Source organism: uncultured Parasphingopyxis sp., from assembly GCF_937129435.1.
GTDB lineage: Bacteria > Pseudomonadota > Alphaproteobacteria > Sphingomonadales > Sphingomonadaceae > Parasphingopyxis.
Window position 1 is genome coordinate 112,341 of the sequence record NZ_CAKZNF010000004.1, and the last position, 42,339, is coordinate 154,679.

Genomic DNA, 42,339 nt, shown 5'->3' on the forward strand with positions numbered 1-42,339 from the left:
CCGCCTTCGATCCCTATTACGCATCCGATATCCGGGATCGCGCCGATGACGCGCGCTTCGATCCGGTCGATCCCGATTATGACGGCTATACCGAATATGGCCGGGACCATGAGGATCGGGAGCCGGTCGACTGGGCCGGTGCGGTGCGCGAACAGACCGAGGCGCGCGAACGCGATGCTTCGGCGCCGCCGCCCGACGACCCTGACGACATCGCCGAAGATACCCGCCGACCGGGCCGCGGCTGGTGGTTCTGGCTCAAATGGGCGCTGTACGGCTTTCTCGCCTTCTTCTTCATCCTGATCGCCTGGCTGATCATCGCCGCGCCGGTTTCGCGCACGGCCCAGCCGACCGTGCCGCCCGAGATCGTTTTGACCGCGGCGGACGGCACGCCGATCGCGCGTTCCGGCCCGATCATGGACCGGCCGGTGACGATGGACGAGCTGCCGCCCTATGTGGCGCAGGCCTTCATGGCGATCGAGGACCGGCGGTTCGAGGAGCATTGGGGCATCGATCCGCGCGGCATCGGCCGGGCGCTCTGGTCGAACATGACGTCGGACAGCGTCCAGGGCGGCAGTACGATCACCCAGCAGCTCGTCAAGATCACCTATCTGGATTCGGAACGCACACTGTTCCGCAAGATCCAGGAAGTGCCGATATCGCTCTGGCTCGAACTCTGGCTTTCCAAGGACCAGATCATGGAGCGCTATTTGTCGAACGTCTATTTCGGCGACAATGTCTACGGGCTGCGCGCCGCCTCGCTCCACTATTTCTACCGGCACCCGGAAAATCTGACGCTGAGCCAGGCGACGATGCTCGCGGGGCTGGTCAAGGCGCCGTCGCGGCTCGCCCCGACGAACAATCTCGAGGGCGCGCAGGAGCGGCAACGCGTCGTGATCGCGGCGATGGTCGATGCCGGTTATCTGACCGAGGCAGAAGGCGCCGCCGTCCCGCTCGCCGAGGTCGACCACCGGCCGCGAGAGGACATGCCGCGCGGCGGCTATTTCGCCGACTGGGCGATGGACGAGGCGCGCGACGTGCTTCCGGCCGGCTATGAAACGGTCGAGGTACAGACCACGCTAGACTGGGAGTTGCAGCAGCTTGCCGAGCGCGCGGCGCGCAACGGCACGCCGGCGGGCGCGCAGGTGGCGCTGGTGGCGATGCGGACGAACGGCGACGTCGTCGCGATGGTCGGCGGGCGCGACTATGCGACCTCGGCCTTCAACCGCGCGACGCAGGCGGAGCGGCAACCCGGATCGACCTTCAAGATCATCGTCTATTTCGCCGCGCTGCAATCCGGCATGACGCCCGAGACCATCGTCAACGACACGCCGATCGAGACCGGCGATTATCGCCCGTCCAATTCCGGCGGCACCTATCGCGGCCGGATCACCTTGCGCGAAGCCTTCGCCCGGTCGAGCAATGTCGTCGCGGTCCGGCTCTACCAGCAGCTCGGGCCCGAAGCGATCGCCGAAGCCGCGCGCACGCTGGGGCTGGAGCGCGAACTGCCGACCAATCCCGCCGTTGCACTGGGCAGCGCGGAGATGACGCTGCTCGAACTGACCTCCGTCTATGCGTCGATTGCGGGAGGCTATTCGCCGGTTTCGCCGCACGCCATTCCGCAGGAGGAAGCCGGCTTTTTCGGATCGCTCTTCTCCGGACCGAGCCGCGTCCCCTCGCGCCAACGCGAGCAGATGCTCGACCTCTTGAACGCCGCCGTCGACGGCGGCACCGGCAATGCCGCTCGGCTTGCCATCCCGGCCTATGGCAAGACCGGAACGACGCAGAACAGCCGCGACGCGCTGTTCGTCGGTTTCGCGGGCGATCTCGTCGTCGGCGTCTGGATCGGAAACGACGACAACACGCCATTGGGCAGCGCCAGCGGCGGCGGCGCGCCCGCGCGGATCTGGCGCCAGTTCATGGCGGGCGCGATTCAAGGCGCGGCCCCGGCCCCAACGCCCCGCCGGCCCGAACGCCGCGAAGTCGAACCGGCCATCGAGCCGGAAGAACCGGCGATCGAGAAACCCGTCGTCACCTTCGACGAAGACGGCAATGTGATCGTGGAGACGCCCGTCGGGGGCGGCCGCATCGGCATCGACGGCAACGGCCTGACCGTCGAGCCCGACCGCGAAACGCGCCGGCGGCTCGACGAGCTGGAGCGCGTCGGCGAGGACATCGAACGCCGGACCGAGGACGCCCGCCGCGCCGTCGAGGACGCGACGCGCTAGGCTCCGGGGCTAGTCGCCCGTGCCGATCTTTTCGGGGAGCGAAAACAGCGTGAAGAAGCGCTCGGCCGCTTGCCGATCCCCCTCGACGGCAAGCTCGCCCGTCGCTTCGAACTGCTCCAACGGTTTCGTGCCATAGGCAAGCGACGCGACGATCCCCGGCCGGCATTCGAGCAGCGCGTCGACATCCTTGGCCTCGGCTCGGCTCGTGTCGACCCGCCCCTTGTGGGCATGGGCGACAAACTCCTCGCCGCGCAGCCGGAACCCGATGCGCAAATCGAGATTGTCGGGAATATCCGAAACGACCATCGCGCGCAGGCTCAGCATGATGGCGGTGGGCGAGATGTGTAGCGAGGTGTCGTGATCCGGATGGCGCGTCGACCATCTCCCCATCATCTGGATCACCGGTTCCGCCTCATAGCCCCATTCGGTCAAACCGTAGACCTGAACCGATGCGGGCGGCGGCAATTTCTCCCGCCGGACGATCCCGAAACCTTCGAGCCTTTCGAGCCGCTGGGTCAGGACATTGGCACTGAGCCCTGTCAGCTCGGCGCGGATTTCGCCAAACCGTCGGGGCCCGAGCAGCAGTTCGCGAATGATGAGGATCGACCAGCGTTCCCCAATCATTTCAAGCGCAAAGGCCGTGCCGCAGGCATCGTCATACCAGCGCCTTCTCTCGGCTTGCCCCGTTTCGGTTGTTTTTTGTAACTCCACAGTTGCTTTTAATAACTACCATGGCCAACACCGTCAAATACCGATTCGCACGTCGAAAGGAACGCGCCATGAGCAAGATGATTTTCGTGAACCTCCCCGTCTCCGACCTGGCGGCGTCCACCGTCTTCTACCAGTCGATCGGCGGCGAAAAGAACGACATGTTCAGCGACGAAACCGCCGCCTGCATCGTGCTCTCCGACACCATCCACGTCATGCTGCTGACGCACGACAAGTATAAGCAGTTCACGCCGAAGCCGATTGCGGACGCCCATGCGAGCAGCCAGGTGCTGCTCTGCCTGTCGGCCGAGGATCGCGGCGCGGTCGACACGATGGTCGAGGCGGCGGCAGGCGCTGGCGGCAAGGCCGATCCGGGCGAGAAGCAGGATCTGGGCTTCATGTACGGCCGCAGCTTCGAAGATCCCGACGGCCATCACTGGGAAGTCATGCATATGGATATGGAGGCCGCGAGCGAGGCAATGGCGGGTGAGCCGCAAGCGGCCTAACCCACAGCCGAGAGGACAAAGCGATGCAGGTCAACGCCGATCACGCCCCCATCACGATCACCGCGTTCAAATGGGTGCCGCCTTTCGCACGCGGCCAGGTCCGCGATTTCCGGCTGCGCTGGATGATGAAGGAGGTCGGCTGGAGCTATGACGTCGAGCTGATCGACGGCGATACCCTGGCAACCGACGCCTACCGCGCCGAACATCCCTTCGGCCAGGTCCCCTTGCTGCGCGAAGAGGGCCGGCCGACCCTGTTCGAAACGGGCGGCATCGTGCTCGACATCGCCGAACGGACGGGCAAGCTGCTGCCGGAAGACGCAGGCGAACGCGCGATCGTCAAATGCTGGACCTATGCCGCTCTCAACTCGGTCGAGCCGTTCCTGATGGAAGTCTCCTTCGCCGACATTTTTATCGAGGATAAGGAGATCGCCGCAGGCTACCGCCCCTTTGCCGAAAAGATGGCACGGGACCGGCTCGATAAGCTCGCCAATGCGCTCGGGGATCGGGAATGGCTGGCCGGCGGCGACTTTACGATCGCCGACCTGATGATGGCCTCGGTCGTGAAGGTCGCCGACAGCGCCCGGCTGGTCGAGGAACATGACAACCTCGCCGCCTGGCGAGACCGCTGCTTCGCGCGCCCCGCCTATCGGGAGGCGATCGCCGAGCAATGCGCGGATTTTGAGGGATACGGCCCGCAGGATATGGGGTGGTCGGACGACTTCGCCGCACAAATGGCTGAAAAAGAAGGAGAGAGAGCATGACGTTCATTCAGGGATTTCTCGTCCCTGTGCCCGAGGGTAACAGGGAAAAGTATCGCGAGATGGCGAAGAGCGCCGTCCCGATGTTCGAAAAGCACGGCATGGTGCGGATGGTCGAATGCTGGGCCGACGACGTGCCCCATGGCGAAACCACCGACATGTATCGCGCGACCAAGGCCGAGGATGGCGAGATCATCGTCTTCTCCTGGGTCGATTGGGGCACGAAGGAAGCGTGGCAGAAGGCGCATAAGGCCTTTTCCGAGGATGAGGAGATGGAAGCGCCCGCCGAAATGCCGTTCGACGGCATGCGGATGACCTTTGCCGAGTTCGACACGCTGGGCGAGGCCGGTCCGGGCGGCAACTCGGCCTATGTGCACGGCTATGTCGCGCCGGTTCCGAACGCGGGCAAGGACGCCTTTGCCGAGATGTGCGCGACAATGCGCGAGGTGGCGATCGACGCGGGCGCGCTGCGCGCCGTCGACAGCTTCGCGCCATCGATCGCCGACGGGAAAATCACCGATTTCAAGCAGGCGGTGAAGGCCGAACAAGGCGAAAGCGTGGCCTTCGGTTTCACCGAATGGGCGTCGAAAGCGGACTATGAAGCGGGCATGGCGAAGATGCGCGAGGACGACCGCATGCCGGCGCCCGGATCGGACATGCCGATCGACGGGAAGCGGCTGATCTTCGGCGGCTTCGAAGTGTTGCTCGATACGGCACAGGAGGGCTGACCAATGACGAACAAGCATGGCGATTTTGTCTGGTACGAACTGATGACCACCGATGCCGCTGCGGCGCAGGATTTCTATACCGGACTCATTGGCTGGAACTGGGCCGATAGCGGTCAGGACGGCGTCGACTATCGCGTCTTTTCCGCGGGCAGCGAGCAGATCGGCGGAATGCTGGCACTCAACGAGGAAATGACGGCCGGCGGCGCGCGCCCCGCATGGCTCGGCTATGTCCAGACCGACGACCTGTCCGGCGCGCTCTCAAAGTGGAAAGCGGCCGGCGGCAGCGTGATGATCGAGGGGCAGGAAGTGCCCGGCGTCGGCCCCTTCGCGATGGTAACCGATCCGCAGGGCGTGCCGCTCTACCTGATCGACGACCAATCGGGCGAGGAAAGCACCGCCTTCTCCGCCTACGAGCCCAAGGTCGGCCATTGCGCCTGGAACGAACTCGTCACCGCCGATCCCGGCGCCGCCAAGAGCTTCTACGGCGATATTTACGGCTGGGTCGTCGGCGAAAGCATGGATATGGGTCCGATGGGCCAATATGAGATGCTCAAAAATGGCGAAGCCCGCGATTTCATGTTCGGCGCGGTGATGAAAAAGCCCGACGAGATGCCGGTGTCGGCCTGGGCCTATTATTTCCGCGTCCCCGATATCGACGCGGCACAGGCTTATATCGAAGAAAAGGGCGGGCAGATCATGAACGGCCCGATGGAAATCCCCGGCGGCGATTTCGTCATCCAGGGCAGCGATCCGCAGGGCGCGTTTTTCTCGATCATCGGAGCACGCAAATGACGAAACTCACCACCGTTCTGTGGAGCAACCACACCGCGGAGGAACAGGCGGAATTCTATACCTCGCTCGTTCCCGGCAGCCGCATCCTCAGCGTCCAGCGGACGCCGGCCGACACGCCGTCGCAGAAGAAGGGCGACGTCATCGTCGTCGATTTCGAGCTCGGCGGCCAGAATTTCAGCCTGCTCAATGGCGGTCCGATGTTTACGCACAGCGAAGCGGTCAGCATCATGATCTCGACCAAGGATCAGGTGGAGACCGACCGGTTATGGAACGCGATCGTCGACAATGGCGGCGAGGAGAGCGCCTGCGGCTGGTGCAAGGACAAATGGGGTGTCAGCTGGCAGATCACCCCCGATCGGATGATGGCACTGATCTGGGACAATGACGATCCCGCCTCGGCTCAGCGCGCGATGGAGGCGATGATGACGATGCGGAAGATCGAGATCGCCGTGATCGAGGCGGCGGCGAAGGGAGAGACCGCGGACGCGTAACGCATTCTCCCCTCCCGCTTGCGGGAGGGGCCGGGGGTGGGTCCGTTCCCACCAACGATGCGGAACAGGCAACGGACTCGCCCACCCCTAGCCCCTCCCGCAAGCGGGAGGGGAACCGATTGGAGGAACCCATGCCACGCAAGATTACCGGTGCCGCCTTCGTTTCGATGGACGGCGTGATACAGGCCCCCGGCGGGCCCGACGAGGACCCGACCGGCGGCTTTGACGAAGGCGGCTGGGTCTTCAAGATCTGGGACGACGGCGTCGGCGAAACGCTCGGATCGCTGTTCAGCGGCGAATACGACCTGCTGCTCGGGCGGCGGACCTACGATATCTTCGCCGCCTATTGGCCCTATGCCGACGGGGAAAACGCGGAGATGGGCGAGGCGTTCGACCGCGCCAACAAATATGTGCTGACGCGCGGCGATCAGCCGCTGCCATGGCGGAACAGCCATCGGCTGCGCAGCATCGACGATGTCGCGGCGCTCAAGCAGGCGGATGGCGCCGACATGATCATCCAGGGATCGAGCACCATCTATCCGGGGCTGCTCGCCGCCGGGTTGATCGATACGCTGATCACGATGACCTATCCGGTCACGCTGGGGCGCGGGAAGCGGCTGTTCGGCGAAGGCACGCCGGTCGATCTGTTCGAGATGACCGGGCATAGCGTCACCGACAAAGGGACCATGATCGCCACCTACAAGCCGGGCGGTGCATTGCCGCCCTACCCCGATGAAGCGCCGATCCCGATCACCAGCGACCGCGAACTCGAACGGCGGCGGCGGATCGAAGCGGGCACATGGTGATGCAGCTCTACGGGCACCCCTTCTCCTCCTACACATGGAAGGGTCTGATCCCCTTCTACGCCTGCGACATTCCGGTTGAATTCGTCGAGCTGAACCCGATGGAGGGCGGCGAGAATTACGCGTTCGTCCGGAAGGCCCATCCGGCGAGCAAATTCCCCGTGCTGCGCGACGGCGACACGGTGATCATCGAATCGAGCGCGATCATCGAATATCTCGTCGCGACGCGTGATGAGGCACGCAGCCTCATCCCTGCCGATCCGCGCGAAGCGGTGACCGTACGAATGCTCGACCGGGTGTTCGACAATTACGTGATGGGAACGGCGCAGCTCTCGGTGAACGCGCATATCGCCGATGCGGAGAATCCCGACCCGGCGGCATTGGAGGCGGCGAAGACGGGGCTGCTGCGCTCCTATCGCTGGCTCGAAGCCTGGTTGGGCGAAAACGCCTTCCCCGCCCATGTATCGCTTGCCAGCTGCGCCGCGGCGCCGGCGCTGTTCTATGCCGACTGGGTCGAGCGAATCCCCGATGATTGCCCTCGTGTCGCGGAATTGCGCGCCGAACTGCTGGCGCTGCCGGCGGTCAGCCGCTGCGTCGACGATGCCCGCCCCTATCGCGATTATTTCCCGCTCGGCGCCCCCGACAGGGATTGAGGGTATCGCGGGATGGATTGACTCGCTCGATGATGTTCTTATTCTGTTCCATCAATTCGATTCGAGGGGGATGACCGATGGCGGACCTGACATTCTACACCAATCCGATGTCGCGCGGGCAGATCGCGCGCTGGGCGTTGCACGAAGCCGGCGCCGATTACGAGCAGGTGATCCTCGATTACGGCACGACCATGAAGGGCGAGGACTATCTGGCGATCAATCCGATGGGCAAGGTGCCGGCGATCGTGCGGGGCGACGATGTGGTGACCGAATGCGCGGCGATCTGCGCCTATCTCGCCGATGCCTTTCCCGATGCCGGGCTGGCGCCGCACGACGACGAGCGCGCCGACTATTATCGCTGGCTGTTCTTCGCCGCCGGGCCGGTCGAGGCAGCGATCACGAACAAGTCGCTCGGCTTCGCGATCGATCCCGACAAGGAAATGACCGCCGGCTACGGCAATTACGACCGGACGGTTCAGGTGCTGAGCGATCACTTCGCCGATCGCGATTTCGTCTGCGGCGACCGGTTTACGATGGCCGATGTCTATGTCGGCAGCCACGCGGCCTGGGGCATGGAATTCGGCTCGATCACCGAGACCGAAAACCTGAAGGCCTATGCCGCCCGAATCGCCGAGCGCGAGGCCTATCAGCGCGCCAAGGCCATCGACGGCAAGCTGATCGCCGAGGCCGAAGCGGCGAAGGCGAGATAGCCGTCTTCTACCCCCGCCAGTCCGGCGGAAAGGCGTCGTGTTTCGACAGATCGTTCATTGCCTCGACCCAGGGCAACCGGTCCGCCCAGAAGATGTGTTCGGTCCGCTCTGGCGTCAGCGCATCGAACAGGCCGCCCTTCAGCCGGTAATGGTCGGGACGGACATCGCGGCGGCTCCACAGCGGTGAACCGCAACGGCCGCAAAAGCCGCGATATTTCCCCGGGCTGCTTTCATATTCGGTGACATGGTTGCGCGCGATCCAGTCGATCCGGTCGCCATCGACCGGCACGGCGATATTGAAGGCGCTTCCATTGGCGCGGCGGCACTGGCTGCAATGGCAGATCCAGGCGGCCTTGATGGGGCCTGACACGGTAAAGCGCGTCGCCCCGCACTGGCATTGGCCTCGATAGATCATCGGCGCCCTTCCCCCATAAGGAAACGAAAAAGGCCCGGCGAGTCTCCCCGCCGGGCCTTTTTTTGGTCGTCCGGCTTCGGACTATTCCTGACTGCCCATGAAGTTGAGCAGGAACATGAACATGTTGATGAAGTCGAGATAGAGGTTCAGCGCGCCCATGATGACCGTCTTGCCCATCATGTCGGTGCCCGCGACATAGGCGTACATCGACTTGATCTTCTGCGTGTCATAGGCGGTGAGGCCGGCGAAGATCAGGACGCCGATGATGCTGATCACGAAGGCCATCGCTTCCGATTGCAGGAACAGGTTGATGACCATCGCGATGATCAGGCCGACAAGGCCCATCAGCAGGAAGGTGCCCATGCCCGAAAGATCGCGCTTGGTCGTGTAACCCCAGAGGCTGAGGCTGACGAAAGCGGCCGATGTCGCGAAGAAGGTCGTCGCGATCGACTCCCCGGTAAAGCGCAGGAAGATCGTCGACATGGACAGGCCCATGACGACGGCGAAGGCCCAGAAACAGGCCTGAAGCGCGCCCGTCGACATCCGGTTGAGGCCGAAGCTCATCACCAGCACGAACGCCAGCGGCGCGAGCATGATCACCCAGGACAGCAGGCCGCCCGACATGATGATCGTCGCAGCCGGCGATTCGATGCCGCCGCGCGAAAACAGCAGCGCGACGATGCCGGTGAGCAGCACGCCGGACGCCATGTAGTTGTAAACCTTGAGCATATAGGAACGCAGGCCGGCGTCGCGCTCCACGGTCCGGGCGCCCCGGTCGAGGGTCCCCGGCTGTTGGCCCTGTAGGCCGGCATTGGGGTCGGTCCAGTTGGCCATTTCAATCAATCTCCTTTGCGACGGGGCGAATTGCCCGCCTGTCCCGACAATATCGGTGATTGCCGGTTAATTTTCAAGCATATTGGGTTTCGTTCGAGGGGGCGGATTGGTTAAGTATTTTTAGCCATGCACCGCCTGTTCGCCGCCATTCGCCCGCCCGATTCCATCCGCGACCGGCTGCTCGACATCATGGACGGCGTCAAACGGGCGCGATGGCAGGACGACGACCAGCTCCATCTGACATTGCGTTTCATCGGCGAGGTGGAACGGGAGGTAGCCCGCGATATCGCCGCCGCGCTGGGGCGGGTGCGGCAGGAACCGTTCGAAATCGCGCTCGAAGGCGTCGGTACGTTCGACAGCGGCGGCCGGCGCGGCAGCCTGTGGATCGGGGTCCGGCCGCATGACAAGCTGAAGGCATTGCACAAGCGCGTCGACGGGGCGCTACGGACCGTTGGCGTAGCGCCTGATCGCCGCGCCTTCCTGCCGCATATTACCATCGCGCGGCTGAACCGGCGCAGCGGTGAGATCGGGGCGTTTCTCGCGACGCATGGCGGCATCGCCAGCGATCCTTTTCGCGTCGAGGACTTCTGCCTCTACGAGAGTTTTCTCGGCGGCGAAGGTGCGAGCTACGAGATCGTCGAACGCTATCGGCTGGAGCCCGAACGCGGCTAGACCCGCAATTGCGTCAGCAGCCGATCAACCATCCCGGCATAGCCGCTGCCGAACAGCCGCAGATGCACAAGCGCGGGAAAGAGCTTATAGGCCGCCCGGCGTTGCTCCCAGCCGGGTTCGAGAGCGCCATAGGTTTGGTAGAACTCCTCACCCGGCGTCCCGAAAAGATGGAGCATGGCGAGATCGACCTCGGCGTGGCCATAATAGCAGGCCGGGTCGATCAGCGCCGCGAGCCGGCCGTTGCGCCAAAGGATGTTCCCGGACCACAGATCGCCGTGAAGCAGCGAAACGGCGGGCGCGGCTGGCAGGATGTCGTCGAACACGGGGCCCAGCGCCTCGATGCGCCGCAGCCAGTCGCCACCCAGCGGCCGCGCGGTCTCGACGAGACGCTGCCGCCACCAGAATTGCCGCCAGTCGTCCGTCCGCGCATTGGCCAGCACGACATCGCCAAACCGATAGTCCCTGTCCCAACCATAAGCTTCACCGCGCAGACCGTGCATGCGCGCGAGCTTTGCGCCGAGATCGGGCCAGCCGGGGGCACCGTCATTTTCGACATGGCTCAACAGCAGAACCCCCTGCTCCGCCGCGATCACGCGCGGCACGGGCATTCCCGCCTCGCCCATCGCCCGTAACATCGCGGCCTCGGCTCTCACATCGGGGCCGGCCTTCGCGACGCATTGCCCGCCATCCACCGTTGCGAGGACAATCACCTCGTTCAGATCGCCGCCCGCCAGGCGCCGTGCCATCGCCGGGTCTGCCCCGGCCAGCGCCGCAGCGCGATCCGCGAAATCGCTCACCCGGCCTCGATCCGGTCGGCCAGGGCCCTCGCCCCCGTCGTCACATCGGTCCAGGCTACGGCAAACCCATCCTCCTGCCCGTAATAGGGATCGGCGACATCCTCGCCGGACCGCCCCTCGACATGGTCGAGAAAGAGCATCACCTCCGCCCTTGCACCGTCGGGCCGCATCGCCTGCAGATCGGCAAGGACCGCCCCGTCGAGCGCGACGATCCAGTCATGCTTCTCGAAGTCGCGCGGATGAACCTGTCGCGCGCGCTGTGCGCCGATATCGACGTCGTTCGCTTGCGCCACCGCCACCGCGCGGGGATCGGGCGGTTCGCCGACATGCCAGTTTCCCGTCCCCGCCGAATCGATTTCGACATCCAGCCCCCGCCGTTCGGCCTCTGTGCGAAAGGCGCCTTCGGCCAGCGGAGAACGGCAGATATTGCCCAGGCAGACGAACAGGATCGATTGCGGCATGAGGGACTTTCTCGTTGATCGGCGAGGGAAAAGTGCAGAAGTCTTTTGCCAAAGCGCGAAGCGCTGTTACACCCCTCCCCTGCAAAAGCAGAAAAAACGTGCCCGGGGAGTTGAGTGATGTCGCAGACTGTCGAGGGAGGCGAAGGCCTCGCGCCCGGCGTCCATGAAGAGGGCACGCCCGAAGTCGCCCATCGCGCCACCGGTTACAGCTGGTACGTGCTCGGCGTTCTCGTCATCGTCTATGTGCTGAACTTCGTCGACCGGAACATCATCTCGATCCTGGCCGAGGACATCAAGGCGGACCTCGGCATCCGTGACGACCAGATCGGCTTCCTCTACGGCACGGCGTTCGGTGTGTTCTATGCGCTGTTCGGTATCCCGCTCGGCAAGCTCGCCGATAGCTGGCACCGCGTCCGGCTGATGACCGCGGGCCTCGCCATCTGGTCGCTGATGACAGCGCTGTCCGGCTTTGCGAAGAATTTCGCGATGCTCAGCGTCGCACGGGTCGGCGTCGGCATCGGCGAAGCGACAGCAAGCCCGTCGGCCTATTCGCTGATTTCCGACTGGTTTCCCAAGAAGATGCGGGCGACGGCGCTCGCCATCTATTCGTCCGGCCTCTACATCGGCGGCGGCGTTTCGCTGCTGATCGGCGGCAAGATCGTCGAATGGTGGAACGAGGCCTATCCGGTCGATGCGCCGCTGGGGCTTGCCGGCTGGCAGGCCGCCTTCATCATTGTCGGCCTGCCGGGCCTTGTGCTCGCTTGCCTCGTCTTCACGCTCAGGGAACCGCTGCGCGGCCAGAGCGAGGGGATCGTCAGCCCGCCGGTGAAAGACCCGTTCCGCGGCTTTTTCCGCGAGCTGATCGCCGTTATCCCGCCCTTCACGCTGATCGGCGCGGCGCAGGCCGGTGGGCGCGGTATCGCGCTGAACGTGCTGGGCGGCGTCGTGATCGGCCTGATCTGCGTCGGCATGGCGCTGGTCACCGACAATTACGTCCAATGGGGCGCGATCGGCGTCGGTTATTACGCGATCTACAGCTGGGCGACGACGCTCAAGCGCCGCGATGCGCCGACCTTCGGCCTGATATGGGGAACCCCGGCCTTCCTGACGACAATCCTCGGCTATGGCATGGTCGCCTTCATGTCGTACGCCGCCAGCTTCTGGGCGGCGCCCTATGCGATCCGCATTCTGGAGGAAGCCCCGGCGACGGCAGGCTGGTGGATCGGTGGACCGGGCGCGGTTGCCGGCTTCCTCGGCATCATCATCGGCGGGCGGGTTGCCGATTGGCTCCGTCAGAGCAATCCGGCCGGACGGCTGATCACCGTCGCCTTCGGTCTCGTGGCCGCCGCCCCGCCGCTTTTCGTGATGTTCACCACCAACGACCCCACGACCTTCTATGTCGCGGCCTTCCTGCAATCGCTGTTCGGCAGTTCCGCGCTCGGCGGTGCTGCTGCGACCACGCAGGACCTGGTGCTGCCGCGTATGCGTGGAACCGCGACGGCAACATTCTTCCTGGCGACGACGCTCGTCGGCCTCGCCCTCGGCCCCTATATGGCCGGGCAGGTCTCGACGATGTCGGGAAGCCTGTCGACGGGTGGGCTGAGCCTGCTCGCTGCCGTGCCAATCGGCCTGATCCTGCTGTTCATCGCCTATCGCACCGTTCCCGAAGCGGAGCGGACCGTCGTGGCGCGGGCCAGAGCTGCGGGCGAGGAGATTTAGGGACCGCGATCTGGCCAATGCCGTTAGGGCTGAGCCTGTCGAAGCCCGCTTCTCGATATCGCGAAACGCCCTTCGACAAGCTCAGGGCAAACGGCCGGAACTTGCCCGCAATCCTTTACATCGCCGCGTAGACTTCACCGCAGGCCACGCGCGATCCGGCATCGCCGGCCGGGTCGGTGCGATAGTCGTCGGGCCCGGCGTGAATCACGACGGCAGCGCCGTCGCCGTCCAGCATCGCCGCCGTGCCGCCGGTGATCCGGGCGCCTTCGACCACCAGTTCGAGAACGCCGCTACCGTCCTGCCCGACGATCAGATTGGGCATGTCGCCCATATGCTGACCCGCCGGGTTTTCGCGGCCATGCTCGCGGTTCATCGGGTTCCAGTGTCCGCCGGCGCTCGTGAAGTCGGGCGCGACGCAGCTGCCGGTCATATGGATGTGCGCGCCATGCGCGCCAGGGGTCAGCCCGCGCCCCTCGATCACCACGCGGACGCCCGTATCGAGCTGCTCGAAGGTCACCGCGCCGCGATCCATGCCGGACGCGTCGGCGAGATCGGCGCGCGCGAAATCGACGCTGTTCGGCGGTGGAATGTCGCTCATGCCGCCAGTGTTCATGCAGCCGGACAATCCGGCGGCGGCGATCATGGCGGCGGCTGTAGCGAGCTTGTTCATCGGCTTTCCCCTTCGGCTTATCTAAGTTGAACCGCTGAGACGCGCTGAAGTTGCATGATTCGGCGCCAAATCGAAGCCTAGCTCGCCGCCATCCGCCTCTCGATCTCCGCGATATCCTCCTGCGTGTCGACGCCGGGTGCCCCTTCCTCCGTCTCGATGAGACGGATCGGGATGCCGGCCGCCAGGAAACGCAACTGTTCGAGACACTCGGCACGCTCCTCCGCGGGTACGGGCAAAGCGGGAAAGGACAGCAGCGCCGCGCGGCGATAGGCATAGATGCCGGCATGCTGGAGATAGCGGGCATGGCCCGTTTCGCGCGGATGCGGGATGACGGCGCGGCTGAAATAAAGCGCGTCGCCGCTGGCGCTGCGGACGACCTTCACCCGATTCGTGTTGTTCGCCTGTTCGGCGCTGATCGGATGGCACAGGCTGGCGACCTCGACCTCGGGCTCGTCGTGCATGAGCTTTGCCAGACGGGCGAGATCGGCGGGGCGCACGAGCGGCTCGTCGCCCTGGATGTTGAGGATCACCTCGGCATCGATCCGCGCCGTGACTTCGGCCAGACGGTCGGAGCCGCTTTCGTGGTCGGCGCGCGTCATCTCGACCCGGCCGCCGAAATCCTCGACCGCCATCGCGATGCGCTCGTCGTCGGTGGCAACGATCACGGCGTCGATGCCGTCCGCTTCCATCGCCCGGTCCCAGACATGGGCGATCATCGGCTTGCCGGCGATCTTTGCGAGGGGTTTGCCGGGAAAGCGCGTCGAGCCCCAACGCGCGGGGATGATCGCCGTCGTCGTCACGCGTTGCGCGAAATGGCGGCGATCGCCTTCAGATCGGCGAGCAGATCCGGCAGCCATTCGAAGGGGAGCATGTTCGGGCCGTCGCACGGTGCGTTGTCGGGGTCGGGATGGGTTTCCATGAAGAGGCCCGAAATTGCGCCGGTCGCCACGGCCGCGCGCGCCAAGGCCGGAGCGTGCTTGCGTTCGCCGCCGCTGCTGTCGCCCTGTGCGCCCGGCAGTTGCACCGAATGCGTCGCGTCGAACACGACGGGGCAGCCTGTCGTTTCCTTCATGATGGTCAGCCCGCGCATATCGACGACGAGATTGCCATAGCCGAAGCTCGTCCCGCGTTCGCAGACGAAGAGTTGCGCCTCGACACCGGCTTCTTCGGCAGCGATCCGCGCTTTTTCGACGACCTTCGTCATATCCCAAGGCGCCAGGAACTGGCCCTTCTTGACGTTGACCGGCTTTCCGGTGCGGGCGACGGCGGCGATGAAATCGGACTGGCGGCAGAGAAAGGCCGGTGTTTGCAACATGTCGACAGCCTCGGCGGCCGGCGCCGCCTGATCGGGCGTGTGCACATCGGTAATGACAGGCACGCCCAGCGTCTCGCGCACATCGGCCAGGATCTGCAATCCCGCATCGATGCCGACACCGCGGAAGCTCGCCGCCGACGTCCGGTTCGCCTTGTCGAACGAGGATTTATAGACGAGGCCGATCCCGGCCCGCGCGAAGATGCCTTTCAGCTCTTCGGCCGTTTCCAGCGCGAAATCGCGGGATTCGATCGCACAGGGCCCGGCAATCACGAAAAGATCGTCCGCGCGCCACGGCCCCGGATCAGTCATGAATCTGGATGACGCCGAGCACCTTTTTCGACGGATCTGCGACGACGAGCGCCGTGATGCGCGCGTCGTGCATCTTGATATCGGCTTCGTAAAGCGTCTCGTCCGGCCCGATCGTCATCGGATCGCGCGTCATGATATCCGCCGCGCACAGGCCCGAAATCTCCTCGGAGCGTTCCAGGCCACGCCGCAGATCGCCATCGGTGACGATGCCGCGAAGCGTCTGATCCTCCATGACGAGGACGAGGCCGAGCTTGCCCTCCGACATCACCGGCAGCATGTCCTTGAGCGGCGATCCCGGCGCACAGATCGGCAGGTCTTCCTTGTGCATCGCCTTGCGAACCGGTGTCTTGAGCCGCGACCCAAGTTTTCCGCCAGGATGATATTGCGCGAAATCCGACGCGCCGAAGCCGCGCGCTTCGCACAGCGCAATCGCCAGCGCGTCCCCCATCGCCATGGCGACAATCGTCGAGGTCGTCGGCGCGAGGTTGTGGAGACAGGCTTCGCGCTCGATCGAGGCATCGAGCGTAACCGTCGCCATCTTCGCCAAAGTCGAGCGCAAATCGCCGGTGATCGCAATGATCGGCACGTCGAGCGCGCGCAAATAGGGGATGAGGCCGAGCACTTCCTGCGATTCGCCGCTGGCCGAAATCAGGATGGCGACGTTGCCCGGCGCAATCATGCCGAGATCGCCATGTGCTGCATCGGCGGAATGGACGAACATGCTCGGCGTGCCGAGTGATGCGAGCGTCGCGCTGATCTTGCGGGCGACGAGACCGGACTTGCCGATGCCGGACACGACGACGCGGTTGTTATATTCGAGGATCAGGTTGACGGCGCGATCGAATTCGTCGTCGATCCGGCTGGCCAGTGTCGCCACCGCAGCGGCGTTGATCGCGAGCGCATGTGCTGCAGCGCGGCGTGGGCTCGTCGGTTGCGCCTCGGGCTCAATCCGGTTGCGAGCGTTCGGAATCTCCATGCCACCTCTTTCGACCGGCAAATGTGCGGTTCTTCCGCTCCATATTGCGGCTTGTTGAAAAATTCCTTCCGTTCAACGCGTTTAACGCCGGATTGGCTTTCGCGCAATAATAGTTCATGTAAGACGGCGGGGCGCAACAGGAGTGAGTATAATGAGGGGCAAACCGCCGCGCGCCGAGTTGGTGCGAGAGTCCGCGCATCGAGAAGCCCCGCGAGAAACGCGCTCCAACCCCGAAATTCCCGCAGATGCGCCCTATTGTTTTCGCGGCCGCAACATCCTGTTGCTGCAGGGTCCGGTCGGCCCGTTTTTCGCGCGGCTGGCACAGGACCTGCGCTGGGCGGGCGCCAACGTCCACAAGGTCAATTTCAACGGCGGCGATCTCTATTATTTCCCCCGCGATTTCACCAATTTCACCGGGCGGATGGAAGAATTTCCCGCCTTCCTCGAACGAATCTGCGAGGAAAAGCGGATCGATACGATCATGCTGTTCGGCGACTGTCGCGGCATGCACAAGATCGCCTGCGACCGCGCCGACAATCTCGGCATCGACGTCTACGTCTTCGAGGAAGGCTATCTGCGCCCCGATTACATCACGATGGAGCGCCACGGCGTCAACGGCCGCTCGGCCATGCCCCGTGCCGGCATCTTCTATCTCAACACCGAGGCACCGGAGCCCAATACGACCCAGACGGTCGGCCCGAGCTTCTGGTTCGCGACCGGATGGGCTTTCACCTATTATTTCTGGGCGATCATTCTCTGGCCACTGTTCCCGCGCTACCGGCATCACCGGCCGCTGAGCTGGTTCGACGGTCTGCGCTGGGTGCGCGGCGGTTTCCGCAAATTCTGGTATGGCTGGCGCAACCGAAAGATCGCAAACCGCCTGACCGGCGATACACCGCCGCGCTTCTTCCTCGTCCCGCTCCAGGTGCACAACGACGCCCAGGTCGGAGTGCATTCAGTGTTCGACGATGTCGAGGAATTCATCCGGAACGTGACGCAATCCTTTGCGTCCCATGCGCCGGACGACGCGCATCTCGTGATCAAGCACCACCCGATGGACCGGCCCTATACCGATTATACGCGGCTGATCCGGCAGTTGCGCGAAAGGACGGGCTTGGGCGACCGGCTGATCTACGTCCACGACATCCACCTGCCGACGCTGATCGTGCGTTCCGAGGGCGTGGTGACCATCAACAGCACGACCGGCATGTCCGCGCTCCACCACGGCAAGCCGACTTTGGCGCTGGGCGATGCCGTCTACCGGATCGAGGGATTGACGGCGAATGTCTCGGTCGACCGGTTCTGGTCCGAGGCAGCGAACCATCCCGTGCATGCCGAACTCTACACGCGCTTCCGCAACCAGCTGATCGAGCGGACGCAGCTCAACGGCAATTTCTACAGGCGCATCCGGATTCCCGGCACGCGGGCCGGCATCAACTGGGCGCGCGGCGCGGTGAATGCGAATGCCAGGGGCGACGACCAGCAAGGCTGATCCGCCCGGAACAGCGGCAAGTCATCGCAGGCCTGCCCGACCCTAGAAAATCCTGAAGATCGAGGCGACGGCGAGGCCTGTCTGGCCCAGAATTTGCGCGATATCGCGAATGAGGGCGATCGTCTGTCCGGGTGCCCGGGGCGGGACGAGGATACGGTCGCCGGGCCGGACATCGCCGCCGAGCTGCACACTGCCGTCGGGGTGGATAACCAGCGTATCTCCGCGATCGGCCAGACGCGTAAATCCGCCGGCCCGCTCCACATAATCGCGCGCATCGTTGTTCGGCGTCCACAGCATCGTCTGCGGCAACTCAACTTCGCCCGCAATCACGACGGTCTGCGTCTGATAAGGGATGACGATAACATCATCGGGTTCCAGCAGCACCTGATCGAGAACCGCGTCGTCGGGGAAGGAGATCAATCCGCGCGGTTGAACCTGACGGGCGCGCTGGATGAATGCGGCGAGCGCAGGGACCTGCGCCGCGCGCGCCTGCGCCACGCCGGGAGACGAACCGGTATCGGTGTAGATAGCACGCTCCAGCCGTGCCAGATTTTCCTGCAACAGCACGCGCTGCGTTTCGGCGATGCTCGCCCTCTCGAGATAGATCATCGGGACATCGGCAAGCGGATCGAGCGGGATCTGTGCCAGCAACGGGCCGAGATAGTCCCCGCGATTGACGACATAGGCCGACGGACCCGTGGTAGCCCCCTCGACGCGTACGACGAAGGTGTCGGCCGGGGCATCGGCCTCGAAGCGAACGCGGTCGCCATCGAACAGGGTGATCGACGCGAATTCCTCGCGCGTCATATAGGCGTTATAGGGGCGCCCGTCGCGCGTGCCGAGCACGGACACATGGGTGACTTCGGGCCGGGGCCGCGCGTAGAGCAGCAGCTCGCCGCCCGTGCCCGCCGCATTCTCGAACTCGAAGGTATAAGGCGCGCGGGCATCGCCGGTGACCGACACGATTGGCCCCTGCTGCCCGACGACGATCACGTCGCCGCTGCGAATATTGACGCCGGACAAATCGCCATTGAGCAGGAAGTCATAAAGGTCGAGCATGCCGACGGTCTCGCCGCCGCGCCGCACGATAATGTGGCGATAGCTGCCGCGCTCGGGATCGATCCCGCCTGCCCGTTGCAGGAAGCCGATCTCCGATTCCTGCGTCGCGCCGGTATGGCCACCGGGCCGCAGCACCGGCCCGGTCACGAACACCTGGATCTGGCCGGCGCTGGCCAGCGTCGCATAGGTCTGAACGGTATCCTGATAGACATTGCCCGCGGCGCCGCTGACGACACTGTTGAGTTCCGAGGCCGGCGTACCGGCAACCGCAACGGGGCCGATATTGGGCAAGGCGATGTTCCCCTGTGCATCCACCGTGGTCTGGATCGACTGGTTGGTCAGGCCGAACGTCGTCACCGAAACCGTGTCGCCGGGACGAACGATGTGATTGGGATCGACGAAATCGGATTCCTGCAGCTGATCCAGCGGCGGAAAAAGCTCCGAACCGAAGGGTTCGGGCCTACGTCCGGCAAGCTGGTCCTCGCGCAATGTCGTATCATCGTTGGATGCCCCGCGCTGGTCGTCCTGCAGCACGGCCGACGGAGCCGAGCCGGCCCCGACCGCGCTGGCACCGCTATCCGCGTCGATCTGCGCCGGCGCAGGACCTGCGGCGAAAAGGCCGATAACGGCGAAAAGGGGCAGGAGCGAACGCAGAACACGGGTCATTGCATATGATCCTTGATGACCGAATAGCTGAGCATGGAAAGCGACATCAGCAGTGCGATGCCGATGGCGATGCCGATGAGATTGGTGAACCGGCTCCAGTAATTGGACGATTCGGGGAGCCGGGGCGGAACGAACGCGACGAGGTAGCGGCGCTCATTCTCGCGGGTGAGGACGGCCTGCTGCCGTGCCTGGATGGCCGCATAATAGGCTTGCTGCGCGAATTGATAGTCGAGCATCGCCGTTTCCGAAGCCACGTCGCGCCGTGCTTCGTCGACCCCGGGCCCCCCGCGCAGTTCGGCCATATATTGCGCGCGCTCCGCTTCCAGCGCCGCGATCCTCTCGTCGAGAGCCTGGATTTGCGGCGATTCCGGGCGGAACTGAGCGATGGCGGCGGCGCGCTCGACGCGGGCATTGGCAAGCTGCCCCTCGATCTGGGTGATCAGGCCCACCTGCTGCTGCGATTCCGCCGTCGCAATGCTGGTAGCGCGATTGGCGCGCGAGGTGATCGCCCTGCGGCGGGCGGCATTATATTCCTCGCGCCGCGCCTCGACCTCTTCGTCGGCAGCGCGGACCGCCTCGTTCTGCACACGCCGGTTGAGCTGGTTGACGACGGCTTCGGTCTCGGTCAGCACGCCCTCGGACAGCCGCAATGACTCTTCCGGCGAATAAGCGTTCACCGATACCGTGACGACATTGGCGACGGCATCGTAGGAAACGATGGACTGCTCGTTCCAGAAATCCGTCTTGCTCCCCAGCGAGGAATCGGGCGCCACTCGCGCGGCGGGATCCAGACTCCAATTTCCGAACGCCGCGTCGAACCCGTAATTTTCGACCAGCCGCGCAACAAGTTCCTGCGACTGGATAAACTGCACGATGATTTCGCCATCATTCCCCTGCTGGGTAATGGCGGGCAGTCCGACACCGCTCAATACGTCCGGCGAGCGCGGTTCCAGGCCCTGGATCGTGAACTTCATTTCGGTTTCGTATTCCGGCCGCGCGATGAGCGCATAGTAGAGGAACATGATCAGCGTCGGCAGCAATATGCTCAATGCCACCACTTGCAGCCGGCGGCGGCGCTTGGCCTGCCTCGGGTCGAGGCCTTCGGTATCGGGCCACGCCAATTCCTTAAGCCGCGCGATCATGCCGATATTCTTTCATAATATTCCGATGCTTCTTCAAGCGAATCAAACAGGGAGAGACGGCCTTTGTGTACGACACCGCCGCGATCGCAAATGCCCTTCATCGCGCCGGCGGCATGCGAGACCATCAGGATGTCGGATTCTTCACGACGATTCTCGAATTCCTGCTGCGCTTTTTCCTGAAACGTCCAGTCGCCGGCGGACAGCCCCTCGTCGATGACATAGACCTGAAACCTGATAGCCATGCTCAGGCCGAATGCCAATCGCCCCCGCATGCCCGAAGAATAGGTGCGAACCGGTTCGTGGATGGCGTTGCCGATGTCCGCGAAATCCTGAACGAAATCGGCGACCTCTTCATAGTCCGCATCATATATCTGACAGACGAACCGGAGATTCTCCATTCCCGTCAACGTGCTGTTGAAGGACGACGTGATCCCGAGGCGCCAGCTGATCGTTACGTCGCGCCACACCCGTCCATGGGTCGGCCGTTCGGCACCGCAGATGATCCGTAACAGGGTGGACTTGCCGGCGCCGTTCAGTCCCAGAATGCCGTAGCTGTGCCCGCGTTCGAAGGTCGCGTTGACATCGTGCAGAACCTGCTTTTTGCCGATGCGGCGCGACCGATAGGTCTTGCTGACATTGATCAGTTCGATCGTCACGGCGCTAGCTCACAATCTCTTCATGGCCGGTCAGAAGCAGAATCCGGTCGATCACAAGCCCGATCACGAGCATGACCGTCGCGAAGGACAGGATATATATCGGACTGTAGGAGTCGCTTTCCCAATTCGGAATCGCCGCCGACCTTATCCATTCCAGTTGCTGGGCGATCGGGTTGTAGACCATGTAGCTTCGGGCGCCCTGCGGCAATTCCTTCAAGGTGAAGAAGACACCGGACAGGAACCATATCGGCCGGCTGAGATACCCCCAGACATTCGTCCAGACCGGAACAACCCTGGCGAGGCCGGAACTGAAGAAACCGAATCCCAAGGCAAAATAGAGCAGCGAGAGAATGGCGACCAGCAAACCGGTCGGGTCGCCGAAGAACATATAGGGATCGACGCCGATGACCATGTACATCGCAAAGACAAGCAGAATGAACACGACAAAGGTCGTCGCCATCTCCAGAAAAATTCGAGCCAATATGACATCGACCGGCATGACCTGCGGGTAGCTGATCAGCCCGAGATTCGCCGAAACGGCGCTGGCGCCGCGGCTGATGCACGTTCGGATCAGGAAGAAGGGAACGATCCCGAGCAACAGGAAGACAGGGAGCGGCACCGGAATCGGCGAGACCCGTCCCAAAATTGTAAAGGCGGCGATCAGGATCGAAAGCTCGATTACCGGATCGATCAACGCCCAGGCATAGCCGATATTCGACGAGCCGTAACGCGTGCGCGATTCGCGGATCATGATCGCGAAAATCACGCGCCACATGACCCGCATCGATTCGCCCAGTTCCGCGAACCAGGCGGGGCTGAACGCTGCGCGGTCCCGTTGACGGTGCAGGGGTGTCCGGCTCGCCATTGCCTATGCGGCCTCGGCGGGATGTTGCGGCATGCCCACGCCGACATAGTCGAGCCCGGCGTTTCTCGCTTCGTCCGGCGAATAGACGTTGCGCAAGTCGACAAGAATCGGCGCGTTCATGATCTTCGCCATACGCGACAGATCGAGGGCGCGGAACTGGTCCCATTCGGTGACGATCACGAGCGCATCGGCACCATCGGCCGCGGCATAGGGATCGGCGAGAAATTCCACGTCCTGAAGCTCGCGCTTCGCCTGCTCCACCCCTTCGGGATCGCAGGCGCGGATCGTCGCCCCCTCGTCCTGCAGTGCCTGGATGATCGCAATCGAGGGCGCCTCGCGCATATCGTCGGTATTCGGCTTGAAGGTGAGCCCCAATATCGCGACCGTCTTGCCGCGCACATCGCCGCCCATGGCGCGGATGACCTTGCGGCCCATGGCGCGCTTGCGCGAATCGTTCACCTTGACGACCGATTCGACGATTCTGAGCGGAACCTGCTCGTCTTCCGCTGTTTTCAGCAGCGCCAGCGTGTCCTTGGGAAAACACGAACCGCCATAGCCGGGGCCGGCATGGAGGAATTTCGGCCCGATCCGGTTGTCGAGACCAATGCCGCGCGACACGTCCTGCACATCCGCACCGACGATTTCGCACAGATCGGCGATCTCGTTGATGAAGGTGATCTTGGTCGCGAGGAAGGCGTTCGCCGCATATTTGATCAGTTCGGCCGTTCGCCGCCGCGTGAAGAGCAGTGGCGCCCGGTTGAGGTTGAGCGGCCGGTAAATGCGCTCCAGTACATCGCGCGCGCGATCGTCCTCGATCCCGACGACGACGCGATCGGGCCGCTTGAAATCGTCGATCGCCGCGCCTTCGCGCAGGAATTCGGGATTGGAAGCGACCCAGAACTCCGCCTGCGGCGCGGCTTCGCGCATGATCCGTTCGACCTCGTCGCCGGTACCGACAGGCACGGTCGACTTGGTAACGATCACGGCCGGACCGGTCAGTGCACCGGCGATTTCCTCGGCCGCGGCATGGACATAGCTGAGATCGGCGTGCCCGTCGCCGCGCCGAGAGGGCGTGCCGACAGCGATGAAGACGGCGTCGGCACCAGCTACGGCGCTTGCCAGATCGGTGGTAAAGGACAGCCGTCCGCCAGCCACATTGTGTGCGACGAGCGCATCGAGGCCGGGCTCGTAAATCGGCATCTTGCCGTCCTCGAGCGCCGCAATCTTCGCCGCGTCCTTGTCGACGCACACGACGTCATGGCCAAAGTCCGAGAAACAGGCACCGGATACGAGCCCGACATAGCCCGTCCCGATCATCGCAATTCGCATGAAATACCCCGAAAATCGATCTGGCGCGCTTTACAGCAGCCCTAGCGTGAACGCCAGCATAACGGGAAATGCGCGCTATCCCAAGCCCTTGCCACCGCCTTCGAGCACAACAATTAGCGACGAAACGTCCGGCAATTCCGCCGAATTCGGCGAGTCTGACGCAAGCGCATCGCGGATCGCACCGGCCCAGTCCCGATCGCCAATCGGAGGCGTATCCGAAGCGGGCCACCCCGTGCCGAAGAGTTGCGGCTTGCCGAGTGCCGATGCGATGCGCGCCATGGCCGAAATATCCGATCCGGGCGGTTCGGGCCGCGTCCTGGGACAGACGATCACGTCCATGGCGCCCAGCAAGGCCGGCCAGCGCAGGGGGAGCGGTTCGCCGAGAATATGGAGGGCATCGCCGATACCGCGCCGTTCGGCTTCGGCCGCCAGCCAGGGGCCCTGATCGCCGCTGCCGATAACGGCCACCGATGCGCGCACACCCGCTTCGTAAAGCGTCGCAAATCCATCGAAAAATGCACGATATCCGTCGTCATCCGTCGCCGTTCCGAGGCAAGCGATGAGCGGACCGTCGCCTTCCAGGCCGAATTCCGATTTGGCCAGCGCGGTGTCTTCGGCGCCGGGGCGAAGCGCCGCCACGCCCTGTTCCCGCAAGCGGGTGACAAGGCCGGCGAGTCGATCCGCAGCGCCGCCCGAAATCGCCGCCTCTTCCGCCAGCGAGATAGCCGTTTCCGGTGCCTCTTCAGCGACCGCCAGTGCAAGTTCGGCCAGCGCCCGCGCCTTGGCATCGGCCGGTGCGTTTTCGGCGCGGACCCATGACGCGGCCGCCTCCGGCCCTGCCTCGCGCAACCGCTCGAGCGCCGGATCGACAAGCTTCAGCCGTTCGGCGATCCCGACCGGCAGCGTGTCGGGCACACGTTCGCGCGTCTTCGCACGCTGCTTGAGGCGCAACCGCTGAATCTTGCGCGGAAAGGCGAGCAACCCCTTGAAACTGCGCGCCTCGATCACCGCCCGGCCCAGCCCGTAAGCGAGCGTCCGGTTGGCGTTGATGACACGGTGTTCGAGTTGCTTCTTCTCGGCGCGCAGTTCGGCAATCTCGCGCTCCGCCGCTTCCAGCCGCGCCGCCAGCTCCTCCGCCGTCTCTTTGCTCTCGTCGCTCATGTCTCGCCCGGCACCTTTAGGCCCGCATGGCGAAACATCCAGTCCGCGCGATAGGCTTCGCGCTCGGCGCCCAGCATCCCGCCCTCGGCCGCATCGCTGAGCGAGCCACTACGCCAGCGCGCCACGAGCAGCACCGCCGGGTCGCGGCGAACGGCGGACTTACCGTGAAGCATCTCCAGCCGCGCGAACATTTCGGAATCCGCGCCGGTCGGCACCTCCTCGAACGGCCCCGCCGCCAGCAGCGTCTCGCGCCTGAGCAACATCGTAATGGGCACCATGCGGACAATGGGAAAGACGCGCGGCGCGACCGGCGCACCGTGCTCGTCCATCCGGATATGGTTGGCGATGCAGACGGCCCCGTCGCCCAGCCGCTCCATTTGCCGCGCGATCCGCTCGGCCGGCGACCAATCATCGGCGTCGAGAAAGGTGATATAGTCGCCGGTCGCGGCCTCGATGGCGGTGTTGCGCGCGCCATAGACGCCGGGAGTGCGGCTGTTTTCCAATAATCTGACACGCCGGTCGGCTTCTGCCAGTTCCCGCGCAACTGCGGCGCTGCGATCATCAGAGCGGTCGTCGACGAGCAGCACTTCGATATTGCGCCAGCTCTGCATCAGGATCGACCGGACCGCATGGCCGAGCGTGTCTTCGGCATTGCGATATGGGATGATGACCAAAACGAGAGGCCCTTCGACATCGCCCAATTCTGCGCTTGCGAGATCGCCGATCGCAAACGATGCTTCCGAGGGCTCCAATATGGGGGCGACGCCATCGATCGCGAGCATGGCGTTGATTGCTTCGCGTGCGGCGGTCTGGTCGCCCTGACGAACGTCGATGGCTGCGCGCAATGCCTGCGCCTCGCGCTCGCCCGCCGGCCCGGCGACGCCGCGATCCGTGATCGTTTCGCCCATCGCGAGAAGGCATGCAGCGCGCGCCTGCTGTGCATCTTCGGGAAGAAGGCGCGAGGCAAAATCGGCGTCCACCGGCGCGATCGTCCGGGCCAACAGCCGGCGCTGATCGTTCGTCAATCTGTCTGCGGCAAAATGTTCACCCCGCGAAGCACGCGCAAGCAGATGACCGAACTGTGTCATTTCGTCTCTTGCGGGACGATCGGCCGCGAGACCGTAGAGCCCCAGCCGCGCCAGCACGTACGGGTCCTCCGCGCCACCGCGCAGCGCGGCCCAGTGCATCGCCCGGTCGGCGGCCTTGCGGGCGGCCCATAGCCGGATCGGGCCGGGCGCGCTGCGCGCCAGCCACTCCACCGTCCTGTCACCGGGAAACCGCGCCAGCGCTCCTTCTCCCCTTCGATTGCCCGGCCCGCGCCGGCATCCTATGGATTTGGCGCATGAGTGACAGCTTCCCCCGAAACGCGCAACGGCTGGCCGATGCGCCGGACGCGCGCCGCTTCGACCGGCTGACGCTCGCGCTCGCGCAGGGCCGGAACACCACGCCGGAAGAGCCGGTGGCGGCGAAGGAGGCGGTCGCGGAATCGGACATGCTGTTCGACGAGGCCATGCGCGGCGATTTCGGACCATGGACGGTGAGCCGCAGTATCGACCTTGCCGTGCAATGGCCGCATATCGAGCAGTTGCAGGTCAATGCGGGGCGGCTGCTCGCGCTCGGCGGGGACGAGCGCGCCTCGAAAATCTGCTGGCGCAACATGATGACGCGCTTTCCCGCCTCCGATACGGTTTTGCGCCACTATGTCGCGCTGCTGGCCGAGGAGATCGGGGAGGAACGTGCCGAGGCGGTACTGCGCACCTATCGGCCGCAAGCGGGCGATGACGAAAGGGAACTTGGCGCATCGGCACCCGATCCCCTACCGGAGCTCGATCTGTTGCTCGAACGCGCCCTCGCCTGGCGCCGCGATCATCCGCCCCGCGTCGCGCGAACGGCGCTCGCGCGCATCGTGCTGATCGGCGGGACGCTGGGCGGCGGCGGTGCCGAGCGGCAACTCGTCAACACGGCGCTCGGCCTGCAGGCGCGGCGCGAGAGCGGATGGCCGATCGGCCCGGTAACCGTGCTCTGCCGCAAGCTCGATTCACGGCGCGGGCATGATTTTTATCTGCCGAAACTGGAAGCAGCGGGGATTCATGTGGCGGACTATCTGCGCGCGGAGGCCTGGGGCGGGTCGGTCGCCGATGCGCGGCTCGGGCCGTTCGCAAAGGAGATCGAAGCGCTGCCGCCCCGGATGCGCGAGGGCGCAATCCGGCTGACCGAATATCTGCGCCACGAGGCGCCCGATGTCGTGCAGATCTGGCAGGACGGGTCGATCCTCGCCGCCGGGCTCGCCGCCCTCGCCGCCAATGTTCCCCGCATCGTGCTCAATGTCCGGACCATGCCGCCAAGCGCGCGCAAGGACCGCCGCCGCGCCGAACAGAAGCAGCTCTATCGCGCGCTGCTGTCGGCCGATGGCGTCACCCTGACCGCCAACTCGCACGGCGCGGCGCGCGCCTATGAGGACTGGCTGGACCTCGAATCAGGGAGTGTCGCGGCGATGCCCAATGGCGTCGAGACGCTCGATAAGGATGCCGGGATCCGGGACAGGGAATTGTGGGAGGCGTTCACCCGAAAGACCGGGCACGGCTTCACGCTTGGCGGTATCATGCGCCTGGACGCCAACAAACGCCCGCTCGAATGGCTGGAGATCGCCGCGCGCCTCGCCGCGCAGCGCAAGGACGCACGTTATATCCTGATCGGCGCGGGGCCGCTACGCAGCGCGGCCATGGATTATGCGCGGCGGCGCGGACTGGCGGATCGTCTCCTGCTTCCCGGTCGCACGCCGCATATCGGCTATTGGCTGTCGCATTTCGACGCGCTGGCGCTGACTTCGCGGCACGAGGGACTGCCCAATGTGCTGATCGAGGCCCAGCTTGCGGGCGTACCGGTGATCACGACGCCCGCCGGCGGCGCGGCCGAAGCCGTCGCGCCAAATCCCGCCAATCTCGTGCTTTCGGATGCCGGCAAGGTGCCTCATGGCGAAGCGGTCGCGCAGTGTCTTGCGCTGGCGAACCGGGAGCCGCGGGCGATACGCGACGATGCCGATGACATCAGCGGCTGGGCACGCGACAATTTCGCAATCGAGACGATGATCGACCGGACATTGGCGCTGTTCACGTCAGGTTAGCCGGCGAGTTTCGCCGCGAGCCGGGCCACGCATCATTTCGCAAGACAACAAAAAAGGGCCGGTCCGAAGACCGACCCTTCTTTTGTTTCGGCAGATGCCGGGAGCCTACATGCCGGGGCCGTAGGTGATCTCCACGCGGCGGTTCTGCTGTTCGCGAACGCCGTCGGCGGTCTGAACGAGCGGCCGGCTTTCACCGAAGGCTTCGCTCGACATGGCCGCGTCGGGGACGCCGCGAGAGCTGAGGTACGCCCGGACCGACGCATTACGCCGTTCCGACAGACCCACATTGTAGCTCGCCGAACCCGAACGGTCCGCGTGACCCGCCAGCATGACCGAGGTCGGGCAACGGCCCGTCTGGTACTGCGCTGCGACCGAGTCGAGCACCGAAGCCGCGTCCGGACGGATGTCCGACCGATCCCAGTCGAAGAAGACCAGGAACGGACCCGGCTCGCACGCCGGAGGCGGCGGCGGAGGCGGCGGGGGCGGCGGAGGCGGAGGCGGAGGCGGCGGAGGCGGCGGGGGCGGAGGAGGCGACCCGAAGTTATAGGTCAGACCCGCCAGAAGGCTGTGCGTCCGGTGCCGGAAATTCGCGTCCGAGCTGTAAAAGGTGCGAACTTCGATATCGGGCTGCGTAAAGTAGCGATATTCGAGGTTCACGTCGATGTTGCGGGTAACCGGAGCGCGCAGGCCGGCCATAAGCTGCCAGGCGAAACCGCTGTCGGAATCGTCGAGATAGACCGGCGAAGCGTCGGTCACGCGAAGCGCGTCGACGCGGGTGCGGGCAACGCCGACACCACCGCCGACATAACCCTGAATCCCGTCATCGGCACCAAAGTCGATGAGGCCGTTGACCATGAAGCTCAGCGTACGGGTGCTGCCGCGCGCGCCGTTCCATTCGAACGGAATGCCCGGAGCGTTGCCGCCGCCGTTGCCGACGCCGGGACGACGCGGGTTGTAGGCCGTGCCGGGACGACCGCCATCCTCGATCGGAAGCGCCGCACCCGGAATGTCCGACTGACGCAGGCCCGTCACTTCGGCGCGCTGATAGGCGACATCCGCTTCGAGACGGAACCAGCCGAAATCGTAACCGACATTGCCGCCGACGCTCCAGCCCGGAGCATGATCGACTTTGAACGTGTCGGAAGCGGTCACGCCGAGCGAATCGGTGACATCGTAGTCGGTGTCCTCGACAAACATGAGGCCGCCTTCGACGCCGATATACCACGAATCGTCGCGAGCCAGCGCGGGCGTCGCCGCAACGGTGAGCGCGGTAGTTGCGAGCGCCGCTTTGATGGCGAACTTGCGCATAAACTTTCCCCTTTCTTACAAATTCCTAGCGTAGGAATGACTGAACCAATATCGGAACGGTTATATCCGTGCAAGCGCACAAATCCCCGATCTGTTGCCAAAATGCCGCAACTGGCGAAACAAAGGCTTCGTCAAATGCTGCATCTCAACCGCGTAACGCATCTATGCCGTCCGAGTTGCACCGTGACAACATAAATTGGCAAATTTGGGGCCTAAACGGAATTCGTTTCAATTTTCTATCAGTCCGTGTGCGCGGAGCGCCGAAAGAATCGCGTTGACCACGGGGACCGGATCTCCGCCCGAACCGAGATCGCCGATTGCCGCGCCGCGCGGCCCCACGACCTGATCGCCGTCTATCACGAGCGCATGGCCGGTCAGTTCGCCCTCAACCCATGTGGCGCCGTCATAGCGAACATCCACGCCGGCACTCGCCAGGTGAACGGTCATGCCCGGCCTGGGCGCCATGTAACGCCATCCGCCGCCGGTCCAGAAGGCCAGCATATCGGCCTGCCCCGCCCATGCCCCGCTCGGCGACCCGCCGACGATCCAGGCCTGGCCGGGTTCGGGCGCGCCGGTGGGCACGTCGGCTCCCACCGCCTCGACGGCGGGATGCAACAGCGCATCGACCAGAGTCAGTGCCTCGTTGTGATAAAGCTCCTTCTGCGCCTGTCCCGGCAGGATATGCGGCAGCGCGAAGCGCGGGGTCGTGTCGGTCATGACGGAAAATACTCCATTGGGGGCGATGGCTAGAGATCGAAGACATGCACGCCGTCGGGTAACGACCGGCCGAGCGAACCGAGCCGGGCGATTTGCAGCGTGAATTGCGTCGCCGCTGCCGCGCCGTCGGCCGCGATCGCCGACGCCGCATAGAGGTAGGTGCCGCCCTCGATCTCGGCCGTTCGCGGGGCGCCCCCGGCACCGGTCACGACAAGCGCCCAGCGCTCCCCGTCCTCGGCAAGCGGCGCGTCGGCGCCATCGGTCCAGCTCCATCCGGCGCGGCTGCGCCGTTCCCAGGCGAAGCGGACCGAACCGTCATCCTCGCGCCGCGCGCGGACGTGAACCGCCGAGGGAGGGCGAACCGACCGGCCAACTAGGCCGGCTTCCTGCGACACCGCCATCTCGTCGCCCTGCCCCGTCGCCAGCAGCCGGACCGGCGCGCCGATCTGCCCGGCCTGCGCTTCGAAGGCTTTGAGCGCGTCGGGTTCGAGCAGCACGAACCGCTCTCCCGCCACATGGCCCTCCATCGCCCATTCGGTTCCGCGCCGTCCGCGGACGAGACGCGACAGGCGGAACCTTCCGGCACCGATCGGATCGGCGCGGCCGAACTGGACGATCTCGTCGCCGATCAGCGCGGCATTGGCGCCGCCGACGAGCGCGTCGTCGGTCCGCCCCTCGAGCCACATATCCTCGTGCAGCAGCGCGACATCGACCGATGCGATGTCGTCGAACAGCGCCGCCGAGCCCGGCGGCAGGACCGTTTCCGTCTCGCCCATTGTCGCGGGCGCCGCCGTGCTGCCGATGCTGACATAGCTGGCGCCGCCATCGAGGCTGATCTCGAGCGCCGCCGATCGCCAGCCGGCCGACGGCCCGGCCGCGGCGATCAGCAGGCGCGGCGCCTGGTGCACCGTGCCGTCGAGCGCGGGCAGATCGAGCAGGTGGACGACCGTCGGGCCATGCAGCCGATCCGGGTCCGCAACGCTGCGGCCGGGTTGCGCCGCATCGGCGGGCATGATCGCGCCACCGCCGACACGGACGCAATCGAGGATCAGCGCCATCGATTCGAGCGTGGCGGCCTCGACTCTCCACTCGCCCGCCATATCGGGAAATCGTATCCGCACCGCCGGGCGCAGTTCCAGACGGCGCCACGGCAGGCGCACCCGCGCCGTTTGCCGCCCGGACCAATGCCGTTCCAGCCGCGCGGCCGCCACACCGCGCGCCGTGGCCGCCTCCAGCGTCACGGGCAGGTCGATTCGTTCGGCGCGGCGTCCCGGCCCGTTATGCCGCGCGCGCTGCAACCCGGCCTGGAAATCGCGCGCAGGCTCATAGTGTCGTAGCGCGATCTCGTCCGGCACGGCTTCGGCGCCCCGCGTCTCGCGCTCGATCCTCGGGGCGGGATCGGCACCCTTCGCGGCGCCGAGATCGTCCTCCGCCACAACGACCGGCTCGGCCGCCGCTTCGTGCAGCAGGAGCGTCGAGCCGTCGTCCGACAGCCCATGCGGGAAGGCGTCGAGCAAGGTGGCCAGCGCGCTGGCGATGCTCGCGCCGTCGGCGGCATAGCCACCGATCGCCGTTTCGCTCTGCGCCGTCATATCGGCCCCGGCCAGTTCGTCGACGATCGCATCGAAGCCCACCGCGCCGGTATCGGCCTCGACCTCGAAGCTGAGCGAGGGGATGCGGTTGCCGAAATCGGCGAGTTGCAGGTCTTCGAACACCGCCAGCGCGAGGCCGCGATAGGCCGGCGTGCCGCCCACGCCCTCCGCCGAGGCGATCAAGGGATCGACCGCCTGCCCTTCCCCGCCTGGATGCAGCCGGAACACCGTCTCGCTCTTCCAGTCGCCCGCCTCCCCGCGCAGCAGCTTGCCGTCGGCCCAGATTCGTTTGACCGCGAGGATCGGACGAGACGAGAGCGCCACGGCAAAGCTGGCGCTGTAGCTGTACGTCACGCTGCCCGGCCGCCCCTTGCCGCCGCCCTCGCGTTCGCGCGTCTCTTTCAGGTCGGTCGCCCAGACTACCGTCCCGGCCACCCGCATCGTGCCGAATATCCTGGGGAGCGGCGTGCCGTAGGATGAGGTCTGGATCCGCAGATCGTCGAGCCGCGGGCCCTCGCGGTCGGCGGGCGCGAACAGCCGGTTGTCGACCTGCTGCCCGATCAGCGCGCCGATGGCGCCGCCGATCGGCCCGCCGATGACGCGCCCGGCCGTACTCAGGATCAATGTCGCCATGGAATGTCCTCAGGATGCCGGCTCGGAAAGCCATGTGAAGGCGGCGATCACCGGCCAGGACGGCCGTCCCGGCGTCTCGACCACGCGGCGCTGCCTGGCATCGGCATGGATGAAGCTGCGGCCGGCTAGCACCGCGAGATGGAACTGGTTTGCCGCCGGCGCGCAAAGCACGAGGTCGCCCGGGGCGGCCTTGACCGGATCGACCGGTGCGAAGCCGTTTGCGACGATCTGCCGCCAGATCGCATCGCTGCTTCCGCCGCGCAGCGCATAGCCCTGCGGCAGCACCGGCACCGCGCCCGCCATAGAATAGGCCTTGGCGACGAGCCCAACGCAATCGAGCCCGAATTCCGCATCGCGCCCCTGCGGGCGGAAGCGTGTTCCGACGCAGGCACGCGCCGCCGCGACGATCGCCGCCGCGCGTTCGGAGGGATGGGTCATGGGAGATTCCTGATGAAGCTCCTCTCCCGCTGGCGGGAGTGGAATTTTACCCCGCCCCCGGATAGCGGGTGAGGAGATCATTTCCGGGGAGATGCGGTTCGCCGCGAAAGTTTTCGGCATTGGCAAAACGGTCGCGGCAGGTTTCGAAGATCTTGTCACAGCCCTGGACGACCTCGACCCGGTCGCCCTCGGCCACAGCCCCGGCCACCGGATCGCGCAGCGTCAGCCGGACGCCGTTCGATCGCAGGATCGCCGCGTCGAGCCCGCTGTTCGCACCCGTCACCCAGCGAAGACTGCCATCCGCATAGGCATTCGCGACCGGTTCGGCATCGGCGATATCGACCATGCTCTCGTCGAGGACCGCAACCACCTCCGAAATCCGCGTCAGCGGCGCGAGATCGACGCGGCAGCGCTTGTCGCCGAGCCGCGCGCGGCAATCGGGCGAGGTCAGTTCCGCCACCGGCCGGTCGAGCCGCGTCGCCGGGCCTTTCAGCTCTGCGGTGAATTCGCGTCCCGATTGCGAAACCGTGCCGAGTTCGCCGCGTGCAAGGAACAGCTGCTCGCCGCCGGGCGCCTCCCAGTCCACCGCCAAAAGCCTGAGCTCCGCCCCGTCCCAGCGCCCCGCCGCCAGATCGGCCTCGGTAATCGCATCGTTGGTCAGCGCGCCCGACAGGTCCATGCTGTCCGCCTCCAGCCCGTCCGACCAGGCGATGGCCGAGGGCAGCATCCCTGGCGCCGCGCTGTAGGTCAGCCCGTCGATAACGAGATCGCGGTCGTGCGTCGTGAAACCCAGCGCGACCCCGTCCCGCCGCCGCAGCCGCCAGCAAAAGGCGAGCGTGGTGACGGGGGCGTGGAGGAAATCGGTCATTGAGAATGCACTCCAAACCTTCTCCCTTGATGGGAGAAGGATACGAAGACTTATGAGCGGAGCGAATTAGGCGAAGTTGGATGAGGGTGACGCAGCAAGTCGCGATACCCCCGTTGCGCGATCACCCTCATCCAACTCCAACTAGCCGGCAAGCCGGCAAGTTTCCGTATCCTTCTCCCATCAAGGGAGAAGGAATCATCCCCGAATCTCCACGAGCGGCACGCTGACCGCCTCGCCCGCGAGGAAGGTTGCGCGATTCACCTCGAGCCGGTCTTCGGCGAATCGGACGGGGACGTCGAAGAGATAGCCGGCGGTGATTTCGGTGCCCTCGGCCGGGGCGGTGTCGAAGAGGACGGTGCCGTCGTCGAACGACCAGCCGCTCATCGCCTCGACGCCGTCCACCGCGATCCGCACGCTGCCCGATACCGGCCGCGCGATCTCCCGCACCTGCTCCTCGCCCGGTTCGCCATAGCGTTTGACGAGCGCGAAGGCGGTCGTCGTGCCGTCGCCGGTGCCGAGAAGCTGGTCGTCGAACTCCGGCGTCCCGGTCATGCCGTTCGAACTGTGATCGAAGGGATCGCGGAAGCGGAAGGCGCGGGCGGCGCCGCGGCGGGCGCGGAAGAAGGCGATCAGCGTGCCCAGATCGTCTTCGCTCCTGACCCCCGGCCCGGCATCGTAGCGCATCCGCGCATCGGCCCAGCCGCTGTCGCGATGTTCGGCGCCCGAAGCGGTCGTGACGATCGAGGTCGAGAAACCGGGCGACGCCATCGCCTCGGCGCCGAGCGCCAGCGGGAAGCTTACATCGTCGAAGGCCTGCACGTCGCTCTCCTCTGAATCAAAGTGGACGAAACCGTCGCGCATCGCCTGAGGCAGCGCCCAGTAGAATGTCTCGGCGACACCGCGTTCGCGCCCCGCTTCGGCGGCGGACGCGATGGCGTGCCATTGCGCCTTGTCCTCGGCATTGAGCACGAAGCCGGAAAAATAATGCTGGCGGTCCTTGGGATAGCCGAGCCGCGCCTCCATTGCCTGGGCGCCGCGCGCGGTCGCGCCGCGATTGCCGGCCGTCACCCAGTCGTAATCCTCGAGCTGCAATATATCGAACGCCGGATCGGCCCAGCCGAGCGGGACGTTGGCGCGCTTGGCCTCGGGCGCTTCCTCGTCGAGCACCGTCGGCAGATAGGCCAGTAGATAAAGCGTCGCATCGGGCGCCATCGCCCGCACCCGGTCCGCCACAAGCTGCGTCGAGGCGGCGAGGATCTCTCCCGCCTGGTCGAGCATCGCGATCTGTTCGGGCGTTTTCGGCCCCACGATCGTCGGGATCGAGACGAGGTTGGCGCCGAAGAGCGCCTGCGCGGCGCTGTCATAGAGACAAATCCGTTTCGATCCGTCGAGCGTGATCCACCACCAGGGCTCGCCGATCTGGATGTGCACAGGCTGGCCGGTATCGAGCAGGATCTGCGTGAAACTCTCCGCCGCGCGCGCGACCTGATCGACGGCGGGGGCGCTTGCCGGCGACAGCAGCGAGGACGGCGGGACCCATCCGGTCAGTGCATAATCGCCATTCTCGGCCCGCTGCTTGCGCGTGCCGAAGCCGATCGAATCGAGCAGCTCGTACGACACCGAGAAAATCATCTCATATCCCAATGTCTTGGCCCGCGAAGCGAAGTCGCGGTGCCAGCTTTCGCAGGGCGCGTTCAGATTGCCGCCGGACACCGTGTAGAGCAGGTTCGCGCCATAATAGCGCAGCCGGAAATAATGACTCATCCCGACATAATGATTGATCAGCTCGCGATAGCCGAGATGCACGATATTGCGCAGGACGCGCGCGGGCGTCTGGTTATAGGCATCGTCATAGCCGGTCGCGATCCGCATCCCGTGCTCGGGAAGCAGCGTGTCGCCGATGGTGAGCGTCGATGATGCGCCGGCCGCGCGGATATCGGTCAGTTCGACCCAGCCTTCGGCCGGACTGGCGAGCGGCGTCGCCGTCTCGTCATAAGCCGGCGGGATCAGCGAGATGAACATCCGGTCGATATCGCCGGCCCAGACCGGATCGGCCTCTCCCGGCAGCAGGAACCCGCCGTCCATCGCATCGAAATCCAGCGCGATGTCAGCATCTTCGCTGGCGCCGCTGGCATAGTTCCACAAGCGCACATACCAGCTTTTCGGATTTCCCGCCGCATCGCGGCCTTCGATAGTGAGCGTCGGCCCCTGCACCGCGTCGAGCGGTTTGATGCCCGAGGACGACCAGTGAAAGGCAAGCGTGCACCCGCGATAGTCGCGCGCCGTTTCATAGGCGATAAGCGGATGATCCCAATGGTCCTCGCTCTCCCAGATCAGCCCGGCGAGTTCGTTGGCGTTGTAGAACACGCAATCCGCGCGCATCGCCTGCGGCCCCGTCGTCACGACCGACGCCATCATCGGATGCGCGAAATTGACGGTCCAGAAACGCGGATCGAAGCGCTTTATATGGGTGTGGACGAGCGCATCGCCGGGCGATGCGAGCCAATGGGGCATGGATTCCTCCACCCCCCTCCCTTTCAAGGGAGGGGTCTAGGGGTGGGTGACGGAGGCACGGGCTCGATGCCCGTGCCGGAGTTCTGCGGGAAAAGAGCCGTCGGAGGCATCGAGCCTCCTCCGTCTCACCCCACCCTTTTATCCCTCCCCTGAAGGGGAGGGAGTTTAGTTGGTCCGCGCCAGCGCCGTCTTCACCGCCCGCGCCACCTGCCGGCTCGACCGGGCAAGCGCCTCGGGCTCGCGCGCATCGGGCGCGTTGATGTTGATCGTCAGCCGGACATCGCGCGACCCCGCGCCGCCCAACGCCACGACCCGCCCGCTTGCCGTCGGTACGAACAGCTCCGGCCCGCGCTCGCCGACCATATAGGCACGGCCCGGCGCCACCGGGCCTCCCGTGGCGCGTCCGGGCGAACCGAGATAGCGCGAGAGCAATTGCGTGCCGATGGCGAGCAGGCTCTGGCCGAAACTCCCGCCGCCGGCCCCTCCTTTGCCGCCGCCCGCGAATATCTGCTGCAACCCGCTCTGTACGGCCGCGCTGGCGATCTCGGCCATGATCGACAGCGCGGTGCGCTTGAGATCGTCGAAGCCGAGCTTGCCCGTCCGCACCGCGCGGAGCAGCGCATTCTCGATCCGCCGCCCGGCGATATCCGCCGCGCCGCCCAGCCCATCGGCCAGCTCGCGCCGCATCGCCTCCACCTCGCGGCGAAAGCCCTGCGTATCGGCGCGGACGGCGACCAATGCGCCGCCAAAATCGGGATCGAAATCATCCATCGGGATATTGCTCCATCAGGCGGGAAAGCTCGGCGGGGGACGCGGGCGCACCGTCGCCCTCCCCCGCCAGCGGCGCGAGCGCGGTCGCGAGTTCGGCGGGGGTGGCGTTCCAGAAATCGGCGGGCCGCCAGCCGAGCAGGAGGGCGGCATGGCCTGCCAGGTGGATGGCTGCGGCGGAAAAATCCTCCCCGGGACGGGGAGGGGAACCGCCCGAAGGGGGGTGGAGGGGCGCCCTCCAATTACGGTCCGCTTGTGGTTTGTGCCCCTCCACCATGCTTTGCATGGTCCCCCTCCCCGTCCCGGGGAGGATTTGCGCGTCCCTCACCGCCCCTGCAGGATCTGCGACAACAGCGTGCGAAGCGCGGGCGTGACCTTCGCCAGCCCCTGCCCCGCCACCGCCTCGCCGAGCCGCTCGCGCGTCAGCGTTTCGGGCGGATCGGCAAGGCAATGCCAGAACAGCGCCACCGTCTCCCCGATCCCGAGCCGCCCCTCCGCGGCCCGCTCGACAAGCGCGAAGAGCGGGCCGAGTTCCTCCTCCGCTGCGACCAGCGCGGTGAAAGTGGGGCGGAGGGTGAGGGTCTCGCCGGCGACATTGAGGGCGGCCTCGCCGCGGGCAGGGTTAGGAGATTTGGACATCATTTCCTCCAGGCAAACCGTCACCCTGAACTTGTTTCAGGGTCCACCCCTCCACCATCTCGGACTGATCAATTGGAGCGGTAGATGCTGAAACAAGTTCAGCATGACGGAAAAATACGATGCGCTGCGGCGCTCAGACGCTCGCCACCGCGCCCGAACTCTCGAGCGCCAGCGTGTAGTTCCGCTCGCCGTTGAAATCGCCGGCATAATCGAGGCGGGCAATCAGGAACCGCCCCTGCATCCGCTCGCCGCCCTCGAAGGCCAGCTCGTAATCGTCGAGCGATCCGGCGAGCGCGTTGTTCTTCAGTCGCGTCTCGGCCGCCGAGCCGGTGAACACGCCCGCGCCCGAGACCGACACCGATCGCGTCCCCGCACCCGACAGCAGTTCGCGCCACCCGCCCGAATCCTTGTTGGTGATGACGACGGGCTCACCATTGATCGAAAGCTGCGTCGTGCGCAGCCCGGCGACCGTGCTGTACACCGGCGGCTCTGCGCCATCGCCGACCTTCAGCAGGAAGGCCGAACCCTTTTCGGCTGTCATGATTGGTTCTCCTTGATGTTCCTCCCCGGAACGGGGAGGGGGACCAGCCGCAGGCTGGTGGAGGGGCACTCGCCCCTTGAGTGAAACACTATTGGATGGTGCCCCTCCACCATGCTGCGCATGGTTCCCCTCCCCGTGCCGGGGAGGATTACACACTCAACATCCGCGCCCGGTACTCCAGCACCGCGCGCCAGGGTTGCTCGCGCAGCACGCGGCCGCGCTGGAAGACGAGGCTCGCGATTCGCCAGCCGGCGGGATCGCGCGGCATCGCCTCGATCGCGGTTTCGGTTTCGGCCATCAACTCGGCGAGGCGGTCGGCGCGCTCGGGCTCCTCGAACAGCGTCACGAGGAAGCGGATTTCGCGCCCTTCCTCGGTCTTGGTGCTCCAGTCGGTGACGATCATTTCGCCGAGCAGCGCATAGGGCGGGGTCGCGCGGCCCGGCGGCGTGGCGAACACGCCGTTCAATCGCCCGGCCAGCGCTTCATGCGCCTCGAGCGTTTCGTAGAGCGCCGCGACGAGCGCCTGCTCCGCGCCGCTCATGTGAGCCGCATCCTGCGCCACGGCCGCCACAAAGCCGCGACGGCGGCCGGCGGCGCGCCTTCCTCGGCATCGTCGCGATGAACGAAGAGATGCGTAACGAGGCGGACGATGCCCTGCCGCAAGGGCTCGGGCACGCCGTTCCAGCCGGTCGCGATCCCGGCGGTGTAGGTGACACGCACCCGCCCCGCCTGCCCGCCCGTCACGCGCACCCAGCCATCGCCGTTCGCGTCGATATCGATGGCGTAATCGGTGACCGGCAAAGCGGTGACGTCGCCCTCGTCCGACACCGATGCCAGCCCCTCGATCGCCGCGACCGGCGTCAGCGAGAGCCGCCGCCAGTCGGACGACGCCGGCACATCCTCCGCCGCCGTGCGGATCATCAGCACCTGGCCGAGAAAACGTTCGCACGCCGCGCTCGCTATGCGGATCAGGCCCGCGAGCAGCGCGTCGTCCTCGTCCTGCGTGATCCTGAGATACGCCTTGACCTCGTCGAGCGCGACCGGCGTTTCGGCGCTCGGCTCCTGCATCGCGCCGATCATCGCTGGTCGACCCGGATCAGGAGCGAGCGATCCGCCGACCGGCCGTCGCCGAGATCGATATGGCAGCTCGCGCGGTAGACATGGCCGGGCAGCCCTCCCGAAATGCGCGCGCCGGTCTCGCTGCCGTCGACGAACTCGCCCGACATGGCGAGCCCGCCCGGCTCGTCGGGCTCCACCGACCAGCTCGCGGCCGATATCGCCGCACCGCCGATCGTGCCCGGCGGCCAGGCGATCGAATAGGTCAGGACCGCATCGGGGTCCTTGAAAATGGGGGTCATGAAGGGGGCTCCCGAATGGGGCGTGAAAATGGAAGCGCCGCGCCCGGCAGGGGATACCGGACGCGGCGCGGGCATCCTCTCCCCTTGAGGGAGAGGATACGAAGACTTGCGAGCTTGCTCGCTAGGCGGAGTTGGAGAGGGGTGGCGAGCCAAAGGCGAGCTTGGCGCGAAGCGGCAACCGCCCCGCAGCCACGCTCACTGCGTTCGCTCTGCGACCCCTCACCCTGGCGACGCTGCGCACCGCCTTCCCTCTCCCTCAAGGGGAGAGGGTTTGTGCTTACGACACCCCGAACTTAAGCAGCTTGATCGCCTCGCTGTTCGACACCTGCCCGCCAACACGCTTCGTCGCGTAGAAATGCACGAACGGCTTGTTCGAGAAGGGATCGCGCAGGATCGCCGTCTCGGCCCGTTCGGCAATTAGATAGCCGGCGCGGAAATTGCCGAAGGCGATGGCATAGGTGTCGCTGTCGATATCGGGCATGTCATCGGCCTCGACGATCGGATAGCCGAGTAGCGTGTCCGGCTGCCCCGCCATCAGCCCCGGCTGCCACAGGAACGCGCCGTCGGCGGTCTTGAACTTGCGGATCGCCGACAGCGTCGCCGAGTTCATCACGAAATGCGCGCCCTGGCGATAGGGCGAGCGCAGCGACTGGACGAGATCGACCAGCGCATATTCGGGGTCCGACGCGGCAAATGCGCCGTCCGCCCCGGTCGCGATATATTGCAGCGATCCGAAGGCGCGAGCGTCGTCCGCCTCGTCGGTGATCGTGCCCGAGAGGAAGCCGCGCGGCCGGTTGGTGCCGCTGCCCGACACGAACGCCGCGCCCTCGGCCCGCGCGAACTCGGTCGCGATCTCGCCGGCGAGCCACGCCTCGACATCGAAGGCCGCGTCGTCGAGCATCGCCTGGCTCGCCGCCGGATTGGCGTACAGCTCGCCCATCGGCGGGGCGATCTCGGCAAAGTCGGGCGTATCGGTCTCGTCGCGCGCCGCATCCTCGGCGACCCAGCCCGAAGGCGTGCCGCCCGTAGTCACCAGCTTGCGATAGCCCGCGCTGCCGACCTTGACGACATTGGCGATGGCGCGGATCGGCGAGATCGCGGTCAGCGTCCGGTCGATGATCGCGTCGATCTCCTGCGGCACCGCATAGCCGCCCGCGCTGTCCGACGTGCCGACGAAGCTCTTCTGCTCCAGCCCCGTCTCGACGCCGCGGCGGATATAGGTCTCGGTGAACTGCGTCTGTTCGGCGGGCGCCTTCTCGCTGCCCGCGAGCACCGGCCGCGCCGCGGCGACGGTGTGCGCGTCCATCCACTTCTTCATCGCACCGAGTTGCTCGCCCATCGCCTCGATCGGCGTCTTTTCGGGCTTGGGCGCTTCGGCGGGTGGGTCTTCCGCCGGCGTCTCGAACGCGGCAAAGCTCGCCGCGAGCGGATCCATCTTGGTCTCGATATCCATCAGTTTCTCCTTGGGCTGGACATGAAAAAGCCCCGCTCGCCGGATGGCGGACGGGGCGGAAAATCCTCCCCCAACGGGGGAGGATTTGCGTTCTTCACTTTGCCGGCGTTCGTCTCTAAATCCCGCGCCATGACCGACGACGCACAGCCCGCCGGGGCCGAGACCCCGCCAGACCGCCTCTCCAACAACCCGCGCAGCGAGCATTTCGATCAGGCCGCGCTCGAACGCGGCATCGGCATCCGCTTCAAGGGCCGCGAACGCCGCGACGTCGAGGAATATTGCCTCTCCGAAGGCTGGATCCGCGTCCAGGCCGGCAAGGCCAACGACCGCTACGGCAACCCGCTGACGATCAAGCTCTCGGGCGAGGTCGAGGCGTGGTATGAGGATGTGGAGTAGCTACCGGTCTCTACGACCGTACAGGTTGAAATCCGACACGTGCAATCCATGCTGCATGACGTAGAACACAAGCCCTCCGATGCCGCCAGCAACCGCAAAAAGCATGATCAGCCCAAGTCCCGGCAGCAATGACTGATAGTGATCGAACTGCAGTAGAATCACATCTCCGAAAATGATCAGCAATGTCGCAACGCTAAGGAAATCTCCCCAGTAGATCGCCAGATAAAGCGTTGGTTTGCCGTATCGTTTAATCAGAAGATATGCGGGAACTCCGAACAGAACGATCAGCACGAATGCCATCGCGAAAGCAAACAGGAATCCCATCAAGCCAAAACCAAAGCCAAGGATGAAGGCAGCCGAAAAGGCTGAAAGCAAAACAGCTCCGCAATGGCGCAACGCAGATTCCATTGAGGCAGAATAACACGTCGTTCAATGCGGTCGAGCCCGTCCTAATCCGACACCGCATGAACCCGCGCCAGCGGCTGCATCGGGATGGTCACGACGCTGACCTCGACCAGGTCGAGATCGAGCAGTTCGCGCGAGCTGTACCCCGGCCCTTCGCCGCCTGCGGCATCGCTCAGGATAAACCTCGCCTTTGGCGAAGGCCGGGGTCCAGTTGCGCGCGGTCGATACTGGGCCCCGGCCTTCGCCGGGGTACGGTGGCGCGTTGACCTCACCCGATAACCGAAACTCAACCCGCTGCCCTTGGCCAGCCGTAGCCGGACCGTGCCGTCCTCCACCCGCGCGATCACGCGCAATCCGCGCCCGTCTTCCTCGAGCCGCTCGATCCGGCCGATCACATGGCCGCGTTCATGCTGCCAGAGCAGCGGGATCGGGCGGCCTTCGGAGAGCGTGCGGGCGAAAGCGCCGGGGCGGATGATATCGCCGCCGCGATCCGCCCGGTCGAAGATCGCGGCATAGCCGGCGAAGCGGAGGAATGAACCGTCCTCTCCTTCCCGTTTGGGCTGAGCTTGTCGAAGCCCTGCTTTTTCTTTTGCCGTGCCGCTGAAGGAAATCAGCCTCCTTCGACTGCCTGCCTGCGGCAGTCGCTCAGGACAGGCTTCGACAAGCTCAGGGC

The 42,339-nt window shown here is 65.4% G+C and carries 46 protein-coding genes (1 of these 46 cut by a window edge); 14 read left to right on the top strand and 32 right to left on the bottom strand.

Annotation, left to right across the window (positions count from 1 at the left end):
• Nucleotides 1-2,225, top strand: the 3' portion of a protein-coding gene (locus Q0139_RS01160) for a transglycosylase domain-containing protein (RefSeq protein WP_298016107.1). The gene continues 82 nt to the left of window position 1, outside the view; the window shows 2,225 of its 2,307 coding nt (coding positions 83-2,307); the start codon falls outside the window, past its left edge; it ends in the stop codon at nt 2,223-2,225.
• Between the two features lie 9 nt (nt 2,226-2,234).
• Here Q0139_RS01160 and Q0139_RS01165 read toward each other — a convergent pair whose 3' ends face one another.
• Nucleotides 2,235-2,849 carry a helix-turn-helix domain-containing protein gene (locus tag Q0139_RS01165; protein ID WP_298016109.1) on the bottom strand — a complete coding sequence of 205 codons (615 nt, stop codon included), beginning with the start codon at nt 2,847-2,849 and terminating at the stop codon, nt 2,235-2,237.
• Between the two features lie 155 nt (nt 2,850-3,004).
• On the opposite strand from Q0139_RS01165, the gene Q0139_RS01170 reads away from it, so the two are divergent.
• The 8 genes from Q0139_RS01170 to Q0139_RS01205 all read left to right on the top strand — a co-directional run bounded on the left by Q0139_RS01170 (nt 3,005) and on the right by Q0139_RS01205 (nt 8,374).
• Nucleotides 3,005-3,439: a VOC family protein gene (locus Q0139_RS01170; protein WP_298016111.1), complete on the top strand. Its 435-nt coding sequence runs from the start codon at nt 3,005-3,007 to the stop codon at nt 3,437-3,439.
• A 23-nt stretch (nt 3,440-3,462) separates the two neighbouring features.
• Complete coding sequence (locus tag Q0139_RS01175; RefSeq protein WP_298016113.1) at nt 3,463-4,200, top strand: glutathione S-transferase family protein; 738 nt, start codon at nt 3,463-3,465, stop codon at nt 4,198-4,200.
• Complete coding sequence (locus Q0139_RS01180; protein ID WP_298016115.1) at nt 4,197-4,925, top strand: DUF1428 domain-containing protein; 729 nt, start codon at nt 4,197-4,199, stop codon at nt 4,923-4,925. Before Q0139_RS01175 ends, Q0139_RS01180 begins: the two co-directional genes overlap by 4 nt.
• Before the next feature lie 3 nt (nt 4,926-4,928).
• Nucleotides 4,929-5,717: a VOC family protein gene (locus tag Q0139_RS01185; protein WP_298016117.1), complete on the top strand. Its 789-nt coding sequence runs from the start codon at nt 4,929-4,931 to the stop codon at nt 5,715-5,717.
• Nucleotides 5,714-6,208 carry a VOC family protein gene (locus Q0139_RS01190; RefSeq protein WP_298016119.1) on the top strand — a complete coding sequence of 165 codons (495 nt, stop codon included), beginning with the start codon at nt 5,714-5,716 and terminating at the stop codon, nt 6,206-6,208. The genes Q0139_RS01185 and Q0139_RS01190 overlap by 4 nt, the downstream gene beginning before the upstream one ends.
• A 131-nt stretch (nt 6,209-6,339) precedes the next feature.
• Complete coding sequence (locus Q0139_RS01195; protein ID WP_298016121.1) at nt 6,340-7,014, top strand: dihydrofolate reductase family protein; 675 nt, start codon at nt 6,340-6,342, stop codon at nt 7,012-7,014.
• Nucleotides 7,008-7,664, top strand: coding sequence for a glutathione S-transferase family protein (locus Q0139_RS01200; protein ID WP_298016123.1), 657 nt, complete (start codon nt 7,008-7,010; stop codon nt 7,662-7,664). The genes Q0139_RS01195 and Q0139_RS01200 overlap by 7 nt, the downstream gene beginning before the upstream one ends.
• 77 nt (nt 7,665-7,741) lie before the next feature.
• Nucleotides 7,742-8,374, top strand: coding sequence for a glutathione S-transferase family protein (locus Q0139_RS01205; RefSeq protein WP_298016125.1), 633 nt, complete (start codon nt 7,742-7,744; stop codon nt 8,372-8,374).
• 7 nt (nt 8,375-8,381) lie between these two features.
• On the opposite strand, the gene Q0139_RS01210 is transcribed toward Q0139_RS01205, so the two are convergent.
• The gene (locus Q0139_RS01210; protein WP_298016127.1) at nt 8,382-8,744 is read right to left on the bottom strand and encodes a GFA family protein; all 363 of its coding nucleotides are present in this window, start codon (nt 8,742-8,744) and stop codon (nt 8,382-8,384) included.
• Between the two features lie 126 nt (nt 8,745-8,870).
• Nucleotides 8,871-9,623, bottom strand: a complete 753-nt coding sequence (locus tag Q0139_RS01215) for a Bax inhibitor-1/YccA family protein (RefSeq protein WP_298016129.1) — start codon at nt 9,621-9,623, stop codon at nt 8,871-8,873.
• A gap of 126 nt (nt 9,624-9,749) precedes the next feature.
• Here Q0139_RS01215 and thpR point away from each other — a divergent pair, with 126 nt between their 5' ends.
• Entirely contained in the window at nt 9,750-10,295 is a 546-nt protein-coding gene (gene thpR / locus Q0139_RS01220; protein WP_298016131.1) for an RNA 2',3'-cyclic phosphodiesterase, read from the top strand.
• Here the strand turns inward: thpR and Q0139_RS01225 are convergent.
• Nucleotides 10,292-11,092, bottom strand: coding sequence for a fructosamine kinase family protein (locus Q0139_RS01225; protein ID WP_298016133.1), 801 nt, complete (start codon nt 11,090-11,092; stop codon nt 10,292-10,294). The genes thpR and Q0139_RS01225 overlap by 4 nt on opposite strands.
• Nucleotides 11,089-11,553, bottom strand: a complete 465-nt coding sequence (locus tag Q0139_RS01230) for a low molecular weight protein-tyrosine-phosphatase (protein ID WP_298016135.1) — start codon at nt 11,551-11,553, stop codon at nt 11,089-11,091. The genes Q0139_RS01225 and Q0139_RS01230 overlap by 4 nt, the downstream gene beginning before the upstream one ends.
• A gap of 117 nt (nt 11,554-11,670) precedes the next feature.
• Here Q0139_RS01230 and Q0139_RS01235 point away from each other — a divergent pair, with 117 nt between their 5' ends.
• Nucleotides 11,671-13,272, top strand: a complete 1,602-nt coding sequence (locus tag Q0139_RS01235) for an MFS transporter (RefSeq protein ID WP_298016137.1) — start codon at nt 11,671-11,673, stop codon at nt 13,270-13,272.
• A gap of 115 nt (nt 13,273-13,387) precedes the next feature.
• Here Q0139_RS01235 and Q0139_RS01240 read toward each other — a convergent pair whose 3' ends face one another.
• The 4 genes from Q0139_RS01240 to Q0139_RS01255 all read right to left on the bottom strand — a co-directional run bounded on the left by Q0139_RS01240 (nt 13,388) and on the right by Q0139_RS01255 (nt 16,542).
• The gene (locus Q0139_RS01240) at nt 13,388-13,942 is read right to left on the bottom strand and encodes a superoxide dismutase family protein (protein ID WP_298016139.1); all 555 of its coding nucleotides are present in this window, start codon (nt 13,940-13,942) and stop codon (nt 13,388-13,390) included.
• 77 nt (nt 13,943-14,019) lie between these two features.
• The gene (gene kdsB, locus Q0139_RS01245) at nt 14,020-14,742 is read right to left on the bottom strand and encodes a 3-deoxy-manno-octulosonate cytidylyltransferase (protein WP_298016141.1); all 723 of its coding nucleotides are present in this window, start codon (nt 14,740-14,742) and stop codon (nt 14,020-14,022) included.
• Nucleotides 14,739-15,566: a 3-deoxy-8-phosphooctulonate synthase gene (gene kdsA, locus Q0139_RS01250; RefSeq protein WP_298016143.1), complete on the bottom strand. Its 828-nt coding sequence runs from the start codon at nt 15,564-15,566 to the stop codon at nt 14,739-14,741. Before kdsA ends, kdsB begins: the two co-directional genes overlap by 4 nt.
• The gene (locus tag Q0139_RS01255) at nt 15,559-16,542 is read right to left on the bottom strand and encodes a KpsF/GutQ family sugar-phosphate isomerase (protein WP_298016145.1); all 984 of its coding nucleotides are present in this window, start codon (nt 16,540-16,542) and stop codon (nt 15,559-15,561) included. The genes kdsA and Q0139_RS01255 overlap by 8 nt, the downstream gene beginning before the upstream one ends.
• Before the next feature lie 151 nt (nt 16,543-16,693).
• Here Q0139_RS01255 and Q0139_RS01260 point away from each other — a divergent pair, with 151 nt between their 5' ends.
• Nucleotides 16,694-18,034, top strand: a complete 1,341-nt coding sequence (locus Q0139_RS01260) for a capsular biosynthesis protein (protein ID WP_298016147.1) — start codon at nt 16,694-16,696, stop codon at nt 18,032-18,034.
• A gap of 42 nt (nt 18,035-18,076) precedes the next feature.
• Here the strand turns inward: Q0139_RS01260 and Q0139_RS01265 are convergent, their stop codons facing one another.
• The 7 genes from Q0139_RS01265 to Q0139_RS01295 form a co-directional block, all read right to left on the bottom strand.
• Complete coding sequence (locus tag Q0139_RS01265) at nt 18,077-19,759, bottom strand: polysaccharide biosynthesis/export family protein (RefSeq protein ID WP_298016149.1); 1,683 nt, start codon at nt 19,757-19,759, stop codon at nt 18,077-18,079.
• On the bottom strand, nt 19,756-20,901 hold the full coding sequence (locus tag Q0139_RS01270; protein WP_298016151.1) for a hypothetical protein: 1,146 nt from the start codon (nt 20,899-20,901) through the stop codon (nt 19,756-19,758). The genes Q0139_RS01265 and Q0139_RS01270 overlap by 4 nt, the downstream gene beginning before the upstream one ends.
• Nucleotides 20,898-21,557 carry an ABC transporter ATP-binding protein gene (locus tag Q0139_RS01275; protein WP_298016153.1) on the bottom strand — a complete coding sequence of 220 codons (660 nt, stop codon included), beginning with the start codon at nt 21,555-21,557 and terminating at the stop codon, nt 20,898-20,900. Before Q0139_RS01275 ends, Q0139_RS01270 begins: the two co-directional genes overlap by 4 nt.
• A 4-nt stretch (nt 21,558-21,561) precedes the next feature.
• On the bottom strand, nt 21,562-22,422 hold the full coding sequence (locus Q0139_RS01280; protein ID WP_298016155.1) for an ABC transporter permease: 861 nt from the start codon (nt 22,420-22,422) through the stop codon (nt 21,562-21,564).
• A gap of 3 nt (nt 22,423-22,425) precedes the next feature.
• The gene (locus tag Q0139_RS01285; RefSeq protein WP_298016157.1) at nt 22,426-23,751 is read right to left on the bottom strand and encodes a UDP-glucose/GDP-mannose dehydrogenase family protein; all 1,326 of its coding nucleotides are present in this window, start codon (nt 23,749-23,751) and stop codon (nt 22,426-22,428) included.
• 75 nt (nt 23,752-23,826) lie between these two features.
• Complete coding sequence (locus Q0139_RS01290) at nt 23,827-24,912, bottom strand: hypothetical protein (RefSeq protein WP_298016159.1); 1,086 nt, start codon at nt 24,910-24,912, stop codon at nt 23,827-23,829.
• Nucleotides 24,909-26,171: a glycosyltransferase family A protein gene (locus tag Q0139_RS01295; RefSeq protein ID WP_298016161.1), complete on the bottom strand. Its 1,263-nt coding sequence runs from the start codon at nt 26,169-26,171 to the stop codon at nt 24,909-24,911. The genes Q0139_RS01290 and Q0139_RS01295 overlap by 4 nt, the downstream gene beginning before the upstream one ends.
• A gap of 83 nt (nt 26,172-26,254) precedes the next feature.
• Here Q0139_RS01295 and Q0139_RS01300 point away from each other — a divergent pair, with 83 nt between their 5' ends.
• Nucleotides 26,255-28,036 (top strand): glycosyltransferase, encoded by a 1,782-nt coding sequence (locus Q0139_RS01300; RefSeq protein WP_298016163.1) that lies wholly within the window; start codon nt 26,255-26,257, stop codon nt 28,034-28,036.
• Between the two features lie 105 nt (nt 28,037-28,141).
• On the opposite strand, the gene Q0139_RS01305 is transcribed toward Q0139_RS01300, so the two are convergent.
• From Q0139_RS01305 to Q0139_RS01370, 14 genes are all read right to left on the bottom strand, one after another.
• A complete protein-coding gene (locus Q0139_RS01305; protein ID WP_298016165.1) occupies nt 28,142-29,344 on the bottom strand; it encodes an OmpA family protein in 1,203 nt (400 codons plus the stop codon).
• A gap of 228 nt (nt 29,345-29,572) precedes the next feature.
• Nucleotides 29,573-30,061, bottom strand: coding sequence for a DUF2793 domain-containing protein (locus Q0139_RS01310; RefSeq protein ID WP_298016167.1), 489 nt, complete (start codon nt 30,059-30,061; stop codon nt 29,573-29,575).
• A 29-nt stretch (nt 30,062-30,090) separates the two neighbouring features.
• Nucleotides 30,091-32,286 carry a phage tail protein gene (locus Q0139_RS01315; protein WP_298016169.1) on the bottom strand — a complete coding sequence of 732 codons (2,196 nt, stop codon included), beginning with the start codon at nt 32,284-32,286 and terminating at the stop codon, nt 30,091-30,093.
• A 9-nt stretch (nt 32,287-32,295) separates the two neighbouring features.
• The gene (locus tag Q0139_RS01320; protein ID WP_298016171.1) at nt 32,296-32,724 is read right to left on the bottom strand and encodes an NlpC/P60 family protein; all 429 of its coding nucleotides are present in this window, start codon (nt 32,722-32,724) and stop codon (nt 32,296-32,298) included.
• Nucleotides 32,725-32,770: 46 nt separating this feature from the next.
• A complete protein-coding gene (locus tag Q0139_RS01325; RefSeq protein WP_298016173.1) occupies nt 32,771-33,592 on the bottom strand; it encodes a DUF2163 domain-containing protein in 822 nt (273 codons plus the stop codon).
• A 195-nt stretch (nt 33,593-33,787) separates the two neighbouring features.
• Nucleotides 33,788-36,106, bottom strand: coding sequence for a DUF2460 domain-containing protein (locus tag Q0139_RS01330; RefSeq protein WP_298016175.1), 2,319 nt, complete (start codon nt 36,104-36,106; stop codon nt 33,788-33,790).
• Between the two features lie 165 nt (nt 36,107-36,271).
• Nucleotides 36,272-36,877, bottom strand: a complete 606-nt coding sequence (locus tag Q0139_RS01335) for a tail tape measure protein (RefSeq protein WP_298016177.1) — start codon at nt 36,875-36,877, stop codon at nt 36,272-36,274.
• On the bottom strand, nt 36,870-37,160 hold the full coding sequence (locus Q0139_RS15485; RefSeq protein ID WP_350141344.1) for a phage tail assembly chaperone: 291 nt from the start codon (nt 37,158-37,160) through the stop codon (nt 36,870-36,872). Before Q0139_RS15485 ends, Q0139_RS01335 begins: the two co-directional genes overlap by 8 nt.
• Before the next feature lie 38 nt (nt 37,161-37,198).
• Nucleotides 37,199-37,513: a gene transfer agent family protein gene (locus tag Q0139_RS01345; protein WP_298016179.1), complete on the bottom strand. Its 315-nt coding sequence runs from the start codon at nt 37,511-37,513 to the stop codon at nt 37,199-37,201.
• Nucleotides 37,514-37,646: 133 nt separating this feature from the next.
• Nucleotides 37,647-38,054, bottom strand: coding sequence for a phage tail protein (locus Q0139_RS01350; RefSeq protein ID WP_298016181.1), 408 nt, complete (start codon nt 38,052-38,054; stop codon nt 37,647-37,649).
• Between the two features lie 148 nt (nt 38,055-38,202).
• Nucleotides 38,203-38,595, bottom strand: coding sequence for a DUF3168 domain-containing protein (locus tag Q0139_RS01355; RefSeq protein ID WP_298016183.1), 393 nt, complete (start codon nt 38,593-38,595; stop codon nt 38,203-38,205).
• Complete coding sequence (locus Q0139_RS01360) at nt 38,592-39,122, bottom strand: head-tail connector protein (protein WP_298016185.1); 531 nt, start codon at nt 39,120-39,122, stop codon at nt 38,592-38,594. Before Q0139_RS01360 ends, Q0139_RS01355 begins: the two co-directional genes overlap by 4 nt.
• 8 nt (nt 39,123-39,130) lie before the next feature.
• Nucleotides 39,131-39,412 carry a hypothetical protein gene (locus Q0139_RS01365; RefSeq protein WP_298016187.1) on the bottom strand — a complete coding sequence of 94 codons (282 nt, stop codon included), beginning with the start codon at nt 39,410-39,412 and terminating at the stop codon, nt 39,131-39,133.
• Between the two features lie 277 nt (nt 39,413-39,689).
• Nucleotides 39,690-40,865 (bottom strand): phage major capsid protein, encoded by a 1,176-nt coding sequence (locus tag Q0139_RS01370; protein WP_298016189.1) that lies wholly within the window; start codon nt 40,863-40,865, stop codon nt 39,690-39,692.
• Between the two features lie 129 nt (nt 40,866-40,994).
• Between Q0139_RS01370 and Q0139_RS01375 the strand changes: the two genes are divergently transcribed.
• Entirely contained in the window at nt 40,995-41,261 is a 267-nt protein-coding gene (locus Q0139_RS01375) for a DUF3297 family protein (protein WP_298016191.1), read from the top strand.
• Here Q0139_RS01375 and Q0139_RS01380 read toward each other — a convergent pair whose 3' ends face one another.
• A complete protein-coding gene (locus Q0139_RS01380; RefSeq protein WP_298016193.1) occupies nt 41,262-41,669 on the bottom strand; it encodes a hypothetical protein in 408 nt (135 codons plus the stop codon). It abuts the gene before it with no gap.
• A gap of 41 nt (nt 41,670-41,710) precedes the next feature.
• The gene (locus Q0139_RS01385) at nt 41,711-42,172 is read right to left on the bottom strand and encodes an HK97 family phage prohead protease (protein WP_298016222.1); all 462 of its coding nucleotides are present in this window, start codon (nt 42,170-42,172) and stop codon (nt 41,711-41,713) included.
• Between the last annotated feature and the right edge of the window lie 167 nt (nt 42,173-42,339).

Bases quoted from the DNA above. Each gene is read 5' to 3' on its own strand.
- Q0139_RS01270 (WP_298016151.1), bottom strand. From the start codon at position 20,901: ATGATCGCGCGGCTTAAGGAATTGGCGTGGCCCGATACCGAAGGCCTC.
- Q0139_RS01190 (WP_298016119.1), top strand. From the start codon at position 5,714: ATGACGAAACTCACCACCGTTCTGTGGAGCAACCACACCGCGGAGGAA.
- Q0139_RS01310 (WP_298016167.1), bottom strand. From the start codon at position 30,061: ATGACCGACACGACCCCGCGCTTCGCGCTGCCGCATATCCTGCCGGGA.
- Q0139_RS01360 (WP_298016185.1), bottom strand. From the start codon at position 39,122: ATGCAGGAGCCGAGCGCCGAAACGCCGGTCGCGCTCGACGAGGTCAAG.
- Q0139_RS01315 (WP_298016169.1), bottom strand. From the start codon at position 32,286: ATGGCGACATTGATCCTGAGTACGGCCGGGCGCGTCATCGGCGGGCCG.
- Q0139_RS01240 (WP_298016139.1), bottom strand. From the start codon at position 13,942: ATGAACAAGCTCGCTACAGCCGCCGCCATGATCGCCGCCGCCGGATTG.
- Q0139_RS01355 (WP_298016183.1), bottom strand. From the start codon at position 38,595: ATGAGCGGCGCGGAGCAGGCGCTCGTCGCGGCGCTCTACGAAACGCTC.
- Q0139_RS01170 (WP_298016111.1), top strand. From the start codon at position 3,005: ATGAGCAAGATGATTTTCGTGAACCTCCCCGTCTCCGACCTGGCGGCG.
- Q0139_RS01260 (WP_298016147.1), top strand. From the start codon at position 16,694: ATGAGGGGCAAACCGCCGCGCGCCGAGTTGGTGCGAGAGTCCGCGCAT.
- Q0139_RS01300 (WP_298016163.1), top strand. From the start codon at position 26,255: ATGAGTGACAGCTTCCCCCGAAACGCGCAACGGCTGGCCGATGCGCCG.
- kdsA (WP_298016143.1), bottom strand. From the start codon at position 15,566: ATGACTGATCCGGGGCCGTGGCGCGCGGACGATCTTTTCGTGATTGCC.
- Q0139_RS01330 (WP_298016175.1), bottom strand. From the start codon at position 36,106: ATGCCCCATTGGCTCGCATCGCCCGGCGATGCGCTCGTCCACACCCAT.
- Q0139_RS01255 (WP_298016145.1), bottom strand. From the start codon at position 16,542: ATGGAGATTCCGAACGCTCGCAACCGGATTGAGCCCGAGGCGCAACCG.
- Q0139_RS01325 (WP_298016173.1), bottom strand. From the start codon at position 33,592: ATGACCGATTTCCTCCACGCCCCCGTCACCACGCTCGCCTTTTGCTGG.
- Q0139_RS01215 (WP_298016129.1), bottom strand. From the start codon at position 9,623: ATGGCCAACTGGACCGACCCCAATGCCGGCCTACAGGGCCAACAGCCG.
- Q0139_RS01305 (WP_298016165.1), bottom strand. From the start codon at position 29,344: ATGCGCAAGTTCGCCATCAAAGCGGCGCTCGCAACTACCGCGCTCACC.
- Q0139_RS01365 (WP_298016187.1), bottom strand. From the start codon at position 39,412: ATGACCCCCATTTTCAAGGACCCCGATGCGGTCCTGACCTATTCGATC.
- Q0139_RS01165 (WP_298016109.1), bottom strand. From the start codon at position 2,849: ATGATTGGGGAACGCTGGTCGATCCTCATCATTCGCGAACTGCTGCTC.
- Q0139_RS01195 (WP_298016121.1), top strand. From the start codon at position 6,340: ATGCCACGCAAGATTACCGGTGCCGCCTTCGTTTCGATGGACGGCGTG.
- Q0139_RS01370 (WP_298016189.1), bottom strand. From the start codon at position 40,865: ATGGATATCGAGACCAAGATGGATCCGCTCGCGGCGAGCTTTGCCGCG.
- Q0139_RS01205 (WP_298016125.1), top strand. From the start codon at position 7,742: ATGGCGGACCTGACATTCTACACCAATCCGATGTCGCGCGGGCAGATC.
- Q0139_RS01290 (WP_298016159.1), bottom strand. From the start codon at position 24,912: ATGAGCGACGAGAGCAAAGAGACGGCGGAGGAGCTGGCGGCGCGGCTG.
- Q0139_RS01200 (WP_298016123.1), top strand. From the start codon at position 7,008: ATGGTGATGCAGCTCTACGGGCACCCCTTCTCCTCCTACACATGGAAG.
- thpR (WP_298016131.1), top strand. From the start codon at position 9,750: ATGCACCGCCTGTTCGCCGCCATTCGCCCGCCCGATTCCATCCGCGAC.
- Q0139_RS01180 (WP_298016115.1), top strand. From the start codon at position 4,197: ATGACGTTCATTCAGGGATTTCTCGTCCCTGTGCCCGAGGGTAACAGG.
- Q0139_RS01265 (WP_298016149.1), bottom strand. From the start codon at position 19,759: ATGACCCGTGTTCTGCGTTCGCTCCTGCCCCTTTTCGCCGTTATCGGC.
- Q0139_RS01380 (WP_298016193.1), bottom strand. From the start codon at position 41,669: ATGGAATCTGCGTTGCGCCATTGCGGAGCTGTTTTGCTTTCAGCCTTT.
- Q0139_RS15485 (WP_350141344.1), bottom strand. From the start codon at position 37,160: ATGCAAAGCATGGTGGAGGGGCACAAACCACAAGCGGACCGTAATTGG.
- Q0139_RS01285 (WP_298016157.1), bottom strand. From the start codon at position 23,751: ATGCGAATTGCGATGATCGGGACGGGCTATGTCGGGCTCGTATCCGGT.
- Q0139_RS01335 (WP_298016177.1), bottom strand. From the start codon at position 36,877: ATGGATGATTTCGATCCCGATTTTGGCGGCGCATTGGTCGCCGTCCGC.
- Q0139_RS01175 (WP_298016113.1), top strand. From the start codon at position 3,463: ATGCAGGTCAACGCCGATCACGCCCCCATCACGATCACCGCGTTCAAA.
- Q0139_RS01235 (WP_298016137.1), top strand. From the start codon at position 11,671: ATGTCGCAGACTGTCGAGGGAGGCGAAGGCCTCGCGCCCGGCGTCCAT.
- Q0139_RS01280 (WP_298016155.1), bottom strand. From the start codon at position 22,422: ATGGCGAGCCGGACACCCCTGCACCGTCAACGGGACCGCGCAGCGTTC.
- Q0139_RS01375 (WP_298016191.1), top strand. From the start codon at position 40,995: ATGACCGACGACGCACAGCCCGCCGGGGCCGAGACCCCGCCAGACCGC.
- Q0139_RS01345 (WP_298016179.1), bottom strand. From the start codon at position 37,513: ATGTCCAAATCTCCTAACCCTGCCCGCGGCGAGGCCGCCCTCAATGTC.
- Q0139_RS01320 (WP_298016171.1), bottom strand. From the start codon at position 32,724: ATGACCCATCCCTCCGAACGCGCGGCGGCGATCGTCGCGGCGGCGCGT.
- Q0139_RS01350 (WP_298016181.1), bottom strand. From the start codon at position 38,054: ATGACAGCCGAAAAGGGTTCGGCCTTCCTGCTGAAGGTCGGCGATGGC.
- Q0139_RS01185 (WP_298016117.1), top strand. From the start codon at position 4,929: ATGACGAACAAGCATGGCGATTTTGTCTGGTACGAACTGATGACCACC.
- Q0139_RS01230 (WP_298016135.1), bottom strand. From the start codon at position 11,553: ATGCCGCAATCGATCCTGTTCGTCTGCCTGGGCAATATCTGCCGTTCT.